At 47.2% G+C, this 54,256-nt stretch carries 63 protein-coding genes and 2 tRNA genes (2 of these 65 running past the window's edge); 25 read left to right on the plus strand and 40 right to left on the minus strand.

The genetic code is table 11. The features are described from left to right. A protein-coding gene (pheT, locus tag BCF55_RS08135; protein WP_121012613.1) for a phenylalanine--tRNA ligase subunit beta crosses the window boundary here: on the minus strand, nt 1-826 show its 5' end (the start). Its footprint begins 1,493 nt before the window's first position; only the first 826 of its 2,319 coding nucleotides appear in the window; the start codon lies at nt 824-826; its stop codon lies beyond the left edge, outside the window. Between the two features lie 168 nt (nt 827-994). Between pheT and BCF55_RS08140 the strand changes: the two genes are divergently transcribed. The 4 genes from BCF55_RS08140 to BCF55_RS08155 are packed head-to-tail and all read left to right on the plus strand — an operon-like array spanning nt 995 to nt 4,387. Continuing rightward, complete coding sequence (locus tag BCF55_RS08140; protein WP_121012616.1) at nt 995-1,747, plus strand: carboxypeptidase regulatory-like domain-containing protein; 753 nt, start codon at nt 995-997, stop codon at nt 1,745-1,747. A gap of 10 nt (nt 1,748-1,757) precedes the next feature. Beyond that, complete coding sequence (locus BCF55_RS08145) at nt 1,758-2,876, plus strand: cytochrome-c peroxidase (RefSeq protein WP_121012619.1); 1,119 nt, start codon at nt 1,758-1,760, stop codon at nt 2,874-2,876. A 1-nt stretch (nt 2,877) separates the two neighbouring features. Continuing rightward, nucleotides 2,878-3,897, plus strand: coding sequence for a metallophosphoesterase family protein (locus BCF55_RS08150; RefSeq protein ID WP_121013184.1), 1,020 nt, complete (start codon nt 2,878-2,880; stop codon nt 3,895-3,897). Between the two features lie 16 nt (nt 3,898-3,913). Beyond that, nucleotides 3,914-4,387 carry a c-type cytochrome gene (locus BCF55_RS08155; protein ID WP_121012622.1) on the plus strand — a complete coding sequence of 158 codons (474 nt, stop codon included), beginning with the start codon at nt 3,914-3,916 and terminating at the stop codon, nt 4,385-4,387. Nucleotides 4,388-4,426: 39 nt separating this feature from the next. Here BCF55_RS08155 and BCF55_RS08160 read toward each other — a convergent pair whose 3' ends face one another. After that, complete coding sequence (locus tag BCF55_RS08160) at nt 4,427-5,335, minus strand: sulfite exporter TauE/SafE family protein (protein WP_121013185.1); 909 nt, start codon at nt 5,333-5,335, stop codon at nt 4,427-4,429. Nucleotides 5,336-5,368: 33 nt separating this feature from the next. On the opposite strand from BCF55_RS08160, the gene BCF55_RS08165 reads away from it, so the two are divergent. Next, entirely contained in the window at nt 5,369-5,779 is a 411-nt protein-coding gene (locus BCF55_RS08165) for an NUDIX domain-containing protein (RefSeq protein ID WP_121012625.1), read from the plus strand. Here the strand turns inward: BCF55_RS08165 and rnr are convergent. After that, nucleotides 5,751-7,868, minus strand: a complete 2,118-nt coding sequence (gene rnr / locus BCF55_RS08170; protein WP_121012628.1) for a ribonuclease R — start codon at nt 7,866-7,868, stop codon at nt 5,751-5,753. The two genes, BCF55_RS08165 and rnr, sit on opposite strands and share 29 nt — an antisense overlap. A 45-nt stretch (nt 7,869-7,913) precedes the next feature. Between rnr and BCF55_RS08175 the strand changes: the two genes are divergently transcribed. From BCF55_RS08175 to BCF55_RS08190, 4 genes are read left to right on the plus strand one after another with little or no spacing between them, the layout of a single operon-like run. Next, on the plus strand, nt 7,914-8,678 hold the full coding sequence (locus BCF55_RS08175) for a motility protein A (RefSeq protein WP_121012631.1): 765 nt from the start codon (nt 7,914-7,916) through the stop codon (nt 8,676-8,678). Further along, nucleotides 8,678-9,385, plus strand: a complete 708-nt coding sequence (locus BCF55_RS08180) for an OmpA/MotB family protein (protein WP_121012634.1) — start codon at nt 8,678-8,680, stop codon at nt 9,383-9,385. The genes BCF55_RS08175 and BCF55_RS08180 overlap by 1 nt, the downstream gene beginning before the upstream one ends. A gap of 8 nt (nt 9,386-9,393) precedes the next feature. Beyond that, on the plus strand, nt 9,394-10,068 hold the full coding sequence (locus BCF55_RS08185; protein ID WP_121012637.1) for an OmpA/MotB family protein: 675 nt from the start codon (nt 9,394-9,396) through the stop codon (nt 10,066-10,068). Then, nucleotides 10,068-10,343 carry a hypothetical protein gene (locus BCF55_RS08190; RefSeq protein WP_121012640.1) on the plus strand — a complete coding sequence of 92 codons (276 nt, stop codon included), beginning with the start codon at nt 10,068-10,070 and terminating at the stop codon, nt 10,341-10,343. Before BCF55_RS08185 ends, BCF55_RS08190 begins: the two co-directional genes overlap by 1 nt. On the opposite strand, the gene BCF55_RS08195 is transcribed toward BCF55_RS08190, so the two are convergent. Then, nucleotides 10,330-11,709 carry a high affinity choline transporter 1 gene (locus BCF55_RS08195; RefSeq protein WP_121012643.1) on the minus strand — a complete coding sequence of 460 codons (1,380 nt, stop codon included), beginning with the start codon at nt 11,707-11,709 and terminating at the stop codon, nt 10,330-10,332. The genes BCF55_RS08190 and BCF55_RS08195 overlap by 14 nt on opposite strands. 36 nt (nt 11,710-11,745) lie before the next feature. Here BCF55_RS08195 and pdxJ point away from each other — a divergent pair, with 36 nt between their 5' ends. Further along, entirely contained in the window at nt 11,746-12,486 is a 741-nt protein-coding gene (gene pdxJ, locus BCF55_RS08200) for a pyridoxine 5'-phosphate synthase (protein WP_121012646.1), read from the plus strand. Continuing rightward, nucleotides 12,476-13,375, plus strand: a complete 900-nt coding sequence (gene galU, locus BCF55_RS08205; protein ID WP_121012649.1) for a UTP--glucose-1-phosphate uridylyltransferase GalU — start codon at nt 12,476-12,478, stop codon at nt 13,373-13,375. Before pdxJ ends, galU begins: the two co-directional genes overlap by 11 nt. On the opposite strand, the gene BCF55_RS08210 is transcribed toward galU, so the two are convergent. Further along, nucleotides 13,341-15,968: a BamA/OMP85 family outer membrane protein gene (locus tag BCF55_RS08210; protein ID WP_170144775.1), complete on the minus strand. Its 2,628-nt coding sequence runs from the start codon at nt 15,966-15,968 to the stop codon at nt 13,341-13,343. The two genes, galU and BCF55_RS08210, sit on opposite strands and share 35 nt — an antisense overlap. 28 nt (nt 15,969-15,996) lie before the next feature. Here BCF55_RS08210 and purB point away from each other — a divergent pair, with 28 nt between their 5' ends. Further along, nucleotides 15,997-17,298: an adenylosuccinate lyase gene (gene purB, locus BCF55_RS08215; protein ID WP_121012655.1), complete on the plus strand. Its 1,302-nt coding sequence runs from the start codon at nt 15,997-15,999 to the stop codon at nt 17,296-17,298. Here the strand turns inward: purB and BCF55_RS08220 are convergent. The 5 genes from BCF55_RS08220 to BCF55_RS08240 are packed head-to-tail and all read right to left on the minus strand — an operon-like array spanning nt 17,295 to nt 21,898. Then, nucleotides 17,295-18,737: a hypothetical protein gene (locus BCF55_RS08220; RefSeq protein WP_121012658.1), complete on the minus strand. Its 1,443-nt coding sequence runs from the start codon at nt 18,735-18,737 to the stop codon at nt 17,295-17,297. The two genes, purB and BCF55_RS08220, sit on opposite strands and share 4 nt — an antisense overlap. An 11-nt stretch (nt 18,738-18,748) precedes the next feature. Further along, nucleotides 18,749-19,339 carry a hypothetical protein gene (locus BCF55_RS08225; protein ID WP_121012661.1) on the minus strand — a complete coding sequence of 197 codons (591 nt, stop codon included), beginning with the start codon at nt 19,337-19,339 and terminating at the stop codon, nt 18,749-18,751. 1 nt (nt 19,340) lies between these two features. Continuing rightward, nucleotides 19,341-20,666 carry a TldD/PmbA family protein gene (locus BCF55_RS08230; RefSeq protein ID WP_121012663.1) on the minus strand — a complete coding sequence of 442 codons (1,326 nt, stop codon included), beginning with the start codon at nt 20,664-20,666 and terminating at the stop codon, nt 19,341-19,343. A 13-nt stretch (nt 20,667-20,679) separates the two neighbouring features. After that, nucleotides 20,680-21,387 carry an ATP-binding protein gene (locus BCF55_RS08235; RefSeq protein WP_121012667.1) on the minus strand — a complete coding sequence of 236 codons (708 nt, stop codon included), beginning with the start codon at nt 21,385-21,387 and terminating at the stop codon, nt 20,680-20,682. Nucleotides 21,388-21,397: 10 nt separating this feature from the next. Further along, nucleotides 21,398-21,898, minus strand: a complete 501-nt coding sequence (locus BCF55_RS08240) for a CDP-alcohol phosphatidyltransferase family protein (protein ID WP_121012670.1) — start codon at nt 21,896-21,898, stop codon at nt 21,398-21,400. A gap of 18 nt (nt 21,899-21,916) precedes the next feature. Between BCF55_RS08240 and BCF55_RS08245 the strand changes: the two genes are divergently transcribed. The 7 genes from BCF55_RS08245 (at nt 21,917) to mraY (ending at nt 24,638) form a co-directional block, all read left to right on the plus strand. Further along, nucleotides 21,917-22,174 (plus strand): N-ATPase subunit AtpR, encoded by a 258-nt coding sequence (locus BCF55_RS08245; RefSeq protein ID WP_121012673.1) that lies wholly within the window; start codon nt 21,917-21,919, stop codon nt 22,172-22,174. 1 nt (nt 22,175) lies between these two features. Then, nucleotides 22,176-22,553, plus strand: coding sequence for a hypothetical protein (locus BCF55_RS08250; protein ID WP_121012676.1), 378 nt, complete (start codon nt 22,176-22,178; stop codon nt 22,551-22,553). Between the two features lie 51 nt (nt 22,554-22,604). Beyond that, nucleotides 22,605-22,769 (plus strand): hypothetical protein, encoded by a 165-nt coding sequence (locus BCF55_RS09710; protein ID WP_170144776.1) that lies wholly within the window; start codon nt 22,605-22,607, stop codon nt 22,767-22,769. Between the two features lie 20 nt (nt 22,770-22,789). Next, nucleotides 22,790-22,865, plus strand: a tRNA-Ala gene (locus BCF55_RS08255). A gap of 13 nt (nt 22,866-22,878) precedes the next feature. Then, nucleotides 22,879-22,951 (plus strand) — tRNA-Lys (locus tag BCF55_RS08260). 31 nt (nt 22,952-22,982) lie between these two features. Further along, nucleotides 22,983-23,555 carry an RNA methyltransferase gene (locus tag BCF55_RS08265; protein WP_121012679.1) on the plus strand — a complete coding sequence of 191 codons (573 nt, stop codon included), beginning with the start codon at nt 22,983-22,985 and terminating at the stop codon, nt 23,553-23,555. Between the two features lie 3 nt (nt 23,556-23,558). Further along, a complete protein-coding gene (gene mraY, locus BCF55_RS08270; RefSeq protein ID WP_121012682.1) occupies nt 23,559-24,638 on the plus strand; it encodes a phospho-N-acetylmuramoyl-pentapeptide-transferase in 1,080 nt (359 codons plus the stop codon). Here mraY and BCF55_RS08275 read toward each other — a convergent pair. The 8 genes from BCF55_RS08275 to mutL are packed head-to-tail and all read right to left on the minus strand — an operon-like array spanning nt 24,631 to nt 31,672. Next, on the minus strand, nt 24,631-25,119 hold the full coding sequence (locus tag BCF55_RS08275) for a metal-binding protein (protein WP_121012685.1): 489 nt from the start codon (nt 25,117-25,119) through the stop codon (nt 24,631-24,633). The two genes, mraY and BCF55_RS08275, sit on opposite strands and share 8 nt — an antisense overlap. Continuing rightward, entirely contained in the window at nt 25,106-26,749 is a 1,644-nt protein-coding gene (gene recJ / locus BCF55_RS08280; RefSeq protein WP_170144777.1) for a single-stranded-DNA-specific exonuclease RecJ, read from the minus strand. Before recJ ends, BCF55_RS08275 begins: the two co-directional genes overlap by 14 nt. After that, a complete protein-coding gene (locus BCF55_RS08285; protein WP_121012691.1) occupies nt 26,749-27,309 on the minus strand; it encodes a CDP-alcohol phosphatidyltransferase family protein in 561 nt (186 codons plus the stop codon). Before BCF55_RS08285 ends, recJ begins: the two co-directional genes overlap by 1 nt. Then, nucleotides 27,306-27,965 (minus strand): (d)CMP kinase, encoded by a 660-nt coding sequence (gene cmk, locus BCF55_RS08290; RefSeq protein WP_121012694.1) that lies wholly within the window; start codon nt 27,963-27,965, stop codon nt 27,306-27,308. Before cmk ends, BCF55_RS08285 begins: the two co-directional genes overlap by 4 nt. An 11-nt stretch (nt 27,966-27,976) precedes the next feature. Further along, nucleotides 27,977-29,068 (minus strand): type IV pilus twitching motility protein PilT, encoded by a 1,092-nt coding sequence (locus tag BCF55_RS08295; RefSeq protein WP_121012697.1) that lies wholly within the window; start codon nt 29,066-29,068, stop codon nt 27,977-27,979. Next, nucleotides 29,037-30,074: a recombinase RecA gene (gene recA, locus BCF55_RS08300; protein WP_121012700.1), complete on the minus strand. Its 1,038-nt coding sequence runs from the start codon at nt 30,072-30,074 to the stop codon at nt 29,037-29,039. Before recA ends, BCF55_RS08295 begins: the two co-directional genes overlap by 32 nt. A gap of 3 nt (nt 30,075-30,077) precedes the next feature. Further along, a complete protein-coding gene (gene gatC, locus BCF55_RS08305; RefSeq protein WP_121012704.1) occupies nt 30,078-30,362 on the minus strand; it encodes an Asp-tRNA(Asn)/Glu-tRNA(Gln) amidotransferase subunit GatC in 285 nt (94 codons plus the stop codon). Between the two features lie 17 nt (nt 30,363-30,379). Continuing rightward, nucleotides 30,380-31,672, minus strand: coding sequence for a DNA mismatch repair endonuclease MutL (mutL, locus tag BCF55_RS08310; protein WP_121012707.1), 1,293 nt, complete (start codon nt 31,670-31,672; stop codon nt 30,380-30,382). A 127-nt stretch (nt 31,673-31,799) separates the two neighbouring features. On the opposite strand from mutL, the gene BCF55_RS08315 reads away from it, so the two are divergent. Beyond that, nucleotides 31,800-32,396 carry a hypothetical protein gene (locus tag BCF55_RS08315; protein WP_121012710.1) on the plus strand — a complete coding sequence of 199 codons (597 nt, stop codon included), beginning with the start codon at nt 31,800-31,802 and terminating at the stop codon, nt 32,394-32,396. Here the strand turns inward: BCF55_RS08315 and BCF55_RS08320 are convergent. The 3 genes from BCF55_RS08320 to BCF55_RS08330 are packed head-to-tail and all read right to left on the minus strand — an operon-like array spanning nt 32,285 to nt 34,575. Next, entirely contained in the window at nt 32,285-33,187 is a 903-nt protein-coding gene (locus tag BCF55_RS08320; RefSeq protein ID WP_121012713.1) for a permease, read from the minus strand. The two genes, BCF55_RS08315 and BCF55_RS08320, sit on opposite strands and share 112 nt — an antisense overlap. Then, nucleotides 33,184-33,936, minus strand: a complete 753-nt coding sequence (locus BCF55_RS08325; protein ID WP_121012716.1) for a YebC/PmpR family DNA-binding transcriptional regulator — start codon at nt 33,934-33,936, stop codon at nt 33,184-33,186. Before BCF55_RS08325 ends, BCF55_RS08320 begins: the two co-directional genes overlap by 4 nt. Before the next feature lie 24 nt (nt 33,937-33,960). Next, entirely contained in the window at nt 33,961-34,575 is a 615-nt protein-coding gene (locus BCF55_RS08330) for a hypothetical protein (protein ID WP_121012717.1), read from the minus strand. Nucleotides 34,576-34,606: 31 nt separating this feature from the next. Here BCF55_RS08330 and lysA point away from each other — a divergent pair, with 31 nt between their 5' ends. Both lysA and BCF55_RS08340 read left to right on the plus strand, forming a co-directional pair. Continuing rightward, on the plus strand, nt 34,607-35,869 hold the full coding sequence (gene lysA / locus BCF55_RS08335) for a diaminopimelate decarboxylase (protein ID WP_121012719.1): 1,263 nt from the start codon (nt 34,607-34,609) through the stop codon (nt 35,867-35,869). Between the two features lie 62 nt (nt 35,870-35,931). Further along, the gene (locus tag BCF55_RS08340) at nt 35,932-36,354 is read left to right on the plus strand and encodes a Fur family transcriptional regulator (RefSeq protein ID WP_245960422.1); all 423 of its coding nucleotides are present in this window, start codon (nt 35,932-35,934) and stop codon (nt 36,352-36,354) included. On the opposite strand, the gene BCF55_RS08345 is transcribed toward BCF55_RS08340, so the two are convergent. Continuing rightward, the gene (locus BCF55_RS08345) at nt 36,339-37,289 is read right to left on the minus strand and encodes an acetyl-CoA carboxylase carboxyltransferase subunit alpha (protein ID WP_121012723.1); all 951 of its coding nucleotides are present in this window, start codon (nt 37,287-37,289) and stop codon (nt 36,339-36,341) included. The genes BCF55_RS08340 and BCF55_RS08345 overlap by 16 nt on opposite strands. A 120-nt stretch (nt 37,290-37,409) precedes the next feature. Between BCF55_RS08345 and BCF55_RS08350 the strand changes: the two genes are divergently transcribed. Continuing rightward, nucleotides 37,410-37,889 carry a tetratricopeptide repeat protein gene (locus BCF55_RS08350; RefSeq protein ID WP_121012725.1) on the plus strand — a complete coding sequence of 160 codons (480 nt, stop codon included), beginning with the start codon at nt 37,410-37,412 and terminating at the stop codon, nt 37,887-37,889. On the opposite strand, the gene BCF55_RS08355 is transcribed toward BCF55_RS08350, so the two are convergent. The 16 genes from BCF55_RS08355 to BCF55_RS08430 form a co-directional block, all read right to left on the minus strand. Beyond that, a complete protein-coding gene (locus tag BCF55_RS08355) occupies nt 37,858-38,496 on the minus strand; it encodes an HAD family hydrolase (RefSeq protein ID WP_121012727.1) in 639 nt (212 codons plus the stop codon). The two genes, BCF55_RS08350 and BCF55_RS08355, sit on opposite strands and share 32 nt — an antisense overlap. Beyond that, a complete protein-coding gene (locus BCF55_RS08360; RefSeq protein ID WP_121012729.1) occupies nt 38,493-39,008 on the minus strand; it encodes a thioredoxin family protein in 516 nt (171 codons plus the stop codon). Before BCF55_RS08360 ends, BCF55_RS08355 begins: the two co-directional genes overlap by 4 nt. 31 nt (nt 39,009-39,039) lie before the next feature. Next, nucleotides 39,040-40,224 (minus strand): pyridoxal phosphate-dependent aminotransferase, encoded by a 1,185-nt coding sequence (locus BCF55_RS08365; RefSeq protein ID WP_121012731.1) that lies wholly within the window; start codon nt 40,222-40,224, stop codon nt 39,040-39,042. A gap of 14 nt (nt 40,225-40,238) precedes the next feature. Beyond that, nucleotides 40,239-41,261, minus strand: coding sequence for an aspartate-semialdehyde dehydrogenase (locus BCF55_RS08370; RefSeq protein WP_121012733.1), 1,023 nt, complete (start codon nt 41,259-41,261; stop codon nt 40,239-40,241). A 130-nt stretch (nt 41,262-41,391) separates the two neighbouring features. Further along, nucleotides 41,392-42,699, minus strand: coding sequence for a cytochrome-c peroxidase (locus BCF55_RS08375; protein WP_121012735.1), 1,308 nt, complete (start codon nt 42,697-42,699; stop codon nt 41,392-41,394). A gap of 2 nt (nt 42,700-42,701) precedes the next feature. Further along, on the minus strand, nt 42,702-43,793 hold the full coding sequence (locus BCF55_RS08380) for a hypothetical protein (protein ID WP_121012737.1): 1,092 nt from the start codon (nt 43,791-43,793) through the stop codon (nt 42,702-42,704). Between the two features lie 72 nt (nt 43,794-43,865). Next, the gene (locus BCF55_RS08385) at nt 43,866-44,723 is read right to left on the minus strand and encodes a hypothetical protein (RefSeq protein ID WP_121012739.1); all 858 of its coding nucleotides are present in this window, start codon (nt 44,721-44,723) and stop codon (nt 43,866-43,868) included. Then, nucleotides 44,720-45,805: a cyclic dehypoxanthinyl futalosine synthase gene (gene mqnC, locus BCF55_RS08390; RefSeq protein ID WP_121012741.1), complete on the minus strand. Its 1,086-nt coding sequence runs from the start codon at nt 45,803-45,805 to the stop codon at nt 44,720-44,722. The genes BCF55_RS08385 and mqnC overlap by 4 nt, the downstream gene beginning before the upstream one ends. A gap of 16 nt (nt 45,806-45,821) precedes the next feature. Continuing rightward, the gene (locus BCF55_RS08395) at nt 45,822-46,310 is read right to left on the minus strand and encodes a DUF29 domain-containing protein (RefSeq protein WP_121012743.1); all 489 of its coding nucleotides are present in this window, start codon (nt 46,308-46,310) and stop codon (nt 45,822-45,824) included. A gap of 57 nt (nt 46,311-46,367) precedes the next feature. After that, the gene (locus BCF55_RS08400) at nt 46,368-46,625 is read right to left on the minus strand and encodes a hypothetical protein (RefSeq protein ID WP_121012745.1); all 258 of its coding nucleotides are present in this window, start codon (nt 46,623-46,625) and stop codon (nt 46,368-46,370) included. Next, nucleotides 46,622-47,515 carry a hypothetical protein gene (locus BCF55_RS08405; RefSeq protein WP_121012747.1) on the minus strand — a complete coding sequence of 298 codons (894 nt, stop codon included), beginning with the start codon at nt 47,513-47,515 and terminating at the stop codon, nt 46,622-46,624. Before BCF55_RS08405 ends, BCF55_RS08400 begins: the two co-directional genes overlap by 4 nt. A gap of 16 nt (nt 47,516-47,531) precedes the next feature. Next, a complete protein-coding gene (locus BCF55_RS08410; protein ID WP_121012749.1) occupies nt 47,532-47,954 on the minus strand; it encodes a hypothetical protein in 423 nt (140 codons plus the stop codon). Nucleotides 47,955-47,963: 9 nt separating this feature from the next. Next, nucleotides 47,964-48,617, minus strand: a complete 654-nt coding sequence (locus BCF55_RS08415; RefSeq protein WP_147425014.1) for a hypothetical protein — start codon at nt 48,615-48,617, stop codon at nt 47,964-47,966. Nucleotides 48,618-48,688: 71 nt separating this feature from the next. Continuing rightward, on the minus strand, nt 48,689-49,867 hold the full coding sequence (gene tyrS, locus BCF55_RS08420) for a tyrosine--tRNA ligase (protein ID WP_121012753.1): 1,179 nt from the start codon (nt 49,865-49,867) through the stop codon (nt 48,689-48,691). A 17-nt stretch (nt 49,868-49,884) separates the two neighbouring features. Continuing rightward, the gene (locus tag BCF55_RS08425) at nt 49,885-51,984 is read right to left on the minus strand and encodes a xanthine dehydrogenase family protein molybdopterin-binding subunit (protein ID WP_121012755.1); all 2,100 of its coding nucleotides are present in this window, start codon (nt 51,982-51,984) and stop codon (nt 49,885-49,887) included. Next, on the minus strand, nt 51,981-52,427 hold the full coding sequence (locus tag BCF55_RS08430) for a (2Fe-2S)-binding protein (protein WP_121012757.1): 447 nt from the start codon (nt 52,425-52,427) through the stop codon (nt 51,981-51,983). The genes BCF55_RS08425 and BCF55_RS08430 overlap by 4 nt, the downstream gene beginning before the upstream one ends. 41 nt (nt 52,428-52,468) lie before the next feature. Between BCF55_RS08430 and BCF55_RS08435 the strand changes: the two genes are divergently transcribed. Then, nucleotides 52,469-52,795, plus strand: a complete 327-nt coding sequence (locus BCF55_RS08435; protein WP_147425015.1) for a hypothetical protein — start codon at nt 52,469-52,471, stop codon at nt 52,793-52,795. Here BCF55_RS08435 and mtnC read toward each other — a convergent pair. Both mtnC and BCF55_RS08445 read right to left on the minus strand, forming a co-directional pair. Beyond that, a complete protein-coding gene (mtnC, locus tag BCF55_RS08440; RefSeq protein WP_121012761.1) occupies nt 52,782-53,450 on the minus strand; it encodes an acireductone synthase in 669 nt (222 codons plus the stop codon). The two genes, BCF55_RS08435 and mtnC, sit on opposite strands and share 14 nt — an antisense overlap. Further along, nucleotides 53,443-53,997 (minus strand): 1,2-dihydroxy-3-keto-5-methylthiopentene dioxygenase, encoded by a 555-nt coding sequence (locus BCF55_RS08445; RefSeq protein ID WP_121012763.1) that lies wholly within the window; start codon nt 53,995-53,997, stop codon nt 53,443-53,445. The genes mtnC and BCF55_RS08445 overlap by 8 nt, the downstream gene beginning before the upstream one ends. 20 nt (nt 53,998-54,017) lie before the next feature. Here BCF55_RS08445 and hemB point away from each other — a divergent pair, with 20 nt between their 5' ends. Continuing rightward, nucleotides 54,018-54,256, plus strand: the 5' portion of a protein-coding gene (gene hemB, locus BCF55_RS08450) for a porphobilinogen synthase (RefSeq protein WP_121012765.1). The gene runs 760 nt beyond the window's last position; 239 of the gene's 999 nt are visible here — the first part of the coding sequence; it begins with the start codon at nt 54,018-54,020; its stop codon lies beyond the right edge, outside the window.

Genomic DNA, 54,256 nt, shown 5'->3' on the forward strand with positions numbered 1-54,256 from the left:
CACTCCTTACCACTATGCCTCCTTCTAGCTTGTCAAGGTCAAAAGCGTGTAAGGGTTGTCCCTCCTGGAGGAGAACGTAATTGGTAACATCCACGATGTTGTTTATACACCTGAGTCCTGATTGCCACAGTCTCTTTCTTATGCTGATAGGGGAGGGCTTAACGCTGACACCTTTAATAACTACACCCCGATAACGTTTACAGTCCCTATCCTCTATAGATATTTTCAGGTCTCCAAACTCTTGAAAGGTTTTGGTTTCGGTTGCCTTCTTGGTGAGACCAAGTAGGGCACTCAGGTCTCTTGCGAGCCCCCTTACGCTTAGCACGTCTCCCCTGTTAGGGGTTATGTCAAGCTCCAAAATCTTCTCACCGAAACCCAGTAACTCTCCAGCATCCGTTCCCGGTCTTATATACTCGTCAAAGCTAAGAACACCTTCGCTGTGCTCCTCAAGTCCAAGCTCCTGGGCGGACAGCAACATACCCTCAGATGGAATACCCTCAAACTCTCTCTTGGTTATACATCTGTCGCCCACTTTGGAGTTAGGCAGGGCAACCACAACAACCTTGCCTTCGGAGAGGGTTAGGTCTCCGGTAACAACTGTTATACTCATACCCTCTGCAACTTCCACCCTTACGATGCACAGCTTTTTATTCTTGGGGTGGGGTTTAGTTTCAAGTATCTTTCCAAAGACAACGCCATCAAGTTCAAGCCCAAATTTTTCAACTGTGGTTTCCACACTTTTTAGGGAGAGTTCCTGAGCTACCTCTTCAGGAGCAAGACCTTCAAGCTCAACAAACTCAGAAAGCCAGCTAAAGGGAATTCGCATAATCTTGTTATTTTAACAGAGGAATGCTAAATCATATAACTGCTAAAGAATATTAATTAGTAAGAATTTATAAAACTCTTTTATGAACTTCATAAAGAATTTTTATTGCGAATTATTATCAGTTATGCATATTATCATAACAAGAATAGATATCAGGAGGGTGGCAACATGAAAGAAGTTAAGGCGGCACTCGTAGCGACTCTTTTATCCTTGTCTGCCACGGCGATGTCCGTAGAAGAGAAAGGGCACTACAAGTTCAGGTACGTAAAGCATTTCCAAAGCTCTGTGACCCTTGCAAAAGCCACAAGTTCGGGAATCGTTGAAGGTAAGGTCGTTTACGTGGGTAAGAGGAAGCTGGAGAACAGGAAAAAACTTATAACAAAGGATAAGGAAGTGTGTGGAACAGGTTACAAGATTGATGAAGTTTACGTTGTATCCGATGAAGGTGGTGTTAAAAACGCCGTCGTATTCATTGAGGGAGCGGGAAATCCCCCCAAAGAAACCGTAAAGCTCGTACAGGAGAAGTGTGAATTCCATCCCAGGGTCATAGCTATGGGTGCAGGGTCCACGCTGGAGGTGGTAAACAACGACACAGTAAAACATGAGGCTAACGGTGTGCAAGACTTTGAAACCATATTTCAGCTATCACAGCATAAGAAGGGTATGGTTGACAGGGTTGAGCTAAAAAAGCCCGGAGTGGTTGAGGTAACCTGCAACATACACGGGTGGATGAAAGCTTGGGCTGTGGTTATAGACAGCCCATACTACGCGGTAACCGATGAGAAGGGGAGCTTCAAGATAAGTGGATTACCTCCGGGAAACTACAAGCTCAGGCTATGGCACGAAGGTTTTGGAGAGAAAGCCCTTAACGTGAAGGTAGAAGAGGGTAAGCCCACAAGCGTAGTCTTTGAGCTCAGGTAGGAGGGTAGAAATGAAAAAGGGTATTCTTTTTGCCTCTCTGGTAGGCATACTTTTCACACTCGGAAGCGCAGATTCAGCTAAAAGACCTAACATAAGTCCTTTACCAGACAAGCCACCAGAACCCAAAGATAATCCGAGCACACCTGTTAAGGTAGAGCTTGGCAAACTCTTGTATTTTGACCCGAGGCTCTCCGGAGATGGAAGTACCTCCTGTGCTACATGCCACGACCCTAACCAGGGATGGGCAAAGAAGAGGTTTATGTCTCCAGCCTATCCCGAGAACAAACATTTCAGACACTCACCTACGGTACTGAACGCAGCATACAACACCCTCATGTTTTGGGATGGAAGGGCAAAAAGCCTTGAAGAACAGGCAAAAGGTCCAATAAAGTCTCCCTTTGAGATGAACCTAAACTATGACCTCTTGGAAGAGAGGCTGAAGAAGATACCCAAGTACCGTGAGCTTTTTTCACGAGCTTTCCCTGGGGAGAAGAATCCGGTGAACATAGAGAACGTAGTCAAAGCCATAGCAGCCTTTGAAAGGACCATCGTATGTAACGACTCTCCCTTTGACCTATACATGAAGGGAGACAAGAAGGCCATGGACGAGGTTCAGGTAAAAGGAATGGAACTGTTCGTAGGAAAGGCGGGCTGCGTACAATGCCATAACGGTCCTAACTTTACAGACAACAAATTTCACGTAACTGGAGTACCAAAGAACAGAGTTGAAGATGAAACCCTCGTGAGGGTAACAAGAAACTTCGTTTTAAGGGAGCACGGTTTTAAAGACCCGGATAAGATAGACAGAGACCTGGGAAGGTACTTCATAACTAAAGATGAGAGAGATAAGGGCTCCTTTAAGACACCGACGCTTAGGAACGTATCCCTTACTCCACCCTATATGCATAACGGCGTATTCAAGAGTTTGAGGGAGGTGGTTGAGTTCTACAACCAGGGAGGCGGAAATGTTCCCAACAAGGACCCGCTGTTAAAACCCCTGAACCTGAGTGAGGAAGAAAAGGAAGCCCTTGTGGCTTTCCTTGAAGCTTTGACCTGCAACACGGTTCCTCAGGTAGAGGAGCCTGAACTTCCAAATTATGAAGGAGAAACTGCAAAGGGAGGTGGTTGATATGAAGATAAGCAGGCGTCAACTCATCAAGGTATCAGCAAAAGCTGGTATGGCAGCATTCACCGCTTCTGCCCTATCACCGCTTATGGGTGTGGTGAATGTGGTGGAGGCAAAAAGCTCCAGAAAGAGCAAGATAAGCCCCTTTAATTTTGTGGTAATAGGGGACACTCACCTCTATGAAATGCCCGACCACAGGTTTGATAAAACCTTCTCCAGAGCTATTAACGACATACTTAATATGAACCCTAAGCCAGACTTCGTCCTCTTTATAGGAGACCTTGCCCAATTCGGGAAGGTAGCTGAACTTGAAAAGGGAAAAAGGTTCTTGGATAAGCTTGATAAAGCCGGCATAAAGTACTTCATAATCCCTGGCGAGCATGACTGGTACCTTGACATGGGGGAGACCTGGAGAAAGATGTTTGGAAAACCATACTGGAGCTTTAATCACAGAGGGGTTCATTTCATAGGTATGAACTCCATACTGGTGAGAGACTACTGGACTGCACGGAATATGTCTCCCGAAGAGAGGATGCTTGCCATAGCAGAACTTGAATGTCATATATGCGGGCTGTGGGGTGTAAGGGAAGAACAGCTTGAGTGGCTTGAAAGAGATGTTAAAAACCTCAGCCCAGATACACCTGTTGTTGTGTTCACCCACTCACCTCTCTGGAATTACTACCCAAGGTGGAACTTTCAGACGGAGGACGCCCCACAGATTAGGGAGATCCTTTCCAAGTTTGAAAAGGTGATAGCCATCCACGGACACGTCCATCAGGTTGTCTACAACAAAACAGGAAACATGGTCCACATAGGAAACCTTGCAACAGCTTGGCCCTGGCCCTACCCACCTGTTGAACTTCCCTATCCCAAGATAAGGATGCTTAGGGTTGACCCAGGTGATATATACGATGGTGTTGGCTTTGCAAGCACTTACATAGACGATACCTTCCTGGGAAAGATGAGGTATCACACCTGGGCTGAGCTTATACCTGACGATTTGAAGGATGGTGTTCCACTTTGATTAGGGAGGTGGTGATATGAGAGTCTTAAAGGCAGGATTCATCTTGGGCGCTGGCGTTTTGGCGGGGCTTTCCATAAGCCTCTTTATGAACGTAGCTGAAGCAAGGAAACCCTTCTCTCAGCAAGACCTAAAGCTGATGAATGAGGAACTATTAGCTCTCGTGAAGAAGGGAGATCAGCTCTGGCACGACCCAAAGCTTGGTAAGAATGGGCTTACCTGTGCCAACTGTCACCCAGATGGGGCAAACTCAAATCCTCACACCTTTCCAAAGTTTCAGGACAACGTTGGCAAAGTTGCAACCCTAAGGGAGATGATAAACTGGTGCATAAAGAAACCCCTGGAGGGAAAGGAACTTCCTGAAGACAGTGAAGAGATGAAAGCTCTTGAAGCTTATGCGATTTACATGTACCGTGGATATCCTCTCAAGCCTGGAGATAATACGAGAGAGTATCCACCTGTAAAGGTAGAATCTGGTGCAGGTTACCCCTAAAGCCTCTTGGCTCCTCCTGTGGGGAGCCGCTCCTACTTTCTAAAGGAGCCTTATACCGAAAGTTCTTTCAATCCAGGCTCCAAGTGTGTACCCGAAACCTATGTACAGGAGTAAAATTCCAAGAGCGAGCCTCAGTTTTCGCTCTTTCAAGACTCGTGAGAGATGGGGACCGAGGAGTGAGCCGGTCATAACCCCAAGAACCTCTATAACAAGAAGCTGTAGGTCTATCTTTGCACCAAGATTAAGATAGTTTCCGGCACTAACGGTCATCGTTACAAGTATGGATAGAGCACTCGTGCCGGGAACGAGGAACATGGGCAAACCCATAACCGATACCATAAAAGGTACAAGGAGAAAGCCACCCCCCACACCAAGGGCGGAGGATATCACTGCAACAACAAAACCAGCAACAATCGGAGTTATCGGATTGAAAGTGTAGCTGGCTCCTAAAAACGCAAGCTCTACTCTGAAGAGTGAAACACCCCTGGTCCTCAGATCCGACCTTCCCTTCTCTTCTATCCTTTTCTCCACGTCTCTTATATCCTTACCCTTACTGAAAACGTCGTAAAAAACCTTAAAAGCCACCACAAGTGTAAACAAACCAAAGATTGGTTTATAGCTCTTTAAGTCTGGCAGGAACTTGTAGGATAAGGTTGAACCCACAAAAGCTCCTATTATGCTGCCTATACCCAAGAGGAAACCGAGGATAAAAATAACCCTCCTCTGCTTCCAGTAGGAGGGGACGGATATGAGGGTTGAGGTGAGAATGAGGAGCTGGTTCATCAGCTTTATGCTGTTAGCCTGAGGGATTCCAAAGATTGATATATGTCCAACACCTGCGAGTATACCACCCGCTGCCCCCACGGTGGAAAAGACGAGACCCACGAAGAAACTCCATAGAAGTGCAAGGAGCGGGTTTATCTCCACGCCGAATAGCTCTGAAAGCATGGAATACAATTTTAAATCCATAATATAACAACCATGGGTGTAAAGACACCTTACCTTGCCACCGATGTGGTTATAAGGTTGTGGAAGAAGGGGGGCTTCAGGGGGATAGTCCTGATAGAGAGAAAGAACCCTCCCGTGGGGTTGGCTCTTCCAGGAGGCTTCGTAGAGGTTGGAGAATCCGTTGAGGAAGCTGCGGTCAGGGAGGTAAGGGAGGAAACAGGGCTTGAGGTAAAGTTATCTGGGCTGTTAGGGGTTTACTCCAAACCTAACAGGGACCCAAGGTTTCATGTGGTTTCCGTTGTATTCGTCGGAGACGCTGAAGGAGAGCCAAAGGCAGGAAGCGATGCAAAGGTGGTAAAAATCTTTAAGCTTGAGGATATACCCCTTGAAAGGTTGGTTTTTGACCACAGAGAGATCATTCTTGACTTTCTTCGGCGAGCGTAAGCTCTATCTTGCCCCTTTCCTCATCAACAGCCAAGACCTTTACCTTGACCACATCCCCAAGCCTGTAAACTTTTCCCGTTCTTACACCAACGAATCTATGGGCTGGCTCGTCAAACACGTAGTCGTCATCTGTGAGGGTGTTTATCCTCACGAGACCTTCAACCAAGGTTTCTCTGAGCTCCACAAAGAAGCCGAACTGCACTACACCCGTTATGACTCCTTCAAAGACCTCTCCCAGTCTTGAGCGCATATAGCGAGCCTTCAGTATATCTATAGCTTCCCACTCAACCTCATCAGCAAGCCTCTCCTGAGCAGACAGGTGTTCTCCAGCTTCTTCTAAGTACTCAATGAGCTGGTCGTAGTTTACCTCCTCGCCCCTTAGGGATAACTTCAGGAGCCTGTGAACTATGAGGTCCGGGTATCTCCTTATGGGAGAGGTAAAGTGGGCATAATGTTCCGAGGCAAGCCCAAAATGACCGAGGTTGTGGGGGCTGTACTTAGCTCTACTCATAGCACGGAGGGTCAAAAACCTAACTAGCTGTTCTTCAGGTTTTCCCTCAAAGTCCTCTATTATCTTCTGAAAGAATTTGGGTGTAAACTCCTTCGGTTTTTTGACCGAATAACCGAGACCGTTCAGAATCTCCAAGAGGTTCTCCACCCTTTCTTCATCGGGAGGTTCATGAATACGATAAAGGCAAGGATAACCAACGTTTTCAAGGTGTAAAGCGACGGTTTCATTGGCGGATATCATAAACTGCTCTATTATTCTGTGAGCAACGTGTCTTTCATAAGGAACCACAGCAGTTGGTTCTCCATATTCGTCAACTATCACCTCAGCCTCAGGCAAGTCAAAGTCTATGCTCCCCTTTTCCCATCTCCTTCTACTGAGGACTCTGTAAAGGTCCTCCATCATTCGCAAGGGTTCAACCACATGGGGAAACTTATCCTCAAGGGCAGGGTCTCCCACGATTATAGAGAGAGCCTCATTGTAGGTGAGCCTTGCTTTGCTCCTTATTACACTTTCGTAAACGTCATATGAAACCAGTTCACCCCTCTCATCAAAAACCATCTCACAGGTGAAGGCGAGCTTATCTTCATTGGGTCTTAGGCTGCATAATCCCGCAGATAGCTTCTCAGGAAGCATGTGAAGTGCCCTGTCAGGTAGATAGAAGGTGAAACCCCTCTTGTAGGCTTCTTCGTCAAGGGCTGTACCAGGCTTAACATAATAAGAAACATCGGCTATATGGACAAAGAGCCTGTAATATCCCTCTTCTGTTCTCTCAATAGCAACGGCATCGTCAAAGTCTCTAGCCTTTTCAGGGTCTATAGTAAAACATACCTGTTCCCTGAGGTCCCTACGTCTGGCTATTTCTTCCTCAGGTATTTCCTCAGATAACCGCTCTACTTCTTCAAGAACCTCAGATGGGTAATCTGTAGGCAGGTTGTACTTCTTTATGAGGAGGTCTATCGCCAAGAACCTCTCTTCAGGATGTCCTATAACCTCTTTTACCTTAACCCGAGCAGGAGACTTCCCGTTAGGGAAGGTAGTAATCTTAGCTACTACCACGGTTCCGTCTTTGTATCTTTCACACTCTTTATTAGAGAGTAAGAAAGTTATGTGGGTATTTTGGTCTAAAGGCTCAAGCAAACATCGCTTTTTGTCCCTTTTAACCTTTCCAACAACCTCGTGTCTTGCTCTCTTTAGTACTCTTTCTATCCTAACCTCTTTCTTTCCCTTAAACTCAACTACCCTTGCCTTGACCACATCTCCAGCAAGAACCTTTTGAAGCTCAAAGGGAGGTATGTATATGTCCTTTTCCCTACCTTCTACTTCAAGAAAACCAAAGCCTGCCGGATATGGTATGACCTTACCAACTATCTCTTCCTCTTCACTGTACATGAATTTACCGTTTACAACCTTAACCTTGCCAGCCTTTTTAAGGCTTTTGAGTATCTTTTTAAGGACCTTTCTCTGCTTCTTATCTATACCCAAGAGTTTAGCCAATTGGAGAAAAGCAAACGGCTTTTTCTTGCTCCTTAGTAAGCTGATTACTTCCTTCTCGCTTATTAACTTTTCTTTTTCCTCCATGTGCTTTAAATTATAGGGTATCTTCCGATTTATTAACTCAGTGAGATGGACCCAGGAGCATTAATAGGGATAGGCGGAGCCTTTATAATGATCGTTATCGCCATAGTTATTGGCGGTAGTCCGGCTGCCTTTATAAACATACCCTCCATATTCATAGTTGTTGGGGGAGGTATGGCAGCAACGATGGGAGGTTTTCCCCTAAAGGAGTTTATAAGAGGTGTAGCCTCTATAAAGGATGCTTTTTTATGGAAACCTCCGGATGCGATGGAAACGGTTGAATTCCTCTCAGAGATCGCCACAAAGGTTAGGAGAGAGGGCATACTTGCCCTTGAGTCTGAGATAGAGCTTTACTACGAGAGAGACCCCCTTCTCGGAGATATGATAAGGATGCTCGTTGACGGACTTGAGCTTGAGGAGATAAAGATAAGTGCGGAAGGTGCCATAGCTCAGCTTGAAGATAAACTTGGAACTAACGTTGCCGTATGGGAAAGACTGGGAGACCTCTTCCCGGCTTTTGGGATGATAGGTACATTGATAGGCTTGATACAGATGCTAAAGAACTTGAATGACCCTTCCGCCCTAGGACCGGGAATGGCCGTTGCTCTGATAACAACCCTGTACGGAGCTATTCTCGCTAACGCTTTCGCTATACCTATTGCCACAAAACTCAAAAAGGTGAAGAATACGGAGATCCTCTTCAAAACCATATACCTTATGGCTATTGAGGGTATTCAGAAAGGTGTAAACCCCAACATACTCAGGCAGGAGCTTTCTATAATGCTCGGGCTTGAGGTCACCGAGGAAGTCTGATGGCTACCAGGAAGAGGCCGGAGGAGTGCCCAAAACCTCCAGCCTGGCTTACCTCTTTCGGGGATTTGATGTCTCTACTCCTGACCTTCTTTATACTCCTTTACTCTATGAGTATCATATCCTTGGAAAAGTTCTACCAGGTTTTGAAGGGTCTCGTGGAAGCTTTTGGTGGGAGGCAGGTTGTTTTTGCTGAAGGTGGGGCACTTAAAGCTTCCCGAATACCTGTACAGTTTGAAAACATGCACTACAGAGTTAAGAAGTTTGCAGAGCTGAAAAAAGAGATAACCCAAATAAAGAAAGAGCTTATGGGAATGGGGATAGAGGCTGACTATCTGGTCACGGGAACCTGCATGAAACTCAGGGTAAATACGAGTAAGCTCTTCCCCCTTGGCAGTGAGGAACCCTATCCCCAGGCTAAGGAACTTTTCCTGAACATGTGCACAAGATTGAAACCCTTTTCTCTACCCATAACCTTTGAAGGCTATACGGACAGTATGCCTGTATCAAATCCAAGGTTTCCTTCCAACTGGGAGCTATCTGCCATGAGAGCCGTAAGCGTTTTGAAGTTGTTTGCCAGCTGTGGATATCCCCAGGAGATACTCTCAGCGGTGGGGCGCGGAGAATACCATCCTATAGCTCCCAACGACACACCAGAAAATAGAGAGAAGAATAGGAGGATAGAGTTTTGTATAAAACTGAACCCGTGAGGTGAAGTATGGCTTTTAAGAAGAAGGAAGAGTGTCCGAAACCTCCAGCCTGGCTTACCTCCTTCAGCGACCTGATGTCTTTGCTTTTAACCTTCTTCATTCTCATATACGCGATGAGTAGCCTTGATGTTGCCCAGCTTGAGAGATTTATATCCTACTTCCAGCCGGAGAGAAAGATGTTTGTAAGAAAGACCTCAATACTACCGCCAATCGCTCCCCCTCCGAAAGAGGTTGCCCTTCAGATAAAAAGAAGGGTCCAGAAAGTCCTCCCACCATGGGCTTTCCAGATAGTTATAACCGCTGACTTTGTCAAGCTAAGGCTCTTTGACAAGGTCTTCTTTGAAGATGGTGCTTACCAGCTTACCCCAAAAGCCCAACAGGCACTGACCGAGGTTGCAGGTGTTCTTAAAAAACTCCCTGAAGATGCTTACATAAGGGTTGAGGGACACGTGAGCAGTTTGGTTGACGTGAAAGGAGCGGTAGTCAGAGACAGGTGGGAGCTGTCCGTTAGAAGGGCTACGGAGGTCGTGAGATTTTTACAGACTCAGGGTATTGAACCAGATAGGTTATCTGCAGCCGGGTACGGCGATACGAAACCCCTCTATACTTGGAAACAACCCATCCTATTGGAGAGGAACAACAGAGTTGAGATATACATAAACCTGAGCAAACCGAAAGAGTGATGAGGATATACCTAACTATCCTGTTTATCGTTAGCTTCGCTTTGGCGGAGGACGTGTGCAAGAAAGTTTCCAGATATGCCGTGGAGTGCTTTGAAAAGAAGAGCAGGGGAGAGCTTAAAAGCTGTGAAAAGGTTGAGCCTGAAAGCGGGAACGAGGCTATTAGGAAGCTCTACAAAAAAGCGTGCAATTACGGTTGTATTTCGGAGAGTCTTTATGAGGCAAACATGGTTGCAGACCTAATTTACGATGAATGCACAAAGCTCATCGGTTTCTGAAGAGCTTAAAGAGGAGGCTCACCACGGTGTAGGCGACAAAACTTGCAAAGAAGCCAGATATCAGAGCGAACTCACTCTTTAGAATATACTCCATGTAGACCCAGAGGAGAAAACCAGACAGGATCGATGCAAACGCCGAGTAGGGATTAGAACCTTTAAAATGAAGGGCAGCAACGAGGGGAACAAAGAGGGATACAAGGCTGAGGGCGGAAGAGCTACCTACAAGGTGGTATATGGAATCTCCGGAAAGGGCAAAGGCGAGGGATACAAGGGACACAATTAACACACAGAACCTCGTGAGCCAGAGAAAACCTTTATCTGTGAGTCCTCTCAGGAGGGGTTTGAATACGTTTTCGCTCAGAAGTGATGCCGGAGCAAGTATGGCAGCGCTCGCCGTACTCATGATAGCTGAAAGAAGGGCTCCGAAAAAGAGTATCTTAACGGGGAAGCTGGAGTACTCCAGTATCATGGTGGGAAGCATAAGCTGGGGATCAGAGCTCACAAGCTCAGGGTACTTAACCCTTGCAAAGACAGCCAGAACGAGAGGTATCATGGCAACCGTAAGGTACATAAAGCCCGCAAGAATTGAAGCGACAACCGCAACCCTTTCACTCTTAGCAGACATAAGCCTCTGAAACACATCCTGCTGGGGGATAGAGCCGAGACCGATCGTTATCCAGGCTGATACGTAAAGAAGAACGTCCTTCAGTGTCGGCTCTGGGAAAAACCTGTAGTAATCCATCGGCTGAGAGGCAAGGACTGGAAGCACCTGAGAAAAACCAGAGGAAACTTCATAGAGAACCGCAAGGAGACCGAATATTATCATCAGGGTTTGAAAGAAGTCCGTGAGAGAAACAGCCCACATCCCCCCCATAAAGGTGTAAAGGAGAGCCACCCCGAAGCCCACAAGTATGCCTACCGAATGAGGTACACCAAGAATGAGGTGGAGAATTATACCCACCGCAACCATCTGAGCTGCTATCCAACCGAAGTAAGAAAAAACCATCATGAGGCTTGCGAGAATTTCAACCTTCCTGCCGTAGGCGTTACGGTAAAGGTCTCCTATGGTAAGGAGGTTCATTCTGTACAGCTTCTTCGCAAAGAAGAGACCTATAAGTATCAGGCACAGAGAAGCTCCGAATGGGTCCTCTATTACACCGTAGAGTCCCTCACTCGCCATAACCGAGGAGGCTCCGAGAACAGTCTCAGAACCAAACCAGGTGGCAAAGGAGACAAAGGTGACCATGTAGAGGGGTAGGCTCCTGCCCGCAAGGATAAAATCCCTTGAGTTTTTAACGAGGGTGCTTGCAAAAACACCTATGAGTATGGTTCCAAGTATGTAGAGGACTATGAACCCCAGCAGCACGAGGAAAATTTTAATCCAAGAGTTAAAATAAGCTCTATGAGACTTGGAGTTAACATTGACCACGTAGCCACCCTCAGGCAGGCACGCAGAACCTTTGAGCCAAGTCCGGTGTTTGCAGCCCTTATAGCCCAGCAGGCTGGAGCAGACCAGATAACACTCCATCTCAGGGAGGACAGGAGGCACATACAGGACAGAGACCTTGAGCTGATAAAAGAGCTCGTTATAGTTCCTGTAAACCTTGAGATGGCTCCTACCCATGAGATGAGGGAGATAGCCCTCAGGGTTAAGCCCGACAGGGTTACCCTCGTCCCTGAAAAAAGGGAAGAGATAACAACGGAGGGTGGCTTGGACGTAAAGGGTATGGAGGACTATCTGCGGGACTACATAAAACCCCTCAAGAGTGAGGGTGTTGAGGTCTCCTTATTTATAGACCCTGAAGAGATTCAGGTTGAGGCAAGCCACATAGCCGGAGCGGACGCTATAGAACTCCATACCGGGACTTATGCGAACCTTTGGAACGAACACAGGTTCTCTGAGGCGAAGGATGAGATAGAGCGACTGAGAAAAGCGGGTAAACAGGCTAAAGAGTTTGGTTTAAGAGTTTACGCAGGACATGGACTAACTTACCAGAATGTTAAAGGTATCCTTGAACTATCGGATATAATTGAGGAGTTGAACATAGGACATTCCATAATTGCAAACTCAGTCATCTTTGGACTTGAAAGGGCAGTGAGGGAAATGATTGAAACCATTAGAGGGGGTAGGAATGGGATATAAAACGGTAAGGAAAGCGGTTCTCCCGGTGGCTGGATGGGGTACAAGGTTCTTACCCGCAACGAAGGCTATGCCCAAGGAGATGTTTCCCATAATTGACAAACCCGTAATCCAATTCATAGTTGAGGAGTTACTTGAAGCCGGGATTGAGAATGTTATCTTTATCACAGGTAAACACAAAAGACCAATAGAACACCACTTTGATATAAATACGGACCTTGAGAGACATCTTGAGGAGGCGGGCAAAGAAAAGGTTTTAAAAAACATAAGGGAAGTGAGCCACATGATAAATCCGATATACGTAAGACAGAAACAACAGCTGGGTTTGGGACACGCTGTACTTACTGCCGAGCCGGTTGTTGGAGAAGAGCCTTTTATAGTTTCCTTGGGAGACATAATCCTTGAGAAGGGAAGCGAAAACCTTAAAAAGATGCTGGAGTTGTACAACAGGTTTGGTAGGAGTGTCATAGCCCTATTTGAGGTACCAGAAGAAGAGGTAAGCAAATACGGTATAGCCCGAGTAAAGGAATCCAGCGAAGGAGCTTTGATAATTGAAGACCTTGTTGAAAAACCCTCACCCAGAGAAGCTCCCTCAAACTTAGCTATAGTTGGGAGGTACATATTCACCCCCAGGATATTTGCGAAGCTGAGAGAAACAACGCCCGGCAAGGGAGGAGAGATACAACTGACCGATGCCATGAAGCTCTTACTTGAAGAGGAAGAGATCTTAGCCTTCAAGATAGATGGGAAGGTGTACGACACCGGAAACCCCTTAGATTACCTCAAAACTGTCTTTGAGTTCGCCTTAAAGCGTGAGGACATAGGTGAGGAGCTTAGAGAATTTATAGCGAACACACTCAATAAACAAAACCAATTGATAGATAAACCTTAAACTTTGAAGTCGGCTCCTCTACCTTGCTCAGAGGTTTTGCCACATCCAATCTTATAAAACCCGCTGGGGTGTTTACCCCCACGGCTGTTCCTACGTCATACTTTAGGTTGTGAAGGGCTTCTGAAAAGGTATCGGCTGCATTTCCGGAATCGGTGTACAACCCCAGCCACAGGGGTTCCCTTAAGACAAACAGAAGCTCCAGCCTCCCGAAGAGGAAGGTTCTCCCTCCCTCTGGTGAGCCTATAGATTCAAAGTCGTAACCCTTCATATCTCTTAATCCCCCCAGGAAGAAACGGTCAAAGATGGGCGCTTCCTTGCCGGTCCAGCCTCCGGCAAGTTTCCCGTTCACAGACAGTCCCTTTATCACTTCCCTGAGTATAAAGTTATTCACCTCCACTCTATAGTACTCCCTGTCACCGCTGACCCTTGAAACTCTGAAACTATTGTGGGTCAAGTTTTTAGGGTTTACCAGGTCGTCTCTTATCTCCCTCACTAAAAAGAAACCAAACCTCCTTAAATTGAATCTCCCGGCACCGGTTCCGCTCACATCGTTTCTTGTTCCAGAATAGAAGGCACTCATGGAGAACCACCTGCTCAACCTGTAACCTACGGATACAAGATGACCATCACTTTCAAGGTCATAGTTGTTGTGAAACTCAAGTCTGCGAAAGGCAGAGATACTGGCAAAATACTTCCGTGAGAAGAGGAACTTATCGGACAGCTCCGCTTCGTAAGTTTCATACTTCTGGCTTTTTGCCCCCTTCAGGCTGAGTATAATTCCTACCCCAAAGAGGTTCTTTAGCTTTACACCCCCCTCAACCTTGAGCTTTTCTTCAGTGTTGTAGCCACCTGAGAGTTCAAAGAGACCCCTCTTGTCCTCCCGAACTTCTACGAGTCTGTAAACCCTCTTGCTCTCCCTGTCCACAAAGTTCTCAGTCCTGACACCTACGTAGTTCTCACTCTGTATAAGGTTCCATAGGCTCTCCTCCTCAGCCTGAGTGGAGTAGAACTCCTCCTTCACAACGGTGTAATAGATCTCCTTGAAATGCGTCTTTTCATTTCCGTAAACCAGGAGTTCTCCGTACCTGTACCTCTCCCCTTTGTTAACCGAATAAAAGTAGGTAAGGTACATATTATCCTTATCCTCAGAGACATCAATCTTCACCGAGAAGTCACCGTCAAGGTAGCCTTCTGACTTAAGAAAGTCCATTATATCCCTGTTAAGCTCTTCTATATAGTTGCCTTCAAATATCCTGGGGGTTAGAGCGTTATATCTGCCAATTATCTCCTCAATGCGTTGGTCTTCTCCGGTATAGTGGACGCCTCTTAGCCATACCCTCTTTCCTCGGATGTAGTCAACCACAAGATAAACCTGTTTCCTTTCTCTGTTTATATCTTCGTAGAGCTTTACCTGAGCGGTAAGATAGCCTTCACTGCGCACCTTATCTAGGAAGGACTGAACTCTCTGCTCTATAAGCTCTCTATCATAGTCATCCGGCAATCTGATCCCCTTGAAACCAAGCACCTTAAGTGAGTAACGCTGCCCCTCTTCTATTAGAAACCTTATACCTCTTTCCCCAAAGGCGTAGTCAACCTTAACATCAAAGAAACCTTTATCCCTGTAAAATCTGATAATGTCGTTCTTGCTCTTTTCCAAGAAAAAGATGTCCACACCGGGCGTGTCCAGGTCAAGGAGTGAAAGTAGAGTTTTCCCATCAAAGTGAGAGTTCCCTTCAAAAACTATGTTGTAGTGGCTTCCTTCGTTAACGATGTATCTGGGAAACGCAACCGACCCCGAGCCGAAGAGGGCTTTTGTTACAGCTATTGGGTGGGATATCAGGTTTGACATCCCGCGAAACAGGGGTATAAAGGACCTGAGCACACTCCTCTTTGCTCCTTCAACACCTGGAAAAAGGACGCGAGGAAAGGAAGAACTGAGCTTCTCCTTCTCAATACCATCGTAATATACGGAGCTTTCAAGGAAACCCTTTTTCCTGTAAAAATCGTATAAGTTTCTAACACCCTTCCTTGCAGCTTCTTCATTGAAGACATCACCGATTAAAAGCCCTGTTTCATAGGTAAGTCTGTCCTCGGGGAAACTCTTTGCGCCAAAGAATTTAGCTCCTTTAAAGAAGTATAGGTCTCCCTCCCTAACTTTAAACTTAACACGTGCGTAGCCTCTTTCATCTATGTCAATCTTTATATCCACATCCGCATCAAGAAAACCTTCCCTTGAATAGAAGAGTTTCAGAGTTTCCCTTGCGCTATCGGGGTCAAAGTTAACCAGCGCCTCACCTTCACGGACAAGAACTATATTCTCTATCTCTTCATCGCTTACGAACCAGTTACCCTCAATCTCCACCTCTTTGACTATAGGGTACCTCTCCACGTAAATGACAGTATCTGGACCAACAGTACTTATCCTGATATCCTTTACATCCTTGAGCCTCTGAAGAGCCCAGAGCACGGGGGCTAAGCCTTCTTTCTCAAGGATTTGAGAGAAGTTATTGTTTCTGAGAGGATAGTTAGACTCAATAAACACCTTAGGAAAGGCCGAAGAAATCAGGAAAAGCAGCAGCAATATGTATTTCATTTTCTTAAATGAGTATAATGTAAAAGCCATGATAGAGAGGTACACCAGAAAGGAAATAGGAGAGATATGGTCTGAAAGGAACAAGTTTCAGAAGTGGCTTGAGGTTGAGATAGCAGTCTGCAGAGCCTGGGCGAAGCTGGGAAAGATACCAAAGGAAGCACTGAAAAAGATAGAAGACAAGACCCGAATAGACGAAGAAACTCTACAGAAGATAAGGGAATATGAAAGGGTTTACAAGCATGACGTTCTTGCTTTTGTCTCCGCTATTTCGGAGCAGGTAGGAGAGGAGGGAAGATTCATACATCTGGGTCTCACCTCCTCAGATGTAATAGATACAGCCCTCGCCCTTTTGATGAGAGAGGCTCTGGACGTTCTCCTAAAGGATATAGAGCTTGTAATGGAGGAGCTCAAGAGGTTAGCCTATGAGCACAAAGACACGCTTATGATAGGTAGAACCCACGGTGTTCACGCTGAGCCAACAACCTTCGGTATAAAGATGGCGGTCTGGTACGACGAGATGAGGAGGAACAGGGAAAGACTTCTCATGGCAAAGGAAAGGGTCTCCTACGGGAAGATATCTGGTGCGGTGGGGACTTACTCTAACGTTCCTCCGGAGGTTGAAAGGTTTGCATTAGAGGAGCTGGGACTTAAGGCGGAGCCAGCTTCAACCCAGATAGTTCACAGGGACAGACATGCAGAGTTAATTAGCGCGATAGCCATAACAGCCTCCTCCCTTGACAAATTCGCCACCGAGATAAGGCACCTTCAAAGGACAGAAGTCCTTGAAGCACAGGAGCCTTTTACGGAGGGACAGAGGGGTTCTTCAGCGATGCCCCATAAGAAGAACCCGATACACTCAGAAAGGATATGTGGGCTTGCAAGGGTCATAAGGTCAAACCTTATAACCGCTCTTGAGAACGTGGTTCTGTGGCATGAAAGGGACATATCCCATTCCTCGGCAGAAAGAGTTATACTCCCGGATTCAACGATCGCCCTTGACTACATACTGAACCTTTTTTACGAGATACTGCAGGGTCTTGTAGTGGATAGAGAGAGAATGCTAAAGAATATGGAGCTCTCCAAGGGTCTATACTTTTCATCAAAGGTTCTAGTGGCTCTGACTGAAAAGGGATTGGCAAGGGATAAAGCCTATGACCTTGTTCAGAGAGCTGCCATGAAAAGCTGGAACAGTGACAAGAGTTTCAAAGAGGCTCTCATGGAAGAGCCGGAAGTCAATAAGCTCCTTTCTAAGGAGGAGATGGAAAGGCTATTTGACCTCTGGGAATTTGTAAAACACAGGGACTATATATTTAAGAAGGTTTTTGGTTAAGTTATAAGCTCCTCAAGCCTCTCCCGAAGAGCCTGATAGGTTGCCTGTCTTATAAGATTCCTTATATCAAGCTCCTCAAACACCTTTTCAACCTCTCTCCTAACGACATCTGCCACCATGTCTCTTATATCCAACATCCTTTCCTCAAGAGCCCTCGCTACCGCTTCCCTGATCCTATCTTCAGAGAGAGCCTTTATAACAGCACTTTCCACAAGCCTATCCAGGTCTTTGCCGGATACGGATACACTTGATACAGGCTGGGTTACCTCCTCCTCAATCTCCTCCTCTTCAACCTGTTCCTCTTCAACTTTTGCCTCTTCACTCTCAATAATACCAGCTAAAGCTTCAAGGGCAGGCATGGGCTCCTCTTCGGTTATAGCCTCCTCTTCCTGGAGTTCAAACTCAGGCTCTTCAGTCACAGCTTCCATAGATTCCTCAATCCTTGCCTCAAGTTCCTCAGCGGAAGGAATCTCCTCTTCAAACTCCTCAGGCTGAGCTTCCTCTTGGTAAGCCGTAGTTGTTGGGATAGTTTCAAGTTGCTCTTCTATAAGCTCCTTTATCTTTGCAGGGTCTGTATCCCTTGATATTGATACCTTTCTCTCAAGAGGTATCCCCTCCACATTTATGGGGAACAGGTCATCAACAAGTATTATGTAACTCTTCTGGGACATATTTTCATCGTTTGCAAGTTCAATAAGCCCCTTCTCCGCTATAACCCCAGATATAGCATCAAAGACAACCACAGAGGCGTCCTTCCCCTCCTCTATGGCTTGCTTAACCGTTTTTACGTTCACGACTTCATGGGTACGCCCGAAAGCTGCCTTTATGGAGTCTATCAGGGTCTGGTCAAAGGAAACTATGAGTATCTTACCTGTACCTACAACCGGGGTCTCCGTTTTAGGTTTTTCAGGGGGGCTTTCAACAACCTCCTCCTTGACTTCCTCTATGCCAGTTTCAAATTCCTGGAGAGCTTCCTCCATGCTCTCCGCCAGTTCTTCCACGGTCTCCTCTGCCTCGTACGCTGTTGGTTCAATCTCAAATTCGGGAACCTCGGCAGTCTCCTCAAAGGGCTGTTCTACCACCTCAGAGGCAGCTTCCTCTACGGGAAATTCAAGGAGTTTATCGGCTATATCCTTGGGTGAAGAATCCCTTGGAACAAGAAGCTTCTGAGGTACTATTATGTTCCCTTCGTCCACAGGAAACAACTCGTCATAGAGTATCACGTACCTTGCGTTGCTAAATTTCTTAGTGTACAGGGTGTTTATATCCTCCTCTGAAATAGCTCCAGATATAGCATCGTATACCACACCTTCAATGTCAGAAGGCATAACCTTTATAGCTTCTTCGCTGTTCTTGGCAACGTAAACCTCGTGCTCCGAGAGGGCCTTTTTCAGGTCCTCCGTAAGGGTCTTGTCAAAGGAAACTATAAGTACCTTCATGTCCCCACACCTCACCTTTTGCTTAATCTATGCCTAAGTATATTGTCCACCAGTTTCTTCATCTCATCTACACTTTCTTCAGGAATTACCTTCAAGGTAGCCATGGTAAGTCTTAGGGCTTTCAGGCGATTGAGGAGCTCCTCCGTGACACCCCCTTTCTCCGCAAGCTCAAACTCCCTGAGGGTAAAGTAGAATATACTGAAGTATAGCAGCACACTGGCTACCAACAGTCCAGTGTAAAGGTTGTTCTGTCCAACGAAAGCCAGATACTCCAGCAGATCAACCTTCCTTACGTACATGTAAAGGGTTCCTTCCTGAAGGGGCATTGAGATATGGACGTACATCTTCCTTTCAATCGGTGAAGCAACGTTGGAGCTGACAAACTTACCCGAAGGCTCCTTTGCATACATGATTATCGTGTGCTTGGGATAAGGTATGTCAACCTTTTCAATACCCTCCCTGACACCTATAAAGAAGGAACTAACGTTTGCGAGTATCTTTGAGTCCCTATCGTAAAGGTAGGCTGTGAAGGATATGTATATAGATGAGAGAACGAACACAAGTAGGAACAACCATAAAAAGAACACAAACGGTTTCCTCATCTCAGCTTCCCCCCACCGTCACGTCCGCCACGAGAATTGACGGGGAACCAACGTTCCCGTAGAACTTTAAATCGTTCCCCACGGCAACTATTTTATTCCACAGGTCCAGGATATTTCCAGCAACGGTAACACCCCTCACAGCGTGGTAAGGCTCTCCATTCTTAAACAGGACTCCGGAAGCTCCCAAGGAAAACTCCCCAGAAACGGGATCGGTAGTGTGAAGTCCCATAAGGTCTGTAACCAGAAGTACCTGTTCTTCCATGCCAAGCAACTCTTCCAGGCTATAACCTCCCGATTCCACATACAGGTTCGTTATGCCGGACACAGGGAGCGTTTTAAAGCTTCCTCTTTCAGAATTCCCCGTTGGCTCCTGAGAAGACAGGGTCGCTGTGTATAAACTATGAAGAAAACCTCTAAAAACTCCTCTGTCAATTACAACGTTCCTGTTCCGGGGAACACCCTCAGCATCGTAGGGTGTCGTCAAAAACCCCTCTTTAAGAGTCCCGTCGTCCACCAGTGTAAAAAGCTCGTTTGCAACAACCTCGCCCGTACGGTCTTTAAGCAGCGTCTTGCCTTTCACCAGAGAGTCCCCAAGGAACATGCTTGAAAAGGCATCCATTAGCATAGCGAAGCTCTCTCTGAAGAATACAACGGGCATGACTTTCGTATCCATGGGTTTTGGGTTAAGGAGAGAGGTACTTTTAAAAACCACATCTGCAGCTATCTCCTCTGGATTGAGTTTGGAGAACCTCCTTTCTCCCCTGAATTCCCAGGATATAGCTGAGTCCTCACCCTCCTGAGCAAGGGCTGCGATCATAGCTGTATAGTAGGTACCTTCATAACCAAATTCAACCCCGTAAGAGTTCACAAGGTTAACCTCAAACACACCTTCGGTGAAAGCTGCCTTTCTAACCCCCTTTATCCTTGAATCCATAGATTTAGCGTTCCTTTCAAGACTCAAAGTGAACTCAATCTTTTGCTCCAAAGGCAGCTCCACTCCTTCTTTATCAAATACGGATTCTGTCTGAGAATTTTTAAGTGTTTCTAAAAACAGATTCCCTTCATCGGGGTTCTGGAGCTCGCAGGCTTGTATAGCCTTCTCCACAACGTCTCTGAGGCTTTCCTCCTCAAGCTTCGTTGTGTATGCAAACCCAATCCTTTTTTCTCTAAGGACTCTTATGCCAACGCCTGATTCTTCCGAACTTGAAAGATTCTCCAGGTCTTCATCGGATACCTCTACCTTTGTCTTTTTAACCCTCTGATGGAACACCTCATATTCGTAGCCGGGTTTTATGAACCTCTTTACTATCTTTTCAATCTCTTTCATCTTCACAATTTTACTATACCCTCCTTCTGTCCCTTCCCTGTATGTAAACCACTCTGGTCATCTCATATATGCGGGAAACAGCGCTATGCCCAAGTCTCTCTGACATAAGGGCTTTTGGCGAATCTTCGTCTTCAGAGCCCTTTTTTACCTTTTTGTTCTTCTTCTCTTCTCCCGACAGAGAGAAGTTTGTAGTGATTATTGTGCTTTTGAGGTTGTTGTACCTGTAGGAAATTATGTAGGATATAAGCTCCCTCTGCCATTCGGAGAGTCGTTCGCTCCCAAGGTCATCAAGCACTATAAGAGGTTTGTTTAGTATGACTTTTATAGCCCTGTTTGTCTTCCCCTCGTCCATAAGTGATTTGAGTTTGTATATAAGGTCCTTGGTATCAAAGAATGCACCCTTTATACCCTTCTCCCTGTATATCTTTTTCAATACACCCACAGCAAGGTGAGTTTTCCCAACACCCGGTGGTCCTATCAGTGTCAGTCCGTAACCCTCTTCAGGATTAAAGGAGGAGGCGAATATGTAGGCTTCTTTGTAAGCTTCATTCTCTGAGGGGGTCTCATATTCATAATTCTCCAGTTCAGCACCCCAGAAGCGCTTTGGTATCCCAAGAACCCTGTTTATATCCTCCCCGGAGAATCTGCACTCACAGGGTTTTACGCCGCCCTTCTCCTTAACAAAACCGGTTCCGCCACATATAGAGCACTTCTCTTCCATTACGAATAATTTATGCCTGGAGGGGCTTCTTCAGATAAGTTTTAACGTAGTCATAGAAGGATACGTAGGCTAAACCCACCGCCGTCCACAGGAGGTAATGACCCAACTGAGAACCCCCTATGAGGGCTATCAACGCCAGAAACTCTACTAAGGTTTTCACCTTCCCAAGCTGGGAAGCACCGAGAACCACCCCTTGAACGGCAAGCAAGCTCCTGAAAAAGGATACGCTCAGCTCACGAAGCAGTAAGAGTATAACTGGAATAGAACTTACAAGACCAACCTCCACGAGGGCAATAAGAATAGAAAGGACGAATATCTTGTCTGCAAAGGGGTCAAGGAGTTTACCCAGTTGATTGCCTCCCCCGTTCTTCCTGGCCACTTTACCGTCCACGAGGTCTGTTAAGGCACCCAAAAGAGTGAGCAGCAGGGCTGCTGTAGAACTTCCCTTTAGAATACTCACCGCTATAGGTATTACGAGAAGAACTCGCAGCAAGGTCATAAAATTTGCCATATGGTTAAATTATAGGCTATGGAGTTTCTTCTTTCATTCACAGCAGGCATACTCACAGGTTTACTTTACAACGAGCACATCTACAGACAAGCAACAAACTTCCCCAAGAGTAACCCCTTAAAGGGTTTCTGGTTGCGACTTACGCTTACCGGACTCGTAGCTCTCGTCATTGCAAAGAGCTGGGGAGCTCAAGCCCTGCTAACTTTTGTAGCCGGAAACTTGCTTGCACGCCTTGTTCACACCTTCCTGAGAGGATTTCCAGTTGTAAGATATTAGTGTGGAAGCTTTGAACAATATAATTAAGCTGATAAATGAACCCCTCGTCCAGTTCTTCCTATGGGTTGCAGTGCTATTCATTATAGCCAGCATCTTCGTTGACAGGAGGCTTTCCTTCTGGATATCCTCAGTGGGAGCAACCTACTTCTGGACAAAGAGCCAAGACCCTAAAGTCGCCTTGAAGGCGTGGCTCATAGTTTTAACCGTTTTTGTAATTATCCTCGTGCTGAAGTATATCTTTAACCTCAACGTTGTCCTCCTTCTAAAGGGAAGGAAGAGGTGTCCCATGTGCTATGAAGAAGCCCACAGGAAGGCAAAGGTATGCCCTTACTGTCATTACCAATTCGTAGATGAAGTGAAAGAGAAGGTACAGAGTTAGAGCTTGATATAAAGGAACAAGCAGATAGATTAAATAACTGAGGTGTCAGAGATGGGAGTAAGAGAACTTATTGAGGTTATGAGAGCCGAAGCCCTGAACAGAATGAAGGAAGAAAGAAAGAGGAGAAGAGAGCAGCTGAAGGTGAAGCTCTCCCTGCTCCAGAAAGAAAATCAGGACAAGGCTCCTGGGCTTGAAAGGAAAGGTGGGCTATTGTAAAATGTATAGCTCAGCCAGAAGGGGCCGTAGCTCAGCTGGGAGAGCGCCGATATGGCATGTCGGAGGTCACGGGTTCAAGTCCCGTCGGCTCCACCAGGAGCTGGTCTAAGAGCCGGTAGCTCAGTCGGTAGAGCAACGGCCTTTTAAGCCGTGGGTCCCGGGTTCGATCCCCGGCCGGCTCATTTTCCTTTAAATAGGCTAAAATCCTTATCCATGATAAACGAAAACGTGTCCATAGCTCTTGTACATTACCCGGCCATGGACAAGGAGGGTAAACTCATAGTTACCTCCTTCACCACAATGGACCTCCATGATATAGCCAGACCCGCCAGAGCCTACGAAGTTAGGAGCTTTTACATAGTGCAGCCTATAGATGCCCAGAGGCTGGTTATAAAAAGACAGATAGATTACTGGCTTTCTGAGGAGGGCAGAGCAGCAAATCCCACAAGGTACGAGATAGTTCAACTTGTGAGGTTGAAATATACGCTTGAGGAAGTGGTTGAAGATATTGAAAGGGAAAGGGGAAAGAAACCTATTCTGGTTGGAACAGACGCCAGGAAGTATCACAAAACGATAGGCTACGCAGAGTTGAAGAGAGAAATAGAAGATAGAGAAAGGGAGTTCCTTATAGTCTTCGGAACCGGTTACGGACTGCCGCCAGACCTTATGAGAACCTTTGAGTACATCCTTGAGCCCGTTTACGGAGCTGGTGATTGGAACCACCTGTCCGTTAGGAATGCAGTTGCTATCATACTTGATAGGCTTTTCAGTAAGAACAGGTGTTGAGGGATGTTATACCACTTAGCTTTGCTTCTAAAGGAACACTTCTTCCTATTTAACGTTTTCAAGTACATAACATTTCGCTCTTTCACGGCGATACTGCTTGCTTTCTTCATAACCCTCCTCCTTTCCCCCACCTTTATGAGAAGGTTTGAAAGTGTACAGAGGCTCTTGGGCGGTTATGTCAGAGAATATACCCCTCAGCACCATGAAAATAAAAAGTACACACCTACTATGGGTGGGATTGTGATAATAACCGTTATACTTCTGTCTTCGGTTCTCTTGATGAGGCTTGATATCAAGTATACCTGGGTCCTTGTGTTTGCAACTCTCTCATTTGCCCTGATAGGCTTGGTTGATGACTGGAAGAAGCTAAAGGATAAGAAGGGTCTATCTATAAAGGTAAAGCTCCTATCCCAAGTCATCTCTGCCTTTGTTATATCAATCCTTATATTCCACTGGGTTGATCTGGAGACGAAACTTTACTTTCCCTTTTTCAAGGAACTTACCGTAGACCTTGGCTGGCTTTACATACCTTTTGCTATGTTTGTGATAGTAGGTACAGCAAACGCTGTTAATCTAACAGATGGACTTGATGGGCTCGCCATAGGACCCTCTATGACCACCGCAACTGCCTTCGGTGTTATAGCTTACGTTGTAGGACACTCAAAGATAGCTCAGTATTTAGGTGTCCCCCATGTTCCTTACGCGGGAGAGATGACTGTATTTTGCTTTGCGATAATAGGTGCCGGGCTTGGATTCCTGTGGTTCAACGCTTATCCAGCACAGGTGTTTATGGGAGATGTTGGTGCTCTTGGTCTGGGAGCTGCGCTTGCTACTACTTCCATACTGGCAAAATCGGAGTTCCTGTTAGCTGTGGCAGGTGGTGTTTTTGTCTTTGAAACTGTGACCGTGATACTCCAGATAATCTACTTCAGAGCCACGGGAGGTAAGAGACTCTTTAAAAAGGCTCCCTTTCACCATCACCTTGAGGAACAAGGGCTTGATGAGCCAAAGATAGTTGTTAGGATGTGGATAATCTCAGCCCTACTGGCCATAGTATCGGTAGCCATGCTCAAACTCAGGTAAGCCTCTTAAGAACACTTGATAAACCATCAAGGATTATATGAACAACGTCAGCACAAAGTATGCCCAGTACGAAGTACATACTCTTTTCACTCCTGAAAAGCTCGTTCAGGTAGGGAAAGGGGTTAAAGTTGGTAAGAGCCAAGGCAAGACCCTTGTCAAGAACAGAAACCACCCCTAATAGGAAAAAGTAAAGAAAAATAACTACGGATATAAGATACAGAAGCCTTAGAAGGCTACCTATAACCGGTATGTGGGATATGCCTCTATGCTGAGATAAACTCTGATAGGGATACCATAAACACCTTAAGAAGCTCCATCTCTTTGTGGGTTTGGAGTTTGGAAGGTCAACATCGGGGGAGAGAAGGAACGTACCAACCATATACCCTGCCCCAAAGGGTATATAGAGCTCCTTAGGGAGGAAGTATAAAAACCCAGGTAGAGCAACCAGGTTTATAAGGTCATGGGTTTTACCCAGCGCCATTCTTATCCTCTACGTCTATAAGGTTTATATCCCCGTCCACTATTGAGTAAGCTACCCTAACCCTATCTCCCAGCTTGAGATTTTCAAAGATAAGGGGTTCCCAGCATACCGCTTCCCTGCTCCCAAGCTTTAGTTTTGCCCTGTTTCCTCTCACCTGTATGTCCCTAATTTGAAGTTCCTCCGATAGAAACACGGGAATAGGATTTTTTTCTCCATAGGGTTCAAGCCTCTCTATGCTCTTTAAAATTTGAGCCGTTATTTGGGAGATAGGCAGCTCGGTGTCTATGTACAGCGGGGGGAGTTCCCTGGGTACATGGCTAAAAAGCTCATCAACGTCTCTGCTGAAGGTTTCCAGCAATCTGCTTTCTAAAGTTAACCCTGCAGCCTGCATGTGTCCGCCCCATTTCACAAACATATGGGACAACCTGCTGAGTCCCTCATACACATCTATCCCTTCTATGGACCTGACAGAGCCAACCGCATGATTTTTCCCTTTAGAGAACACGGCAACAGGTTTTCCGAGCAGGTTTGAAAGTCTGCCGGCAACTATACCCAGAACACCTACATGCCAGCCTCTGCTCCACAGGGAGATAAAGTTTTTATTGGAGAGTTCAATAGCCTTCTGATAGGCTTCTTTGTAGACACGGTCTGTTATAGCCCTCCTCTTCAGGTTTACCCGCTCTATCTTTCTTGCCAGCAGCTCCGCTCTCTTTGGGTTTTCCTCAATCAAAAGCTCAAGGGCAAGCTTAGGGTTGCTCACTCTTCCAGGGGCGTTTATGCGGGGGGCTATTGAGTAGGCTATGTCTTTCGCAGAAACCTTTTCACCTATACGGGATATGCTGAGCAGAGCCTTTATACCCGGTTTATCAAGGGAGCCGTTGGCGACACTTTCAAGAACGGACAAACCTTTGCTGACGAGTATCCTGTTGGTCCTGTTCATGGGCATGACATCTCCAACCGTTCCGAGGGCAACGAGGTCAAGGAGGAGTCTCACATCCATATCAACGCCTAAACGTTTTGCAAGCACAGCGCCCATATAGAAGCATATCGCCGAGGAGGAGAGCTCCTTCATTTCCTTCGGTACGCCTTCAGAGGCCTTGGGATTTATCAAGATAGCTTTTTCGGGCTTTCTCTCGGGGACATTGTGATGGTCTATAACTACGACATCTATGCCCGTCCTGTCTATTTCATCAACCGCCGAGGTTCCGTTGTCTATCGTTATAAGGAGGTCCCCGTACTTGGAAAAGATGCTTATAAGTTCACCGTTAAGTCCGTAGCCTGTCCCTCTGTTTGGGAGCACTGGAACGACCCTTGCACCGGCATTCTTTAAAACCTGATAAAGTATCGCCGTACCAGTTATACCATCAACATCGTAGTCTCCAAAGAGAACGATCCTCTCCCCGCTCTTCACAGCTCTGAGAATCCTCTCAACCCCTTCCTCCACATTGGGAAGCAGGTTGTAGGGGAGAAGGTGTTTCAGTTTCAAGTCAAAGAGTTCCCTATGGGAATCTTCATACCCTCTGTTCACTATAAGCTGAGCCAGAAACTCTCCGTAAGTCTCTATAAGCTGGGCAGGTGGCTTTAAAGAGTAACTTAGAACGTACCACTCCTTACCGGATACACCCCTCATCATTGCCGTCTTTCAATTATACGTTTACTTATCAGGAAGATTAAGCCTCTTACACCGTAATCAATACCAGATACGACTATAAGGGCGAGGGAGACAAACTGCAAGACGCCGAATAGGTTAAGCGCCCCTTTGCTTGGGTATAAGTTAGCTAAAAACCCCACAACTACTGTTACTGAAAGGATAAAGGTTGTCATCTTCCCGGACACCGAAGGTTCAGGTACAAAGCCGTACCTTCGCAGGGCAAGCGAGCCAGCTATTAAAAACAGGTCTCTTATAACCAGGACGTAAAGCACTGAAGAACTCGCTCTTATCTCAGTGTAAAAGGTTACCGAGAGCAGCCCAAAAAAGAGAAGGAACTTGTCGGCAATCGGATCAAGAAACTTGCCCAGAAGAGACTGAAGTTTGAATAACCTCGCTATGGTTCCATCCAGGGCATCTGTAAGGGCAAGCAGGAAGAACAGAACCGCCGATTCTTTCTCCTGTCCTCTGTAGGCAAGGAGTAAAACGTAGGGTGACAGAACAAGTCTGAGTATGGATAATAGGTTGGGTACATTCCTCATACCTTCTCCTTAATTAGTTCCAGTATTTGTGAAAGAACCTCTTCTACACTCCTACCGGTGGTGTCAATGATTACAGCATCAGGCGCAGGTTTAAGGGGGGCAATTTCTCTCTCCATATCCCTCTTATCCCTTTCAATTATCTCTGTCAGTATCTCATCGTAGTTTGCCGTTTTTCCAAGCTTCTTCAACTGCTCGTAGCGTCTCCTGGCTCTTTCTTCGGGGGTGGCCGTTATAAAAAGTTTGAGCTCCGCATCGGGAAATATGTTTGTTCCTGCGTCTCTTCCTTCAACCACAGCCTGCCTCTCCCCTATGACACTTCTGAAGAGCTCGTTTATATACTCCCTGAACTCTTTAACAGTACCAACCAAGGAAGCCATCTTTCCAACCCTTTCATCCCTAAGCTCCCCTTCCAGCCGTTTCCCTCCGACCTTCACAACGGTTTCGCCCACCATGGGTATGATTTCCAACTCGGTGAGGAGAGATTTCAGGTCCTCCCAGCTCAGCGAGAAATTCTCTCCCTTGCCCCTTAGCAATAGATAACCGGCTGCCCTGTAAGCCGTGCCCGTTTCAAGATAGGGAAGGTTTAACCTGACAGAAAGCTCTCGGGCAACGGTGCTCTTCCCACTTCCTGCGGGACCGTCTATCGTTATCTTCATGGAGAGATATATTAAAACTCAGCACCAGAGGATATACCTCTCAGTTTGAGCTCAAGGTCCGAAGGTTTGGTTGCATAGAGAACCGCAGTATGGAAGTCTATCAAGCCCTTTCTATAAAGCTCCTCAAGATGCTGGTCAAAGGTCTGAGTTCCGTACGCGGCTTTGCCCTTAGCAACCAGGTCTGGTATCTCATCTATCCTGTTAGGGTCAAGTAGGGCTTCCTTTATAGCTCCTGTATTAAGCATCACTTCAACGGCAGGGATTGAACCTTTCCTGTCAGCTCTGGGAAGCAACCTCTGGGAGAAGACAGCTATCAGCGTCCCTGCAAGCATCTGTCTGATCTGGTCCCTCACCTCAAGCTTGAACATACCTATGAGCCTGTTCACCGTCTCCTTCGCATCAAGGGTGTGCAAGGTTGAAAACACGAGGTGCCCCGTTTCGGCAGCTTGAAGAGCTATCTCTGCCGTTTCCGTATCCCTTATCTCACCTACCATTATTACATCCGGGTCCTCCCTCAGGGCTGCTCTGAGACCCCTGGCAAAACTCTGGGTATCTATACCGACTTCCCTCTGGACTATGAAGCAGTTTCTGTCGTTAAGCACGTATTCAATAGGGTCCTCAATGGTAACTATGACTCTCTTAAAGTTTTTGTTTATCTCCTCTATGATAGAGGCTAAGGTTGTGGATTTACCTGAGCCGGTCGGTCCTGTAACAAGGATAAGCCCTTTGGTGTGGGATAGGGCTGTCTTTAGCATGACCTCGGGCAGATTAAGACTCTTGAAGGGTGGTATCTGGAAGGGAATTACCCTAAAGGCCATTCCAGAGGTTCCCCTCTGCTTGTAGACGTTGACCCTAAACCTTGACACCTTGGGAAGGGAGTATGACAGGTCTATCTCTCCGAGCTCTTCAAACTCTTTGCTCTTTCTCTCATTCTTTCCGACAACCTCTTTCAGGAACAGTCCGAAGTGCTCCTCTGTGATAATCGGGAAATCCTCATCCACGTGGAGCTTCTTGTGAATCCTGTAAACGGGTTTAGCTCCGACCTTTATGTGGATATCGGAAGCTTCTAAATCAATTGCCTTCTTCAGTATCAGCTGTAACAAGACCTACCACCTCCCTGACTTTCCTCTCTATCTCTTCAGCAAGCTCAGGGTTTTCGCTTAGATACCTCTTTACCTGTTCCTTGCCCTGACCAAGCCTCTGCTCGCCGTAGCTGTACCAGGAACCGCTCTTTGTAAGTATGCCCTTGTCCGTAGCAACGTCAATAAGGTCGCAGAGTCTGCATATTCCCTCACCGTAAATCATGTCAAATTCCGCTTCCTGGAATGGTGGAGCCAGCTTGTTCTTCACGACTTTAACCTTAACCCTGTATCCAACCTTATCGTTCCCTTCCTTTATGTCTCCTGTTCTCCTTACCTCAAGCCTCATGTCGGAGAAGAACTTCAGAGCGCGCCCTCCGGGCGTAGTTTCCGGATTCCCAAACATAACCCCTATCTTCTCCCTTATCTGGTTTATGAATATGAGGGCTGTGTTGCTCTTGTGGACTATTCCCTTGAGCTTCCTCAGAGCCTGGGACATAAGTCTGGCTTGCTTTCCAACCTGAGCCTCTCCCATCTCACCCTCAAGCTCGTCCCTTGGAACGAGGGCAGCAACGGAGTCAACAACTATCACATCAACGGCACCGCTGTTTATCAAACTTTCCGCTATCTCAAGAGCCTGCTCTCCGTAGTCCGGTTGAGATATGTAAAGGTTTTCAACATCAACACCAAGAGCCTTTGCATACTTTGGGTCAAGGGCGTGCTCCGCATCTATGAAGACTGCGACACCTCCCTTCTTTTGAGCCTCAGCTATAACATGTAAAGCGAGCGTTGTCTTACCGGAAGATTCAACTCCGAATATCTCTATTATCCTACCCCTTGGTATACCCCCTATCCCCGTGGCTATGTCAAGGGCGAGGGAACCTGTCGGTATGACGTCAACCTTGATAGTTTCAGCCGCACGGAGTGGCATTATCGCCCCTTTACCGAACCTCTTCTCAATGTTCGCAATGGAAGCTTCTAAAGCTTTTTTCTTTTCGTTCAAGGCTTTTTCTACAGTTTCTTGAGCCATACATTAAACCTCCACAATTCTTGGAACCACGAAGAAGCCGTTCTCCCTTTCAGGAGCGTTTTTGAGGGCTTCCTCATGGGTAAGAGACCCTTTAGGTTCATCCTCTCTCATAGGGGTCTCTTCAATGTTTTGAAGATAAGGCTCAACTCCTGAGGTGTCAAGCTCCTCAAGTTGTTGAACGAAGCTAAGTATATCTCCAAGCTGCCTGCTGAACAGTTCAACCTCTTCCTCGGTTAACTTCAACCTTGCCAACAGGGCTATCTTTTGAACCCATCCCCTATCTACCATAAGTAATAAATATAACCCTAAAAACTCCTGCCGAGTTTCTCGTATATTTCCTTCAAGTGCACCATGTAATATATCGGTCTACCATGGGGACACACGTGGGGATTCTTCAGGTTCTTCCAAGCCTCAATGAGCTCCTCCATCTGCCTCTGGGTTAGTCTTTCCCCAGCTTTTAGGGCGGACCTGCACGCTAAACTGTCGGCACGTTGAGTTTCACCCAGGCTCTCGTAGTAAAGCCTCTCAGATATGAGGTGCTGGTCAAAGAAGTAAAGGTAATCGCCTCTCTGTGCCAGGATAAGTGTGTCATTGAGCTGACCTAAAATCTTGAACTCCGTTTCATACTTTGGGACTTCTTGCTCTAAGTAAGAAAACTCAATCTCAGCACCCCTTCCAACCAAAGCACTCCTCAGTAAGGAAAGGGTCTTCCTCTCCTTAAGGAACTTCGCTTCCTTTTTCTTGGGGTGAACGTTAAAGTCAACCATGAAGGGAGGAAGGTCAATAAAGATTACAGCCTGTGTCCTATAGCCCAGGGTTTTTTTAAGAAACTCCTTCAGAGTTCTCATACTGACAGGCTTTGAGTTTATGAACACATGAAATTCCCCATGAGAAACGTTTCTTCTCACATAAGCTCGTAATTTCAAAAACTCCCTCTCCTCTCTGATAAGCTCAAACTTCCCCCCAAAGAGTTCCTCAATCCGCTTTCTCTCCTCAGAGGGTTTCAGGCTAAGAACTTCCCTGGCGTTGGAGAAAAACAAGAACTCAACCTCCGGGTTTACGAGGGCATACTCCCTGATAAGTTGGAGTATTTTCCTCCTCTCCGTATCTTCCCTCCTCAGAAACTTTCTCCTTGCGGGAACGTTGAAGAAGAGGTCTCTGACCTCAACCTCTGTGCCAACAGGCATACCCCTCTTAACCTTTGAGACCACCTTACCCCCTTCAACTTCTATTTCGTAACCTTCTTTTTCCTGAAAGAACCTTGAACTTATCCTCAACCTGCTAACAGATGCTATGGAATGGAGAGCTTCCCCTCTGAAGCCGTAACTTGTGAGAGTCAAAAGGTCCTTCTCGCTCTCTATCTTGCTGGTAGCTCCCTCTAAAACCACCTTATCTACGTCCTCCGGATGTATGCCTATACCGTTGTCCCTGACAAGTATGAGCCTCTTTCCTCCCTTTGAAGTTTCAACCTCTATCTTTGTAGCGTTAGCATCAAGGGCGTTCTCCAAAAGCTCCTTCACCACGTCAGCAGGGGACTCTATAACCTCTCCTGCTGCTATCCTGCTCCTTACCTCCGGAGGGAGAATCTTCACAAACATAGTTGTAATGTTATAGTCTCCCTGGTGTTAGTCAATCAGGTGGCAAGTGCCGCCAAAAAGGGATTGATAAATCTATAAATTTTAAAATTGCAGGCTTTTAAAAAAAGTTTAAATTACTCCCAAAACCATGGGGGAAGACAAACCAGACCGACGGTCCCTGGAGGAGATAATTTATGAGGTTTATCGGACAACCCAGGATTTGGAGCTGGGATGTGCCGAGCTTAACTGTTTCATGTGTGCAAAGGGAGGTAAGAAAGAGCCGGAGTGTAGCAAGTTAAATGAAGCGGTTGTCCTACTCCCAGGAGAAAACAGGATAATTGAAGAGCTTAACGGAGCCGCCTTCCCGGAGGTTAACCTTAACGGAATGAGCGTGGGCTTCCTACTTCCGGAACAGGACTGTCCCTTTAACAGAGACGGGTGGTGTGGTATACACGGTAAACACCCCATAGACTGCAGAAGTTACCCCATAGTCCCGAGTATAAATGAGAGGGGAGACCTGATAATATCCATATCGGTAAAGTGCCCTGCTACACCTTCGTGGAACTTCATAAGGACGTGGGTAGAGATATGGAGAAAGCTGTGGGAGGTAGTTCCCGAAGAGTGGTTCAAATTCTACTCCGAGGTCCCCACAAACCTGCTGAAGCCTATAGTAAGGTTTAAAGCGGAGGAAAAGTCTACAATCATACCCACCAGCGTTGCGAATACAAACCAGGACAAAGTATAGAGCAGGACAAGCTTCCTAGGTAGGAAGCTAAAGAGGGCTGCTATAGTTGGGATACATATCCCGGAGGAGGCAAGCATAAAGGTAAGAACCTGCCCATCGCTCATCCCCATATCCCTCAGAGACCTGCCGATGGGAACCTCCTCTCCGGAGCAGACGTAAACAGGCACGGACAACAGACTTATCAGGGGATATGAAAGGATAGAGCCGGAGAAGGAGGCTATAAGGTTCGGAGGAGTAAGAACCTTAATCAGAGCCGCTATCGCAAGACCTAGAAGAAGGTATTTTCCTGTGGAAAAAAGCAGGGAACGAAGGTTCCTAACAAACAAGTGCTTACTATTCACCCTTGAGCCAGAACCTTGAAACAGCGGGAGACTAAGATGCTTTTTGAAAACAAGAGAAGAAAGGTAGGCGATGCTCATAGCGTAGAGCAGAGGAAACGCAACCCTAAAGAGGGTCATCTCCATACCGAGCATCCCGGCGGTCAGAACTAAAACCACAGGGGAGAGAACGGGAGCAGTAACCAGAAAAGCCACAACCGGCGCGTAACTCTTTCCAGAAAGGCTGTCTATGGCTCTGGCAATCGGTATCATGGAACAGGAACATACAGGAACCGTTGCACCCAGCATTGCGGCAAAGAATGGGGCTAAGGGACTGGAGAGGAGCTTCCTGCTCAAAAACCTATCTCCAACAAAGGTTTGAAGTGTAGCCCCAGCCAGGGCAGCCAAGAGAAAGTAAGGCAGTACATCCAGGGTATAATCCCAGAAAACCTTCAGAAATTCCAGGTGTATCACGCCTCTACTTGCTGAAGAACCTCCTCGGGAACCTCAAAGTTAGCTATAACCTGTTGAACGTCTTCCAGGTCATCCAAGGCATCTATGAGCTTAAGGACTCTCTTTGCCGTTTCGGCGTCTGAAACGGAAACGGTGGAGACCGGTATCCAGGTTATCTGGGCTTTCTCAACGGGAACGCCCAACTTTTCAAGCTTCTCCTTTACCTCATAAAGCTCTTCAGGAGAGGTGTAAACCTGGTGAATCTCCAAGCCACTCTGGACATCTTCAGCTCCCGCCTCTACAGCCTTTTCAAAGATTTCTTCCTCAGAAATATCACTTGCCGGCACCTCTATGTAGCCTTTCCTCTCAAAGAGGTAAGATACACAACCGGAAGAACCCAGACTGCCACCGTGTTTTGAGAATGCATGTTTTACCTCGGCTGAGGTTCTGTTTCTGTTATCTGTAGTAGTGATAACCATAACGGCAACACCACCAGGTCCGTAGCCCTCGTATATGACCTCCTCGTAAGACTCACCCTCAAGTTCACCGCTACCCTTCTTTATAGCCCTCTCTATGGTTTCCATGGGCATGTTTGCCTTTCTGGCCTGTTCTATTGCAGTCCTTAGCCTGGGGTTGAACTCAGGATTCGGACCGCCCAACCTTGTAGCAACCGTTATCTCCTTTATCAGCTTGCTAAAGAGTTTCCCTCTCTGAGCGTCTATCTTCGCCTTTTTATGCTTAATCTGAGCCCAGTGGCTATGTCCTGCCATAACTTAACCTCCAAGTGGAATAATTTAATAAAACTTCCTGCTCAAGTCTATACTCTTGGAATACTTCATTCCTCGGAATAAAAAATCCCTGAAGTATCTGAAGTTGAGCTGCTCCTCATCAATACCGGTAGCCAAAGATAGGCACTCCAGAAACCTTCTCTTTCCGCCCCTACCGAAGGAGAGGGTAAGGAAGGGGATAACGTTACCCTCCCTGTCCCTCAGAACTATCAGTGGCACAATAGCCATTATCCAGAGCAATTCACCCTTTCTGAGATTCACCTGTACGGTTCTGTTATCAAACCTTTGGATAGCCCTATCCTCTTGGAGTTCAAGGGTTGAGAAGGAACTCATGGCTCCGCGGAAAAAGAGGTTAATCAGGCTGAAGGAGTCTTCACCGTAATAGTGCTTTAAAAAGGAGTCGTAAACCTTGAAGAAAAGGATAAAACCCAGTAGAAAGACCAGTAAATTCATAGGGAGCGCTCCGTTACCGCTGAAATGAACAATCCTGTTGAATACGTAACCCATAGCGATGGAGGGCATAAATATGTATAGGAAGACCAAGAAAGGAACCAAGAAAAGCCCCCAGGAGAGCAAGAGGTTTCCCTTTCTACCTACACCTTCAAGCCTACACTCTTTCATTTAAAATATTTTCCCTCCAGAGGAGGAAGGAATGCTTGATGAAAAGGTGCTTAAGGAGTATAACCCATACCTGGAAGTAAAAGATGGAGAGTTATATTTAGAAGGCGTATCGCTGAAAAGTTTAGCTCAGGAATTTGGAACTCCCCTCTACGTTTACAGTGCCTCTTACATAAGGGATAGAATAAAAGCTTACAAGGAAGCCTTTTCGGGAGCTCTTATATGCTACGCCGTGAAGGCTAACTTCAACCCAGAAGTAATAAGGGTGGCTGGGGAAGAGGGTGCTGGAGCAGACATAGTCTCCGGGGGTGAGCTTCTTGCCGCTTTGAAAGGCGGAATTGACCCTGCAAAGATAGTTTACGCAGGTGTGGGAAAAACCGTTCCGGAGCTTGAGTTAGCGGTGGAAAAAGAGATACTTATGTTCAACGTGGAGTCCAGGGACGAGCTTTACGTCCTTGATGAGATAGCTGGACGGCTGGGAAAGAAGGCACGCATAGCCATAAGGGTGAACCCGGACGTTGACCCCAAAACCCACCCCTACATATCCACGGGCATGAAGAAGAGCAAGTTCGGTGTCAACTTTGAAACCGCAAAGGAGGAGTACAGGCTCGCAAGGGAGCTTAAGAACCTTGAAATAGTTGGAATACACTGCCACATAGGTTCCCAACTGCTTGACGTATCTCCCTACAGGGAAGCTGTTGAAAAGGTGGTGGGTCTATATAGAGAGCTTACAGAGGAAGGTTTTGAGATCAGATACTTGGACATAGGCGGCGGTTTAGGTATAAAGTATAAACCTGAGGACAGAGGACCCTCACCTCATGAACTCGCTAAGGAGGTCCTGCCACTGCTTGAGGGTGTTGAGGCACAGCTTATTCTTGAACCGGGCAGGTCTATCACCGGCAACGCCGGTCTTCTAATATCCCAAGTCCAGTTCCTAAAGGACAAGGAGATCAAACACTTCATAATAGTGGATGCAGGAATGAACGATCTGGTAAGACCGGCTATATACGATGCTTACCACCACGTAGTACCAGTGGAAAGTAAGGGGAGAGAACACATAATAGCCGATATAGTAGGTCCCATATGTGAGACGGGAGACTTCCTTGCCAGGGACAGGAGGATAGAATGGCTGGAAAGGGGGGATTACATAGCGGTACTTTCAGCAGGGGCTTACGGCTTTGCAATGGCATCCCACTACAACGTCAGACCCAGACCAGCTGAAGTTCTGATAGAGAATGGCTCTTACAGACTTATACGGAAGCGTGAGAGTTACGAGTATATACTCAATACTATATGAAAAGGATTATTGAAAAATAAGGGCAATTTGTTATATTTATAGCCATGGAATTGAAGGAAAGTATGCTTGAGAACTTTATAGATAAGTGCCGTGAATCGGGGCTTAAGATCACACCCCAGAGGGTAGCCGTTTACGAGATACTCCTAAAGTCCCACAATCACCCTACGGTTGAGGAGATATACGAGGAGGTTAAGAAGAGATACCCATTCGTATCCCTCGCCACAGTTTACAGGACTGTTGAAACCCTTGAGCAGATGGGACTTGCCAAGAAAGTCTGTTACTGGGGAAGCTCTGCCAGATACGATGCCAACACAGACGAACACCATCACCTCATATGCATGAACTGTGGAGCCATAAGGGACATCTACATGGAGGAGAAGATAGACATACCGAAAGAGCTTGAGGGTTTTGAAACCTCCGGTTACTCGGTGAATGTTTACGGTCTGTGTCCAGAGTGCAGGGAGAAGGCTCAACCCTCCATGTAAGCTCCTAGGGATTTAAACTTGTTTACCCTTTCCGAGATAAGGGTATGAACATCCTTTGAGCAAAGTTCCTGCAGACATCTCCTTATATGGTATCCAACTATATAAGCTGCCCCTTTGTGGTCCCAGTGAGCTGCGCCGAAAGGCTCCTTTATAATACAGTCAACAACACCAAGCTCATAAAGGTCTTTCGCCGTCAATTTAAGAGCCTTTGCAGCTTCCTTTACCCTGTCCTGTTCCTTCCAGAGTATAGCTGCACACCCTTCGGGAGAGATCACGGAGTAGTAAGCGTTTTCCATTATACATACCCTATCAGCAACACCAAGGGCTAAGGCACCACCACTTCCACCCTCACCTATAACTACGGCAACGGTAGGAACTTTGAGATAACCCATGGTGAGCATGCTCTGGGCTATAGCTTCTGACTGTCCCCTCTCCTCTGCACCTATACCCGGGAAAGCTCCAGGCGTATCTATGAACGTTATAACAGGCATTTTGTAGCTCTCAGCAAGCTTCATGACCCTTATAGCCTTCCTGTAACCTTCTGGATGGGGCATACCGAAGTTTCTCTCTATCTTTTCCTGCGTTCCCCTGCCCTTCTCATGTCCTATTACACAGACAGGCTCTCCCCTGAAGTAACCAAATCCGGCTACTATGGCTTTGTCATCTCCAAACCTTCTATCCCCATGAAGCTCTATAAAGTTCTTTATAAGGTACTTGATGTAATCAAGGGTATGAGGTCTTCTTGGGTGTCTTGCAAGTTGAACCCTTTCCCAGGGTGAGAGGTCTGAATAGGTCTTCTTCGCTTTACTCTTAAACTCCCTGTAAAGACTCCTCAGCTCTCTTTCAACCTTTTTATTCCCGCTGCGGTACAAAGCCGCAAGGTTATCTATCTTTTCCTTTAAGGCAAGGAGCTTTTCTTCATATTCGTAATACATCTATTTACCCCTCAAAGCTCGTTAATTATAACTCAGTGGAGTGCCAAGTATAGATTGAGTATAGTATTGTCATATTTTATAAGCAGTATTATATTAATAAGGCGGATGGAGGAAGAAGACATGGAATACACTGAAAGAGAAGCCCAAAGGCTCTTTGAAGAAGCGTACACCTATCACATGATGGGGGATATAGATAGGGCTATAGAACTGTACAAACAATCTATTGAAGTTCAACCTTCAGCAAAAGCCTATACCTTCCTCGGATGGGCGTTCAGCATGAAGAACGATTATGAGAAAGCCATTGAGTACTGCAAGAAAGCTATAGAGATAGACCCAGATTTCGGAAATCCATACAACGACATAGGTGCATACCTTATTGAGCAAGGCAGGTTTGAGGAAGCCATCCCCTGGTTGAAGCAGGCTATCGTTGCCAAGAACTACGATGCCAGGCACTTTCCTCGGATTAACCTCGCCAGGATATACCTCGCTACGGGTAGGCTTTACGATGCCCTTGAAGAGGTTGAAGAGGCTCTAAAGTTAGAACCGGACTATAAACCCGCCCACGTTCTCAGACATCAGATCCTTGGGATGCTAAACTGAGGAGCTCCTCCGGTCTATTCAACAGATAATCGGGTTTCAGGGAGTTTAACCTGACGTATCCCCACTTGGCAAGGGCTGTTTTTGTCCCAGCTTTTCTGCCCGACTCTATATCAGCCTCGGTATCTCCTATCATAAGTGCCTCCCCAGGCTCAATCCCTATAAACTCCAAAGCCTTCAGTATCGGAAGTGGGGAGGGTTTCTTTTCGGAGAAGGTGTCACCCCCTACCACAAGCTCAAAGAAGTCCAGAAGTTCAAGCTTCTCAAGAATTCTGAGGGAAAGTTCCTCCAGCTTGTTTGTAACCACCACAAGCGGTACTCCTCTTTTTTTCAGAGCTTGGAGGGTTTCAGGTATGCCTGGGTATGGTCTCGTATAAACAACCGGGTTGCCAACGTAATACTTCCTGAAAACTCTTACATACTCCTCTCTGAAGTCTTCCCCCAGAACCTGCTCAAGGAGAGCCTTCACACCTCCACCTATGAGCCTGCGTACATTTTCAGGCATCTTCTCTGGCATACCGAGTTCCTTTAACGTCTCCTGGAGAGCCAGGGCGATATCATCCGCCGAGTCTATAAGTGTACCGTCAAGGTCAAAGAGGTATGCTTTCATGCACAGCCTTTCCGTTTGACGTAAGTGTTCACATCTTCGTTTTTATAAGCTCCTGTTTTCACATAATCAATTATGCAGACGAGCTGTGTTGGATATACATACCCAGGTATTTGAAGGATTATATTGCCGTCCTTATCGTAGAATATCAGATTTGGGAAAGATAAGGCGTTCAGGGTTTTGGCGAGCTCGTTTTCAGAGGTCTCTATAAGCCTCCCGCCAAAGTTCGCTTCAACCGGTGAGTAACTCTCGTAGAGTATCTTATAAAGGTCTATATCCTTAAGGGCTTCCTGTAAACTCTTCTCGGTGTTTATATCTTTGTCCAGTTGCTTGCAGTATATACAGCTCTTGCTCTCCACAATTAGAAGGGCATACTCTTTTTTGGGGATTATCTTTTTCTTCTCAACCTTCTCTTTTACAGGTCTGCTTGGTGAGGAGTTGGAGCTGTCCTTACTTTCACAGGAAAACAATCCTAAAAAAAACAAAAGGGTTAGAAGAGGAAAAACTTTCAGCATCTTAACGGTCCTCCTGTTCACTAATAAAGATTTAGTCTTTCTGGGCTAACTTTTCAAGGGTTTCCCTGATTCTCTCTATCCCTTTCTCTATGTTGTTCATGCTCGTCGCGTAGGAGAGCCTAAGATAGCCCTGAGCACCAAAGGCTGAGCCCGGCACACAGGCAACCTTACCTTCTTCAAGCAGGAACTGGGTGAGTTTCAGGTCAGAGCCGAGCTTTTCCGCGTAAAAGGAAAAGTCAGGAAAGATGTAAAAAGCTCCCTTGGGTTTGAAAACCTTGACCTCGGGTATCGTGAGGAGCAACTCGTAAGCCCTGTCTCTACGTCTCTGAAATTCCGTTTTCATCCTACTCACGTATTCTTTAGCTTCCGGATTTCTGAGGGCTTCTAAAGCACCGTACTGGGCAAAGGTGGTTACGTTTGAAACCGTCTGGCTGTTAAGGTTAGCTATTACCTTGGCGTACTTCTCAGGGCAGGCAACGTAGCCAACCCTCCAACCCGTCATTGAGTAAGTCTTAGAGAAAGCGTTTACGGTAAAGGTTATATCTCTGACCTCCTTGGAAAAGGAGGCAGGGCTCACAAACTTATCCTCATACACAAAAGCCTCATAGCACTCATCGGATATCAGGAATATTCCCCTCTCAAGGCACAGCTCGGCGATACGTTTTAGCTCCTCCTGGGAGTAAACCGCACCCGTAGGGTTGTTGGGAGAGTTAAGCACTATCGCTTTAGTCTTATCCGTTATGTATTCGGCGACCAGCTCGGCTGTGGGTGAGAAGCCTTCCTCCTCTTTAAGGGGAACCTCTATAGGGACGCCTCCGAGGAGCTTTATCTGTTCGGGATAGGTAACCCAGTAAGGTGAGAGGAGAAGAACCTCGTCTCCATCGTTGAGGATGCTCATGAATATAAGGAATAGGACCATCTTTGCACCTGCGGACACAACTATCTCGGAAGGTTTATACTCAACTCCATTCTCACGGTAGAGCTTCTCGGCGAGAGCCTCCCTGAGCTCCGGAATCCCCGCTGAAGGGGCGTACTTGGTCTTTCCCTCCATGAGAGCTTTTGTACAGGCTTCCTTAACAAAGTCCGGAGTATCAAAGTCTGGCTCTCCTGCACCGAAACCCACGATGTCAACGCCTTTAGCTTTGAGTTCCTTTGCCTTTGCCGTGATAGTAAGAGTTGCAGAAGGCTCTAACTGAGCTACCCGTCTTGAGAGCATAGGAAAATTATAGCTTACACAAGCCCTTCCTTAACAAGGAGCTCAGCTATCTGAACAGCATTGGTAGCCGCACCTTTCCTTATATTGTCCGCAACGACCCACATGGCAAGTCCGGGTGTGAAGGCTATATCCTCCCTGACCCTTCCCACGAAGACCTCGTCCCTTCCGGCTGCATCTATTGCCGTTGGGTAAGCCCCACCGTGAGGGTCGTCAACCACCACAACTCCGGGAGCCCTTGAAAGCAGCTCTCTTGCCCTCTCGGGAGATATCGCTCTTTTGGTCTCTATATGGACAGCCTCCGAGTGGGAATAGAAGACGGGAACTCTGACCGCAGTGGCGGAGACCTTTATGTTATCGTCGTGCATTATCTTCCGTGTTTCGTTGAGCATTTTGAGCTCTTCCTTGGTGTAGTCGCTGTCCATGAACACGTCTATGTGGGGGACGGCGTTAAAGGCTATCTGCTTGGCTATGTGCTTGGGCTCCGGAATCGGTCTTCCCTCGCACCAGGCTCTCGTCTGTTCTTCAAGCTCCCTTATCGCCTTTGCTCCCGCTCCAGAAACCGACTGGTAGGTGGCTACAACGACCCTGTTTATGCCAGCCTCATCGTATATGGGCTTTAGAGCCACGACCATCTGTATGGTGGAACAGTTAGGGTTGGCTATTATCCTCTTCTTATCAAACATGTGAACGTCTTGGGGGTTTACCTCAGGCACCACGAGAGGAACATCGGGGTCCATCCTCCATGCTGAGGAGTTGTCCACCACGACAGCACCATCCTCGGCGAACTTAGGAGCGAACTCCTTGCTTATGCTCCCTCCAGCCGAAAAGAGGGCTATGTCTATACCTTTAAAGTTGGGCTGTTTGTTTAAAGCCCTTACCTCGTGCTCTTCTCCTTTGAAGGTGAGCTTACTTCCCTCGGAACGCTCAGAGGCGAATAAGATAAGCTCATCAACGGGGAAATTTCTTTCCTCAAGAACCTTTAAGAAGGTTCTTCCCACCTCACCTGTGGCACCTACTATCGCTACTCTGTAACCCATGGGGAAAAAATTATATCTCCATTTAAGGTCGGTTAAAGCCCTTCAATCCAGTTGAGTATCTTGCCTACAACTTCTTCATCTTTGCCAAGTTGTCTAAGAAGTGGGGTATGAGACCGACAAAGTTTCTCTACTATTTCAAAACCGGAAGACCGCTGGGAACCCTATCGGGTATGACTTTTTCAAGCTCATAAACCTGCGGACTCGTAAGGGAGTTGAGGAAGGCTACGAGATAATCAACCTCCTGGGATGTGAGTTGGACAGGTTCTATATCAAGGGTTGATAGTATTTCCGTTATGGTCGCTTCGTCATTTTTCAGGGTAGAGGCGAGTTCGGGGGGAAGCCCGTTCTCTATCGGGTCGTAGTTACGAAGGTAGAACTCAGGGTTTGTGTGATGAAGAATTGCTTTCCTCAGGTCTCTATACGCTCCGTTGTGGAAGTAGGGGGAGGTAACCGCAACGTTTCTAAGGGGAGGTGTTCTGAACTTGAACTTATCCTCCTCTCTTCCGGTGACGTTGAACCTTCCGTAGTCAAGCCCGTTTCCGTCCTTCCCCGGACCGAACTGGGGGACTCCTATGTTGTGAAACTTCTGGTCGGTAAAGAGCGTCCCGCTGTGGCAGGTGTAACATTTTGCCTTTCCATAAAAGAGCAGTGCCCCTACCTTAGCTTCGTATGAGAGGACATCATCGTCTCCCTTCAGATACCTGTCCCACGGGCTATCCGTGAGCGTGAAAGCCTCCTTTTCAAACTCCGCAATGGCGTTAGCGTAGTCCGCTATGGTGTATGTTCTGTCTCCGTAAGCTGTTCTGAATAAGTCTCTGTATTCTGGTATAGAAAGGAGCCTGTTCATTATTCCGCTCCATATAGCGGGGAAGTCATTATCACCAATCTGGGCAAGCTCGTTTTGAGTTCCATCGGAGGCAACGTCCCCAGCCCTTCCCCTCATCTCGTCCCTTGAGGTCGGCGGAAAAAGAGCCTGAGCGGCGAGGACGTCCTCAATCCCATCGGGCAAAAGGTCTTCGGCAGGCGTTGATAACCTTCCTTTTAGCTCTTCAACCCTCGCGTCCCAGAACATCGTCCTCCAGTCCTCATGCCCTCTGTTGAATATCTCAGGAGCGTTTCTGGGGATGAAGGGTCTTCCAACCCCGGGTCTTCTCTCAAGGCACTCTCCGCTCCCTTTGGTTCCAACAGATAAGGGAAGGCAGTCCCCTGTTCCAAATCTCGGGTCGTGGCATGTAGCACAGGAAATATCCTTATTCCCACCGATGACCTTGTCAAAGAAGAGCATCCTCCCGAGGGCTACCTTATCGGGGTCAGTTTCGGGTTTCTCTATTGGTTTTAGCCCGTGCTTTTTAATGAGACCCCTTAGCTCAGAATCAACAGGCTCCTCCCCGCCGCAGGAGAGGAGTAGGGAGAAGAGAATAACTACCAAAAAGAACATGGTTAGGGTGTGCAGGATACCTTTTCTATGTAGAGGGCGGGTATCTCATCGTTTGTAGAAGGTGGAGTATTTGAAGCTCCCGGCGGAGATTCAAAGGAGTGGTTTTGAAAATCTGTCCCTGGTCCATCAAACTTTATGTAAAATGAAGATATGTTTGTCATCCAGACTTTATATTGTGTGCCCGTATCAGGATCGCATGGACTAACATAAAAGGGATTACTGCCAGCCTGAAGCTGTGTGCCGTTGTTAAAGTAAGTATCGCTTGTTCCATCTGAAAAAAAGGTCAGTGTTCCATCGGTGTATAAAGCAACATCTCCGCTATTGCCGAGAGTGGCATCAACTTGTTGAGCTTGGTAATTGCTTGATGAATCTTTTAATCCGATACTTGGGGTTGCATTGCTCACATACCAGCCTGCAAACCTTGAAAACGTTGTTGTATCCACTATACCTGCCACAGTGTATTCAGATGGTGTTCCACCCGTTGTATCTCTAATTTCCCAGATGCATGCCCACCAATTCTGATAAGTTTGCGTATCCACCTTGACGTCAACCCTCGGAACTACGGTTATGAAAGAGGCAAGTATATTCCCTGTTGGATCAGGACTACTCGGATTTCCAGATATGGCACCTCCCAAAGCCCGCCCAAAAGCCAGCGCTAACTCTCTACTTGCCCACCCACAATTTGATTTTGATTTTTTGTCAAGATTTATGTTGTAAGTTTTGCTTCCTATAGTCACTGTCCCGCTTATCTTGTCTCCGGATATGTTCCCATCAAAGTTCACTGTAACAGATTGGTCATTTAAATCGTTCCCGCTCACTTGACCTGTAAAGGTGGTTCCGCTTGCAGTTCCGCTGTAACTTCCTCCCCAGATATAGCCAGATACCCAAGCCTTTCCGGTAACTTGAGCACCATTTTGATTTATTTCTAAGCATATTGGACCTTCTGCCGGACTTCCAGATGTAGGTCCAGATTGATCAGTATAAGACCCTTCCCAGACTCCTGATATTGTCTCTCCACCACCGCCCCCTCCTCCGCATCCAAACAGAGCCAGAGAAACTAACGATACTCCTGCAAGTAATCTTTTACCACTCATAACACTCACCTCCCGTTGTTGTCTGTCTTTAGTCTAAGTTCACAAAATCAACAGGTAAAGGGAATTTTCACCTTAAAAGTCAGTATTTATATCAATTCCGTTACATCCGTTCCCAACGGCTTTTCCGTGACCGCAGGAGGTGTAGTTCACAACGACGTTCTGGCGCTCGGAAGGATTCTGGGAGCAGCTTGCATTTATCCTTATAGTCCCTCCCGCCGGTGTGTCTGCGTTCATACACATGCCCGACTGCCAGTTTTCAACAACAAACACGTATTTGTAGGAAGGTATCGCGGAGCACACTATCTTTCCGTTCCACACTCCCCTGTCCCATCTCAAACCCGTGGGTCTCTTAGGCTTGAAGGTCAAATTTTCCGCCTCGCAGGTTATCCCGTAAACCGTCCAGAAATACCTCTTAAAGAGGTATTCGTCCTTGGCAAAATGGTATTCCGAGTCTATGTCAAGCACGTAGTAGTCGTATCCTCCGTACTTGAGAGGTTCCCGTGAACACCCCGCAGGGGTAAATATTCCCGTGCAAAAATCAGCCCCACTATAAGGGTTGCCGTCGTTGTTATCTCTGACGCTGACCCTTCCTGAAAGCTCATAACCCCTGAAGTTGCACTTAAAGGTGTAGACTACGTGAACGGGAAATCCGTCTCTGTCTGCGTCCGTTGGTTGTCCTGTAAAAGTCCCCGTGCAGTTCCTCCTTATCTCCTCAGGCGTAAGACCGAGTCTGTGACCAATGTTTACGTCAAGCCTTATATCGGGGACATAGACTTCAACCGAAGAGATGCTGTAATGGAAGTTGTGTCCGAACTCGGTCATCAAAAGAACTTTCTCAAGGGGAAATTGAGCGGCAGGGTTCTGAGCCTTCAAACTTCCAACAGCTAACAGAAAAGCCGCTACACCGAGGGAAAGCCTCCCGTCCCTCAATCAAACCTCCTCACTATCCTGTAGTAGGTATCCCTCTGGGCAGGTATAAATCCGGCGTCCCTGATAGCCTGAACCATGTCCTCTACCTTGGGGATGCTCACTTTAAAGTCCGTTGAGGAGATGACGTTCTCCTCTATCATCACCGAGCCGAGGTCGTTTGCCCCGAAGTGAAGTCCAATCATACCAACGGGCATGGTCTGGGTCACGTGGGAACTTTGAATGTTCTCAAAGTTGTCAAGGTATATCCGTGAGAGAGCGAGAACCTTGAGGTAGTAAACGCTTGAGGCAGGTTCAACGAAGTCAAGCTCGGTATTCCCTCTCTGGAAGGTCCAGGGGATAAAGGCGGTAAAGCCTCCCGTCTCGTCCTGAATTCTCCTGACCCTTTCAAAATGCTCAATTATGTGCTCAATACTCTCAAGGTGACCGAACATCATCGTCGCCGTGGTGGTCATTCCGAGTTCGTGGGCGGTCCTGTGAACCTCCTCCCACTCCTCCACAGAGCACTTCCCGGGAGATATCTGCTTTCTCACCTCCTGGGAAAGTATCTCAGCACCACCTCCGGGAACGGACATCAAGCCCGCATCCTTCAGTCTCTGCAAAACCTCCCTTATGCTGAGTTTCTCAAGCTTTGAAAGATAAACGATTTCCGGAGCGGAAAAGCAGTGTATCTGTATCTGGGGGAATCTCTCCTTTATTGCAGAAATCATCTCCTCGTAGAATCTCAGGGGAAGGTCGGGGTTTATGCCTCCCTGCATGAGGAGCGTCGTCCCGCCCCAATCAACGAGCTCCTGAACCTTTTGTAGTATGGTTTCAAGCTCCAAGGTATAAGCGTCGGAGTCGCTCTTCCTCCTGTAAAAGGCACAGAATTTACACCCTGCTATGCACACGTTCGTGTAGTTCACGTTCCTGTCTATAACAAAGGTAACTACGTTGTTGGGATGCTTCCTTTTCCTGATTAGGTTGGCGAGCATTCCGAGGGTGGTTAGGTCTGAGTTTCTGTAAAGCTCCAGTGCCTCTTCGGGAGTAAGCCTCTCGCCGTTTATAACCTTGTCCTTTATGTAATCTAACGATAAAGTCTTCATTCCGCTTCCTCCGGAGTTACTTTAATTCCTTCTTTAAATCTCTCGTCATCGCCTCTTCGTAATTATAAGGGCATTTTTCGGGTATGTTAAAGTCTTCGGGGTCGTAGTCGCTGTTCCTGAGCCATATTTCAAGTTTACTCCGTGCTCTTATCCAGGCTCTTTCTATTTCTTCTGAAAGCTTGTTCCTGAGACTCGGATATTCCTTCAACATAGCTCTGATTCTGGTTCGTGAATTCTCCACACTCCTGATCCAGCTTCTTCCCCCATCAGTTCCCACTAAGTTCTTGAAGTTATCCCATTTGTAGAGATGCTCTAAGATGATCGCAAGGTAGCTTATACATGTGTCAAGGTATCTCCTTCCCATATCCTCTATCTCCTCAAGGAGGTTCTCCCAATCCACGAGGTCGTAAGCTTTCTCTTTCAGAAGCTGAAGGTTAATATCAACCCATCGGGGGAAGTCTTTATCGTAAAGCTCCTTAAGCTCCTCTTTGCTAACGGTTTTCATGCTCTATAATATAAGCCCATTACCGGGAATTTTTCATCCTTCCAAGCAGAATCGGCTCTATCTTCCCAGCTGTCTGCACACGTTCAGGTGGGCTATAAGCAAGGTGTTTACACCTTCATTCTTTGCTATCTCCCTCAGACTCATACAGCAAAGCTTTACGTTCTCATCTTCCTTCAAGGAAGGAACTCCTCCGTGGGCGTATCTGCCGAGGATATGTCCGCAGTCTATCACCTGCCCATGATAACTAATGAGACCGTTGTAAAGGGTTTGGGAGAAGAGTATAAGAGGAAGAAAAAGTAAGAGAAGAACCTTCAACGGTATCCCCCTTCATAGCCCGGAGGCATACCCTGACCGGGAACTCCCATAGGTTTGTAGTCCTTCGGGACGGAGAAGAAATTTTTGGGAAGATTCTTTTTAGTAACGGACTTGACCGTTTCAACACTGACTGCATCACCCATGCCTATCAAAGAGGGCATCTTTGTTTCTACCATTACAGGTGCACCGTACTTTTCGTAAAGCTCCCTTACCTTCTTATAAGCGTCCCTGACCATCTTTTTAGCCTTCTCCCTATCCGCTTTAAGCTTTCCTGAGCTCTCAATATCCTTTTCTAAAACCCTGAACATATTCTCCAACTGCAATAATCTTGCCTCCAAGAGATGTTTATCCTTAGCCAACCACTGGGTCATCACTATATCCTGTGGAGTGTCTCCAGAAAAGCCTTTTACCTTCGTTATTATCTTTCTCGCCTTCCACTTACCCACATTTTTGAACTCGTTAGTTACCTTTAAGTTCTGGGCTGGCTTGCAGTTTCCCTCGTCATCACAATCGTAGAACCACAGTAAAAATAGAGCGGCGGCGATTCCCTCCATCTCCTGCTCCCTGTAGGTCTTGGTCTCCGGAAACATGGAGTATATGACAGCCTCCTTACCCTTGTAAATTAGGAGTTCTACCTCTTCCCTCTTCTGTATCTTGGGTTCCGTCTTCATCTGAGGCATGTTCTTCATGAAGGGTAGCATCTTGGACATATCCGTCTTCATCTCAATGGTGCGTACCTTCTTCACATACCCGTCAGCTATATACTCTATCTCCTTACCCTTCTGCTCTCCCATGGGCATCTTTGAGTGGATTTCCTTCTCAATCACGTAAACGGGAATGGAAAAGCCAAAGGATACGAGTCCGATGATAAGCAGAGCTAATTGCCTCATATCACTCCCTCCTTTATTAGAATTCCCCAAATATTAATTTGTTTGGATCTTCATCAGATAGTTCAATGCCTTTGGAGAGAAGATACCTCTCAAGATTTCCCTCGTCCTTCAGAGGCGTTAATTTCTTCTCACCTTCAGGGGTTTCCCAGAGTACCGAGTAAGAGTCACCCCTGACCACGACATCTGGGTTGAGTTTCCTAAAGCCTCTGTCCCCCATAACCTTTAAAAAGGTATCCTCTTCAAGAGCCAGTACGAACAAGGGGTAGTCCTTTTTCACCTCTTGGGAATCTTCAACGGTTGTACCTAATTTCCTGAACACTTCAAGCATAGCTTCAGCCACGGCATCACCGAAATCCTTCTCCGTAAGATTATCCTCCCCCGTAAACCAAAGCTCAAAACTGTCTTCATAAGAATTGAGCTCAAGCTTGAAGAACTTCATGGTAATAATTTACCTCTCCACCAAACTTTGAGGTACAGTTATGGGCTGCCAGTAAGGTGTATGGGGTATCCTCTTTAGTCTCCCCTCGTTTATAAGATTGTGTATGTGCACAGGCACCGCTGGATTCGGCTCAAAATCGTATAGGTAGTAGAGAACCTTAACCCTGGGAATAACCCCAGGGGTCATAGCGATGGGAACTTCTATGGAGTCTTCATAACTCGTTTCCGCTTTTCCTTCACCCAAAGCCTTAAGGACTTCCACCAGAACTCTGCTCCCTGCCGCGTTGTTAAGGTAGTTTTCCATCTCTCTGTTCCTCTCCTCAAGCCCAGAGGGACTGTAGTCCGAGGGCTGTTCCTGTCTGTGTCCAAAGATATAGTAAGGGTCTGAGTATATGTCTGCGTGGTAGCCCCTGTATGTGTCTGACCAGACCACTATGGTGGGTATGTAAGTGTCTTCGCTTTTCGTTTCCAAGAACACCCACACGCAGGTCTTTGGTGGCTGTGGGTCTACACCTGTTGGTGAAACATAACCTTTCACACCCATAGCCATCATTGGAGGAATCATAGGCATTCCACCCTCAAGACCAAGAACTTCAATATGTCCACAGTATTTGAAACTTTTCATGGGCTGAGCTAGAGAAAGACTTATTAATGCTAAGCACATAAGAAGGAATCCCATGTCTTACCTCCCTGCCTTAAATAATACTTTTTTCAACAGGCATAAATATGTGAACTTTACCCTCTCTTTACTCTGTAAAACTTCTTCTTCCCTACCTGAACTTTTAGTTCCCCATCCAGTGTTACCTTCTGGTAGGGATCGGTTATCTTCTCAAAGTTAACCTTAAGCCCCCCACCCTGTATCACCCTTCTACCTTCATTCTTGGAGGGAACCGCACCAAGCTTCAGGATAAGGTCAAGAGCTGTAAGTTCCCCTTCGGGAATTACAACTACGGGGGCATCCTCGGGAAACTCTCTCCTGGAGTAGGTGCTTTCAAACCACTCCCTTGCCTTTTTGGCTTCCTCCTCCGAGTGGAACCTCTTAACTATGAGCTCAGCGAGGTGTTTCTTGGCCTCCATCGGGTGCCACTCTCTCTTCATCCTCTCTATCTCTTCCTCCGTGTAGTCCGTCAGGAGGAGGTAGTAATCCCACATGAGCTCGTCAGATATGGACATGAGCTTTCCGAACATGGTTTTGGGGTCTTCAGTTATCCCTACATAGTTTCCGTAGGATTTAGACATCTTCCTGACGCCGTCCAGTCCCACGAGCAGAGGGAGGGTGATGCAAACCTGCGGCTCCTGTCCGTACTCCCTCTGGATGTCCCTACCTATCAGGAGGTTAAACTTCTGGTCTGTCCCACCGAGCTCAACGTCCGCCTTTATAGCCACCGAGTCGTAAGCCTGAAGGAGAGGATACAAAAACTCGTGGATGTATATGGGAACTCCCTCCTTGAAACGTTTTGAGAAGTCGTCCCTCTCCAACATCCTCGCCACGGTGTACTTTGCGGCAAGCTTTATGAGTCCTTCAGTTCCGAGTTCCTGAAGCCACGTGCTGTTGAAGACTATCGTCGTCCTTTCGGGGTCCAGAACCTTAAAGACCTGATGCTCGTAGGTCTTTGCGTTTTCAAGGACCTGCTCCTTCGTGAGGGGTGGTCTGGTCTCCGACCTTCCCGTCGGGTCTCCTATCATGGCGGTGAAGTCTCCGATTATGAAGTAAACCTCGTGACCAAGTTGCTGGAACTGCCTGAGTTTCTGAAGCAGGACGACGTGTCCCAGGTGAAGGTCAGGAGCTGTCGGGTCAAAGCCTGCCTTTACACGTAGGGGTCTTCCCTCTTTTAATTTTTTCAGCAACTCCTCCTCTTCAATTATCTCCACCGTTCCCTGCTTTATAAGTTTGAGCTGCTCCTCCGGACTCACGGGAGAAAGATTATATCCTAATATCCTAAGATACTGTAGTAAGGAAGCTCCGTAATGGGCTTGCCCGTTATTCGGAAGAGGGCGTTTGCCACCGCGGGAGCTATCGGTGGGAGTCCGGGCTCTCCTATCCCTCCCATAGGTCCCTCCGAGCGGACGATGTGAACCTCTATCTCCGGAACATCTTCCATTCTGAGTATAGGGTAGGTATCAAAGTTCCTGTTTACGGCAAAGCCGTCCTTGAACTTAACCCCTTCGTAGAGGAAGGCGCTCAGACCCATCAGGATAGCACTCTCCATCTGCTGGACAATGAGTTCGGGGTTTACTACCACGGGTCCGAGGTCAATCGCACAGACGACCCTGTGAACCCTAACCCTCCCATTCTCAAGGGAGACCTCGGCAACCTCAGCAACGTGGCTCCCGAATGAGAAATGGTAAGCTATACCCAGGGCTTGACCCTCCCTGGGACCCTTATGCCAGCCGGACGCCTCAGCAACTTTTTCAATAACTCCCTGCGCTCTCGGATTCGTTTCAAGAAGCTCAAGCCTGAGCTCCACGGGGTCCTTTCCGCCGATATGAGCAAGCCTGTCTATGAAGGTTTCAAGGATGAAGGCGTTGTGGGTACTCCCTACCGAGCGCCAGAACCATACGGGTATGGGTATATCGGATTTCACAAACTCAACGTGAACGTTGGGTATCTCATAGAACATATTCGCCACGCCTTCTACGGCGGCTCTGTCTATCTTCATGGGTCTTCCAGCCCACTCAAAGACAGCCGGGACGGCTATCTTGAAGTAGAGAGAGTTCGGCTTTCCTTTTTCATCTACGGAGCCTCTGAGCTTAGCGGCACACATCGGTCTGAACCAGCCCGACTGGACATCGTCTTCCCTCGTATAGAAGAGCTTCACAGGTCTTCCCGTCTTCTTCGCTATCTTGAGAGCTTCCGCCACAAACTCGGCATTTGACTTCCTCCCGAAGCCTCCACCCAAGTAGGTGGTTATCACCCTTATACTGCTCTCCGGCAGACCCGTGATTTTTCTGGCTTCCCTCAGGACGGCGGTCTGGCTCTGGGTAGGAGCGTGTATAACGCACTCCTTTCCATCAATCTTAACCGTGCAAGACATAGGCTCCATGCAGGCATGGTACAGGTACGGAAGCAGGTAAGTCTCCTCAACCTTTCTCTCAGAGCTCTCATAAGCGGTATGGGGATTCCCCTCTCTCCTTGCAACAAGACCTCTTCTCTTCAGGAGCTCAAGGTAATCTCGCTTCAGGCTGTCCGTATCCCTTATCGGACTTTCTTTCCACATGACCTTTAGCTTCCCCTTTGCTTCAAGAACAGCCTCCGGACTCTCACCGCAGACCGCTACACCCTTCCCGACCTTAAAAACGTGGGTAACTCCCTTTATCCTCTTAACTTCAGAAGCGTTGAAGGAGAGGGCTTCCGAGCCGAAGGGGGGTCTTTCTATAACGGCGTAGAGCTGTCCCTCGTAGAAGTAATCAAGCCCGAACCTCGCTTCCCCGTTTACTTTCTCCTCTAAGTCTATCCGCGGAAGGGATTTTCCTATGTACCTGAACTCCTCGGGGGTTTTCAGCTTAGGGGAAGGAGGAACGGGAAGCTCCATAGCTCTGCCCGCAAGTTTCCCGTAAGCCACTTTCCTTCCCGTTTTCCGGTCAAGGACGTATCCCAGCTCAGCATTCAGCTCGCTCTTTGGAACCTTCCAGAGCTCAGAAGCAGCCTCAAGGAGCATCTCCCTCATAGCAGCTCCTGCGGAGCGCATTATCTCGTACATGTGCCTTATGCTCGTGCTCCCTCCCGTGAGCTGCATTCCCATGTAAGGGTCTATGTAGAACTTCCCTGCGGGTGCCGGTCTGACCCTGACCCTCTCCCAGGGGAAGTCAAGCTCCTCAGCCACAAGCTGGGCGATACCCGTGTAAACACCCTGCCCCATCTCGGACTTGTTCACGAATACGGTAAGATAGTTATCCTCGGAGAGGTTGAGCCAGAGCCTGGGTGAGTGTCTTCTAAGCTCGCTCGCTTTAACTATCTGGAAACCCTTCGGCGTTGCAGCCACTATCAGACTGAGACCACCAAGCTTGAAGAACTCTCTCCTCGTAATCATCGGAGCATCTCCGAAGCCCTCATTATAGCCCTGATTATCCGCGGGTAAGTCCCGCACCTGCAAAGGTTCCCGTTCATAGCTGAAACTATCTCCTCCCTCGTGGGTCTGGGATTTTTACTCAGGAGTGCGTAAGCCTGAACTATCTGACCGCTCTGACAGTATCCACACTGGGGAACTCCCACCTCCTTCCAGGCTATCTTGACCGGATGATTTCTGGGTATGCCCTCAACGGTGGTTATCTCCTTCCCCTCAGCGTTCTTAACTGGAAAACTGCAGGAACGGACGGGCTCCCCATCTACGAGAACGGTACAGCTACCGCAGATAGCCTTAAGACAACCAAACTTGGTTCCGGTGAGTCTCAGATGCTCCCTTATCACCCAGAGGAGGGGTGTTTCGGGAGACACGTTCGCCTTATAAACCTTTCCGTTTACCCTTAACTCCATCTCTCCCCCGTTACCAAAGTATAGTTAAAATTTAGGTAATCATGATGTACATGATTTATGCCATACTGCTTTCAGCTCTCCTGCTTTCCTGTGCAAAGAAGAGAGACTTTGAGAGGGTTGATTACGGAGAGTACGAGAGGTGCATGGACGCCATAGCCATATACGACAGGTGTGCCAACCCAGGAACGAGCTGTGAACTTCATGCGAAGAAGGTCTCAGTTATACTGGAGGAATCAAAACTCACCCCCGACCAGAGAGCCTTTGTAGTTAGAACCTGTTACAGGGTATGTTCTAACAGAAAAGCTTACTACGAGAAGGTGAAGCCAAAACTTATGGAAGACTGCTCTAAACTTCTTAATCCAAGGTAACTTCATAAAAGCTCCTCACCTGGGGGTAGGGGAAGTCTTTTATCGGCTCGTTTTCCCCTTCCCTTGCAAATCTCACGACCTTCATACCGGCTTTGGCGGCAGCCTCTATCTCTTCGGGATTGTCTGATAGAAAGAGAATCTCTTCCGGCTTCAGTCCGAGCTCCTTCGCTATCCTTTTGTAAGACTCCGGGTCCTTCTTGTTCCCTATCCTTGTGTCAAAGTATCCGCAAAATAGGTAATTAAGGTCTCCGTGTTCGGTATGACCGAAGAGGAGCTCCTGAGCCTTCACAGAGCCTGAAGAGTAAACGTATACAGGAATTCCCCTCTCGTGCCACTCCTTGAGCTTCTCGTAAGCGTCCTCGTATATGTGTCCCTTTAGCTCACCGCTCCTGTATCCCTCCTCCCATATGAGTCCCTGAAGCTCTTTTAGGGGTGCTACCTTCCTGTCCTCCTCTATCCATCTCAGGAGGGTCTCTATCGGGTTTCCCGGCTCTATCTCCTGAACTTCCCTGAGAATTCTCTGAACCTCCGGGTCATCGGGGTGTTTCCGGACAAAGTCCCTGAGCTTCTTCTTTGAGTAAGGGAAGAGAACTTCCTTTACGAAGGAGAGGGAGGAGGTTGTTCCCTCTATGTCGGTGAGAATAGCCTTAATCAAGGGATACTATCCCCTCGTACTTGGGAAACTTCTTGGCTATGTCCGAGCCGGTGTAGTTGGCTACCCAGCCCTCGGGAGTGGTGAAGAGCCTTATGCACTTGAAGTTGGGGCTCTCTCCCATGTCAAACCAGTGGGGTGTGTTGGGAGGTACGCTTATAAGGTCTCCGCCCTCGCAGTGAACAACGTAAACCTTATCGTTCGGGTGAAGGTAAAAGACGCCGTCTCCGTAAACGAAGTACCTCACCTCAAAGTCCGAGTGGGTATGCTCATCAAGGAACTTGTTTCTTAGCTCTTCCTTCTTGGGGTTATCGGGTGTGAGAGCTACCACGTCGCAGGATTGGAAACCGAACCTTATCATGAGCCTGTTTATCTGGTCTCTGAAGGCGTCCAGGACCTCTTCCTCCCCCGCATCCTCGTTCAGGGGAGCGCTCGGTTCCCACCTCTCAAAGAGAACGTTTATATCGGAAAGCCTCTCGGCTATCTCCTGCGGGTCCTCTACCTTCTCAAGAAGCCTTCCTTCCTCATCAAATATCAGAAGCGCGCTCATAAAGTTTTATTATAAATACTATGGTGAGAGTTGTGTCCGAATTTCCAAAACACAGACCGAGGAGACTGAGGAGAAACGAGAACATCAGAAGTCTCGTGCGTGAGAACCACCTGACCCTTGACGACCTCATATACCCGATATTCATTCGCTACGGAGAAAACATGGTTGAAGAAGTTCCCTCCATGCCCGGAGTTTACAGGTATTCAGTTGATAGAGTGGCGGACGCGGTAAAGGAGGCGAGGGACCTGGGAATAAAGGC

Origin of the sequence: Hydrogenivirga caldilitoris, from assembly GCF_003664005.1 — a bacterium.
GTDB classification, from domain to species: Bacteria; Aquificota; Aquificia; order Aquificales; family Aquificaceae; genus Hydrogenivirga; species Hydrogenivirga caldilitoris.

Excerpts from the sequence above, each read along its gene's own strand:
- BCF55_RS08275 (WP_121012685.1), bottom strand. The coding sequence starts at position 25,119 with ATGGCGCTGGGTAAAACCCATGACCTTATAAACCTGGTTGCTCTACCT.
- BCF55_RS08425 (WP_121012755.1), bottom strand. The coding sequence starts at position 51,984 with ATGATTACGAGGAGAGAGTTCTTCAAGCTTGGTGGTCTCAGTCTGATA.
- BCF55_RS08380 (WP_121012737.1), bottom strand. The coding sequence starts at position 43,793 with ATGAGTGGTAAAAGATTACTTGCAGGAGTATCGTTAGTTTCTCTGGCT.
- BCF55_RS08230 (WP_121012663.1), bottom strand. The coding sequence starts at position 20,666 with ATGAAAGAGATTGAAAAGATAGTAAAGAGGTTCATAAAACCCGGCTAC.
- BCF55_RS08240 (WP_121012670.1), bottom strand. The coding sequence starts at position 21,898 with ATGGCAAATTTTATGACCTTGCTGCGAGTTCTTCTCGTAATACCTATA.
- BCF55_RS09710 (WP_170144776.1), top strand. The coding sequence starts at position 22,605 with ATGGGAGTAAGAGAACTTATTGAGGTTATGAGAGCCGAAGCCCTGAAC.
- lysA (WP_121012719.1), top strand. The coding sequence starts at position 34,607 with ATGCTTGATGAAAAGGTGCTTAAGGAGTATAACCCATACCTGGAAGTA.
- BCF55_RS08175 (WP_121012631.1), top strand. The coding sequence starts at position 7,914 with ATGGACCCAGGAGCATTAATAGGGATAGGCGGAGCCTTTATAATGATC.
- mraY (WP_121012682.1), top strand. The coding sequence starts at position 23,559 with ATGTTATACCACTTAGCTTTGCTTCTAAAGGAACACTTCTTCCTATTT.
- BCF55_RS08235 (WP_121012667.1), bottom strand. The coding sequence starts at position 21,387 with ATGGAAGAGAAGTGCTCTATATGTGGCGGAACCGGTTTTGTTAAGGAG.
- rnr (WP_121012628.1), bottom strand. The coding sequence starts at position 7,868 with ATGGAGGAAAAAGAAAAGTTAATAAGCGAGAAGGAAGTAATCAGCTTA.
- BCF55_RS08435 (WP_147425015.1), top strand. The coding sequence starts at position 52,469 with ATGATGTACATGATTTATGCCATACTGCTTTCAGCTCTCCTGCTTTCC.
- BCF55_RS08375 (WP_121012735.1), bottom strand. The coding sequence starts at position 42,699 with ATGTTCTTTTTGGTAGTTATTCTCTTCTCCCTACTCCTCTCCTGCGGC.
- BCF55_RS08245 (WP_121012673.1), top strand. The coding sequence starts at position 21,917 with ATGGAGTTTCTTCTTTCATTCACAGCAGGCATACTCACAGGTTTACTT.
- BCF55_RS08190 (WP_121012640.1), top strand. The coding sequence starts at position 10,068 with ATGAGGATATACCTAACTATCCTGTTTATCGTTAGCTTCGCTTTGGCG.
- BCF55_RS08325 (WP_121012716.1), bottom strand. The coding sequence starts at position 33,936 with ATGGCAGGACATAGCCACTGGGCTCAGATTAAGCATAAAAAGGCGAAG.
- BCF55_RS08220 (WP_121012658.1), bottom strand. The coding sequence starts at position 18,737 with ATGAAGGTACTTATAGTTTCCTTTGACAAGACCCTTACGGAGGACCTG.
- BCF55_RS08330 (WP_121012717.1), bottom strand. The coding sequence starts at position 34,575 with ATGAAAGAGTGTAGGCTTGAAGGTGTAGGTAGAAAGGGAAACCTCTTG.
- galU (WP_121012649.1), top strand. The coding sequence starts at position 12,476 with ATGGGATATAAAACGGTAAGGAAAGCGGTTCTCCCGGTGGCTGGATGG.
- BCF55_RS08430 (WP_121012757.1), bottom strand. The coding sequence starts at position 52,427 with ATGGAGTTAAGGGTAAACGGAAAGGTTTATAAGGCGAACGTGTCTCCC.
- BCF55_RS08415 (WP_147425014.1), bottom strand. The coding sequence starts at position 48,617 with ATGTGCTTAGCATTAATAAGTCTTTCTCTAGCTCAGCCCATGAAAAGT.
- BCF55_RS08360 (WP_121012729.1), bottom strand. The coding sequence starts at position 39,008 with ATGCTGAAAGTTTTTCCTCTTCTAACCCTTTTGTTTTTTTTAGGATTG.
- BCF55_RS08145 (WP_121012619.1), top strand. The coding sequence starts at position 1,758 with ATGAAAAAGGGTATTCTTTTTGCCTCTCTGGTAGGCATACTTTTCACA.
- purB (WP_121012655.1), top strand. The coding sequence starts at position 15,997 with ATGATAGAGAGGTACACCAGAAAGGAAATAGGAGAGATATGGTCTGAA.
- BCF55_RS08165 (WP_121012625.1), top strand. The coding sequence starts at position 5,369 with ATGGGTGTAAAGACACCTTACCTTGCCACCGATGTGGTTATAAGGTTG.
- BCF55_RS08285 (WP_121012691.1), bottom strand. The coding sequence starts at position 27,309 with ATGAGGAATGTACCCAACCTATTATCCATACTCAGACTTGTTCTGTCA.
- pdxJ (WP_121012646.1), top strand. The coding sequence starts at position 11,746 with ATGAGACTTGGAGTTAACATTGACCACGTAGCCACCCTCAGGCAGGCA.
- BCF55_RS08370 (WP_121012733.1), bottom strand. The coding sequence starts at position 41,261 with ATGGGTTACAGAGTAGCGATAGTAGGTGCCACAGGTGAGGTGGGAAGA.
- BCF55_RS08395 (WP_121012743.1), bottom strand. The coding sequence starts at position 46,310 with ATGAAAACCGTTAGCAAAGAGGAGCTTAAGGAGCTTTACGATAAAGAC.
- BCF55_RS08445 (WP_121012763.1), bottom strand. The coding sequence starts at position 53,997 with ATGAGCGCGCTTCTGATATTTGATGAGGAAGGAAGGCTTCTTGAGAAG.
- recJ (WP_170144777.1), bottom strand. The coding sequence starts at position 26,749 with ATGAGGGGTGTATCCGGTAAGGAGTGGTACGTTCTAAGTTACTCTTTA.
- BCF55_RS08345 (WP_121012723.1), bottom strand. The coding sequence starts at position 37,289 with ATGTATTACGAATATGAAGAAAAGCTCCTTGCCTTAAAGGAAAAGATA.
- BCF55_RS08350 (WP_121012725.1), top strand. The coding sequence starts at position 37,410 with ATGGAATACACTGAAAGAGAAGCCCAAAGGCTCTTTGAAGAAGCGTAC.
- mutL (WP_121012707.1), bottom strand. The coding sequence starts at position 31,672 with ATGTTTGTGAAGATTCTCCCTCCGGAGGTAAGGAGCAGGATAGCAGCA.
- BCF55_RS08340 (WP_245960422.1), top strand. The coding sequence starts at position 35,932 with ATGCTTGAGAACTTTATAGATAAGTGCCGTGAATCGGGGCTTAAGATC.
- BCF55_RS08140 (WP_121012616.1), top strand. The coding sequence starts at position 995 with ATGAAAGAAGTTAAGGCGGCACTCGTAGCGACTCTTTTATCCTTGTCT.
- BCF55_RS08410 (WP_121012749.1), bottom strand. The coding sequence starts at position 47,954 with ATGAAGTTCTTCAAGCTTGAGCTCAATTCTTATGAAGACAGTTTTGAG.
- recA (WP_121012700.1), bottom strand. The coding sequence starts at position 30,074 with ATGGCTCAAGAAACTGTAGAAAAAGCCTTGAACGAAAAGAAAAAAGCT.
- BCF55_RS08355 (WP_121012727.1), bottom strand. The coding sequence starts at position 38,496 with ATGAAAGCATACCTCTTTGACCTTGACGGTACACTTATAGACTCGGCG.
- mqnC (WP_121012741.1), bottom strand. The coding sequence starts at position 45,805 with ATGAAGACTTTATCGTTAGATTACATAAAGGACAAGGTTATAAACGGC.
- BCF55_RS08155 (WP_121012622.1), top strand. The coding sequence starts at position 3,914 with ATGAGAGTCTTAAAGGCAGGATTCATCTTGGGCGCTGGCGTTTTGGCG.
- cmk (WP_121012694.1), bottom strand. The coding sequence starts at position 27,965 with ATGAAGATAACGATAGACGGTCCCGCAGGAAGTGGGAAGAGCACCGTT.
- gatC (WP_121012704.1), bottom strand. The coding sequence starts at position 30,362 with ATGGTAGATAGGGGATGGGTTCAAAAGATAGCCCTGTTGGCAAGGTTG.
- BCF55_RS08180 (WP_121012634.1), top strand. The coding sequence starts at position 8,678 with ATGGCTACCAGGAAGAGGCCGGAGGAGTGCCCAAAACCTCCAGCCTGG.
- BCF55_RS08150 (WP_121013184.1), top strand. The coding sequence starts at position 2,878 with ATGAAGATAAGCAGGCGTCAACTCATCAAGGTATCAGCAAAAGCTGGT.
- BCF55_RS08185 (WP_121012637.1), top strand. The coding sequence starts at position 9,394 with ATGGCTTTTAAGAAGAAGGAAGAGTGTCCGAAACCTCCAGCCTGGCTT.
- BCF55_RS08160 (WP_121013185.1), bottom strand. The coding sequence starts at position 5,335 with ATGCTTTCAGAGCTATTCGGCGTGGAGATAAACCCGCTCCTTGCACTT.
- BCF55_RS08265 (WP_121012679.1), top strand. The coding sequence starts at position 22,983 with ATGATAAACGAAAACGTGTCCATAGCTCTTGTACATTACCCGGCCATG.
- BCF55_RS08210 (WP_170144775.1), bottom strand. The coding sequence starts at position 15,968 with ATGAAATACATATTGCTGCTGCTTTTCCTGATTTCTTCGGCCTTTCCT.
- BCF55_RS08365 (WP_121012731.1), bottom strand. The coding sequence starts at position 40,224 with ATGCTCTCAAGACGGGTAGCTCAGTTAGAGCCTTCTGCAACTCTTACT.
- BCF55_RS08315 (WP_121012710.1), top strand. The coding sequence starts at position 31,800 with ATGGGGGAAGACAAACCAGACCGACGGTCCCTGGAGGAGATAATTTAT.
- BCF55_RS08225 (WP_121012661.1), bottom strand. The coding sequence starts at position 19,339 with ATGAGGAAACCGTTTGTGTTCTTTTTATGGTTGTTCCTACTTGTGTTC.
- BCF55_RS08405 (WP_121012747.1), bottom strand. The coding sequence starts at position 47,515 with ATGAGGCAATTAGCTCTGCTTATCATCGGACTCGTATCCTTTGGCTTT.